This is a genomic window from Nocardioides furvisabuli, assembly GCF_021083185.1.
Classification (GTDB): Bacteria; Actinomycetota; Actinomycetes; order Propionibacteriales; family Nocardioidaceae; genus Nocardioides; species Nocardioides furvisabuli.
Genome location: NZ_JAIGQB010000013.1, coordinates 56,041 through 97,440, shown reverse-complemented (window position 1 = coordinate 97,440; position 41,400 = coordinate 56,041). Strand labels below are relative to the sequence as shown.

Annotated in this window: 38 protein-coding genes and 2 riboswitches (1 of these 40 only partly in view); of the genes, 19 read left to right on the top strand and 19 right to left on the bottom strand. The window is 72.4% G+C overall.

The window, feature by feature from the left end; genetic code table 11:
• Positions 1–882 precede the first annotated feature (882 nt).
• On the top strand, positions 883–1,467 hold the full coding sequence (locus tag K4G59_RS19075; RefSeq protein ID WP_231252646.1) for a nuclease-related domain-containing protein: 585 nt from the start codon (positions 883–885) through the stop codon (positions 1,465–1,467).
• Between the two features lie 77 nt (positions 1,468–1,544).
• Here K4G59_RS19075 and K4G59_RS19070 read toward each other — a convergent pair whose 3' ends face one another.
• A complete protein-coding gene (locus K4G59_RS19070) occupies positions 1,545–1,937 on the bottom strand; it encodes a hypothetical protein (protein ID WP_231252645.1) in 393 nt (130 codons plus the stop codon).
• A gap of 152 nt (positions 1,938–2,089) precedes the next feature.
• On the opposite strand from K4G59_RS19070, the gene K4G59_RS19065 reads away from it, so the two are divergent.
• The 3 genes from K4G59_RS19065 (at position 2,090) to K4G59_RS19055 (ending at position 4,938) form a co-directional block, all read left to right on the top strand.
• A complete protein-coding gene (locus K4G59_RS19065; protein ID WP_231252644.1) occupies positions 2,090–2,734 on the top strand; it encodes a response regulator in 645 nt (214 codons plus the stop codon).
• Positions 2,731–4,491, top strand: coding sequence for a sensor histidine kinase (locus K4G59_RS19060; protein WP_231252643.1), 1,761 nt, complete (start codon positions 2,731–2,733; stop codon positions 4,489–4,491). Before K4G59_RS19065 ends, K4G59_RS19060 begins: the two co-directional genes overlap by 4 nt.
• Before the next feature lie 222 nt (positions 4,492–4,713).
• Complete coding sequence (locus K4G59_RS19055; RefSeq protein ID WP_231252642.1) at positions 4,714–4,938, top strand: hypothetical protein; 225 nt, start codon at positions 4,714–4,716, stop codon at positions 4,936–4,938.
• Positions 4,939–5,035: 97 nt separating this feature from the next.
• Here K4G59_RS19055 and K4G59_RS19050 read toward each other — a convergent pair whose 3' ends face one another.
• From K4G59_RS19050 to K4G59_RS19035, 4 genes are all read right to left on the bottom strand, one after another.
• Positions 5,036–5,854 carry a cobalt-precorrin-4/precorrin-4 C(11)-methyltransferase gene (locus K4G59_RS19050; RefSeq protein ID WP_231252641.1) on the bottom strand — a complete coding sequence of 273 codons (819 nt, stop codon included), beginning with the start codon at positions 5,852–5,854 and terminating at the stop codon, positions 5,036–5,038.
• On the bottom strand, positions 5,851–7,389 hold the full coding sequence (locus K4G59_RS19045; protein WP_231252640.1) for a precorrin-2 C(20)-methyltransferase: 1,539 nt from the start codon (positions 7,387–7,389) through the stop codon (positions 5,851–5,853). The genes K4G59_RS19050 and K4G59_RS19045 overlap by 4 nt, the downstream gene beginning before the upstream one ends.
• Entirely contained in the window at positions 7,386–8,048 is a 663-nt protein-coding gene (locus K4G59_RS19040) for a precorrin-8X methylmutase (RefSeq protein WP_231252639.1), read from the bottom strand. The genes K4G59_RS19045 and K4G59_RS19040 overlap by 4 nt, the downstream gene beginning before the upstream one ends.
• Positions 8,049–8,099: 51 nt before the next feature.
• Positions 8,100–8,175, bottom strand: a riboswitch (cobalamin riboswitch).
• A gap of 139 nt (positions 8,176–8,314) precedes the next feature.
• The gene (locus K4G59_RS19035; RefSeq protein ID WP_231252638.1) at positions 8,315–9,136 is read right to left on the bottom strand and encodes a ferredoxin-like domain-containing protein; all 822 of its coding nucleotides are present in this window, start codon (positions 9,134–9,136) and stop codon (positions 8,315–8,317) included.
• 66 nt (positions 9,137–9,202) lie between these two features.
• Positions 9,203–9,334: riboswitch (cobalamin riboswitch) on the top strand.
• 29 nt (positions 9,335–9,363) lie between these two features.
• Here K4G59_RS19035 and cobN point away from each other — a divergent pair.
• The 6 genes from cobN to K4G59_RS19005 all read left to right on the top strand — a co-directional run bounded on the left by cobN (position 9,364) and on the right by K4G59_RS19005 (position 19,307).
• The gene (gene cobN, locus K4G59_RS19030) at positions 9,364–12,972 is read left to right on the top strand and encodes a cobaltochelatase subunit CobN (protein WP_231252637.1); all 3,609 of its coding nucleotides are present in this window, start codon (positions 9,364–9,366) and stop codon (positions 12,970–12,972) included.
• Positions 12,969–13,679 carry a precorrin-6A synthase (deacetylating) gene (gene cobF / locus K4G59_RS19025; RefSeq protein WP_231252636.1) on the top strand — a complete coding sequence of 237 codons (711 nt, stop codon included), beginning with the start codon at positions 12,969–12,971 and terminating at the stop codon, positions 13,677–13,679. Before cobN ends, cobF begins: the two co-directional genes overlap by 4 nt.
• A 54-nt stretch (positions 13,680–13,733) precedes the next feature.
• Positions 13,734–14,378 carry a ScbR family autoregulator-binding transcription factor gene (locus tag K4G59_RS19020; protein WP_231252635.1) on the top strand — a complete coding sequence of 215 codons (645 nt, stop codon included), beginning with the start codon at positions 13,734–13,736 and terminating at the stop codon, positions 14,376–14,378.
• A gap of 87 nt (positions 14,379–14,465) precedes the next feature.
• Positions 14,466–15,707, top strand: a complete 1,242-nt coding sequence (locus K4G59_RS19015) for a macrolide family glycosyltransferase (RefSeq protein WP_231252634.1) — start codon at positions 14,466–14,468, stop codon at positions 15,705–15,707.
• 48 nt (positions 15,708–15,755) lie between these two features.
• Entirely contained in the window at positions 15,756–18,338 is a 2,583-nt protein-coding gene (gene clpB / locus K4G59_RS19010) for an ATP-dependent chaperone ClpB (protein ID WP_231252633.1), read from the top strand.
• Positions 18,339–18,473: 135 nt separating this feature from the next.
• Complete coding sequence (locus K4G59_RS19005; RefSeq protein WP_231252632.1) at positions 18,474–19,307, top strand: CPBP family intramembrane glutamic endopeptidase; 834 nt, start codon at positions 18,474–18,476, stop codon at positions 19,305–19,307.
• Here the strand turns inward: K4G59_RS19005 and K4G59_RS19000 are convergent.
• From K4G59_RS19000 to K4G59_RS18990, 3 genes are read right to left on the bottom strand one after another with little or no spacing between them, the layout of a single operon-like run.
• Positions 19,304–20,509: an MFS transporter gene (locus tag K4G59_RS19000; RefSeq protein WP_231252631.1), complete on the bottom strand. Its 1,206-nt coding sequence runs from the start codon at positions 20,507–20,509 to the stop codon at positions 19,304–19,306. The genes K4G59_RS19005 and K4G59_RS19000 overlap by 4 nt on opposite strands.
• The gene (locus K4G59_RS18995; protein WP_231252630.1) at positions 20,506–20,943 is read right to left on the bottom strand and encodes a DoxX family protein; all 438 of its coding nucleotides are present in this window, start codon (positions 20,941–20,943) and stop codon (positions 20,506–20,508) included. The genes K4G59_RS19000 and K4G59_RS18995 overlap by 4 nt, the downstream gene beginning before the upstream one ends.
• A 10-nt stretch (positions 20,944–20,953) precedes the next feature.
• Positions 20,954–22,366 (bottom strand): FAD-binding oxidoreductase, encoded by a 1,413-nt coding sequence (locus tag K4G59_RS18990; RefSeq protein WP_231252629.1) that lies wholly within the window; start codon positions 22,364–22,366, stop codon positions 20,954–20,956.
• A gap of 148 nt (positions 22,367–22,514) precedes the next feature.
• Between K4G59_RS18990 and K4G59_RS18985 the strand changes: the two genes are divergently transcribed.
• Positions 22,515–24,335, top strand: coding sequence for a sensor histidine kinase (locus K4G59_RS18985; RefSeq protein WP_231252628.1), 1,821 nt, complete (start codon positions 22,515–22,517; stop codon positions 24,333–24,335).
• On the opposite strand, the gene K4G59_RS18980 is transcribed toward K4G59_RS18985, so the two are convergent.
• Both K4G59_RS18980 and K4G59_RS18975 read right to left on the bottom strand, forming a co-directional pair.
• Positions 24,298–24,771, bottom strand: a complete 474-nt coding sequence (locus tag K4G59_RS18980; protein WP_231252627.1) for a GNAT family N-acetyltransferase — start codon at positions 24,769–24,771, stop codon at positions 24,298–24,300. The two genes, K4G59_RS18985 and K4G59_RS18980, sit on opposite strands and share 38 nt — an antisense overlap.
• A 136-nt stretch (positions 24,772–24,907) precedes the next feature.
• Positions 24,908–26,077, bottom strand: coding sequence for a M14 family zinc carboxypeptidase (locus K4G59_RS18975; protein WP_231252626.1), 1,170 nt, complete (start codon positions 26,075–26,077; stop codon positions 24,908–24,910).
• A 278-nt stretch (positions 26,078–26,355) separates the two neighbouring features.
• Here K4G59_RS18975 and K4G59_RS18970 point away from each other — a divergent pair, with 278 nt between their 5' ends.
• Positions 26,356–26,856 (top strand): hemerythrin domain-containing protein, encoded by a 501-nt coding sequence (locus K4G59_RS18970; RefSeq protein WP_231252625.1) that lies wholly within the window; start codon positions 26,356–26,358, stop codon positions 26,854–26,856.
• Positions 26,857–26,863: 7 nt separating this feature from the next.
• On the opposite strand, the gene K4G59_RS18965 is transcribed toward K4G59_RS18970, so the two are convergent.
• Positions 26,864–27,682: a Rossmann-fold NAD(P)-binding domain-containing protein gene (locus K4G59_RS18965; protein WP_231252624.1), complete on the bottom strand. Its 819-nt coding sequence runs from the start codon at positions 27,680–27,682 to the stop codon at positions 26,864–26,866.
• A 150-nt stretch (positions 27,683–27,832) separates the two neighbouring features.
• Here K4G59_RS18965 and K4G59_RS18960 point away from each other — a divergent pair, with 150 nt between their 5' ends.
• Positions 27,833–29,545 (top strand): hypothetical protein, encoded by a 1,713-nt coding sequence (locus K4G59_RS18960; RefSeq protein ID WP_231252623.1) that lies wholly within the window; start codon positions 27,833–27,835, stop codon positions 29,543–29,545.
• Between the two features lie 27 nt (positions 29,546–29,572).
• On the opposite strand, the gene K4G59_RS18955 is transcribed toward K4G59_RS18960, so the two are convergent.
• Genes K4G59_RS18955 through K4G59_RS18940 form a run of 4 tightly spaced genes read right to left on the bottom strand, consistent with a single transcriptional unit; the run spans position 29,573 to position 32,818 of the window.
• Positions 29,573–30,511, bottom strand: coding sequence for a PfkB family carbohydrate kinase (locus K4G59_RS18955; protein ID WP_231252622.1), 939 nt, complete (start codon positions 30,509–30,511; stop codon positions 29,573–29,575).
• Positions 30,508–31,062, bottom strand: a complete 555-nt coding sequence (locus K4G59_RS18950; RefSeq protein WP_231252621.1) for a cysteine hydrolase family protein — start codon at positions 31,060–31,062, stop codon at positions 30,508–30,510. Before K4G59_RS18950 ends, K4G59_RS18955 begins: the two co-directional genes overlap by 4 nt.
• Before the next feature lie 23 nt (positions 31,063–31,085).
• The gene (locus K4G59_RS18945; protein WP_231252620.1) at positions 31,086–31,925 is read right to left on the bottom strand and encodes an ABC transporter permease; all 840 of its coding nucleotides are present in this window, start codon (positions 31,923–31,925) and stop codon (positions 31,086–31,088) included.
• Positions 31,922–32,818 carry an ABC transporter ATP-binding protein gene (locus K4G59_RS18940; RefSeq protein WP_231252619.1) on the bottom strand — a complete coding sequence of 299 codons (897 nt, stop codon included), beginning with the start codon at positions 32,816–32,818 and terminating at the stop codon, positions 31,922–31,924. Before K4G59_RS18940 ends, K4G59_RS18945 begins: the two co-directional genes overlap by 4 nt.
• A 142-nt stretch (positions 32,819–32,960) precedes the next feature.
• Here K4G59_RS18940 and K4G59_RS18935 point away from each other — a divergent pair, with 142 nt between their 5' ends.
• Together K4G59_RS18935 and K4G59_RS18930 are read left to right on the top strand one after the other, a co-directional pair.
• Positions 32,961–34,097: a hypothetical protein gene (locus tag K4G59_RS18935; protein WP_231252618.1), complete on the top strand. Its 1,137-nt coding sequence runs from the start codon at positions 32,961–32,963 to the stop codon at positions 34,095–34,097.
• Between the two features lie 46 nt (positions 34,098–34,143).
• Positions 34,144–34,950 (top strand): hypothetical protein, encoded by an 807-nt coding sequence (locus tag K4G59_RS18930; RefSeq protein ID WP_231252617.1) that lies wholly within the window; start codon positions 34,144–34,146, stop codon positions 34,948–34,950.
• 16 nt (positions 34,951–34,966) lie between these two features.
• Here K4G59_RS18930 and K4G59_RS18925 read toward each other — a convergent pair whose 3' ends face one another.
• Entirely contained in the window at positions 34,967–36,145 is a 1,179-nt protein-coding gene (locus tag K4G59_RS18925) for a pyridoxal phosphate-dependent aminotransferase (protein WP_308189436.1), read from the bottom strand.
• A gap of 39 nt (positions 36,146–36,184) precedes the next feature.
• Between K4G59_RS18925 and pyrE the strand changes: the two genes are divergently transcribed.
• From pyrE to K4G59_RS18910, 3 genes are read left to right on the top strand one after another with little or no spacing between them, the layout of a single operon-like run.
• Entirely contained in the window at positions 36,185–36,721 is a 537-nt protein-coding gene (gene pyrE, locus K4G59_RS18920) for an orotate phosphoribosyltransferase (protein WP_231252616.1), read from the top strand.
• A gap of 30 nt (positions 36,722–36,751) precedes the next feature.
• Positions 36,752–37,417 carry a DedA family protein gene (locus K4G59_RS18915; protein ID WP_231252615.1) on the top strand — a complete coding sequence of 222 codons (666 nt, stop codon included), beginning with the start codon at positions 36,752–36,754 and terminating at the stop codon, positions 37,415–37,417.
• Between the two features lie 44 nt (positions 37,418–37,461).
• Positions 37,462–38,106, top strand: a complete 645-nt coding sequence (locus tag K4G59_RS18910; protein ID WP_231252649.1) for a TrmH family RNA methyltransferase — start codon at positions 37,462–37,464, stop codon at positions 38,104–38,106.
• 137 nt (positions 38,107–38,243) lie between these two features.
• Here K4G59_RS18910 and K4G59_RS18905 read toward each other — a convergent pair whose 3' ends face one another.
• Positions 38,244–38,741: a SigE family RNA polymerase sigma factor gene (locus K4G59_RS18905; RefSeq protein WP_231252614.1), complete on the bottom strand. Its 498-nt coding sequence runs from the start codon at positions 38,739–38,741 to the stop codon at positions 38,244–38,246.
• Complete coding sequence (locus tag K4G59_RS18900; RefSeq protein WP_231252613.1) at positions 38,738–39,667, bottom strand: hypothetical protein; 930 nt, start codon at positions 39,665–39,667, stop codon at positions 38,738–38,740. The genes K4G59_RS18905 and K4G59_RS18900 overlap by 4 nt, the downstream gene beginning before the upstream one ends.
• A gap of 159 nt (positions 39,668–39,826) precedes the next feature.
• Here K4G59_RS18900 and fbaA point away from each other — a divergent pair, with 159 nt between their 5' ends.
• A complete protein-coding gene (gene fbaA, locus K4G59_RS18895; RefSeq protein ID WP_231252612.1) occupies positions 39,827–40,861 on the top strand; it encodes a class II fructose-bisphosphate aldolase in 1,035 nt (344 codons plus the stop codon).
• Between the two features lie 69 nt (positions 40,862–40,930).
• On the opposite strand, the gene K4G59_RS18890 is transcribed toward fbaA, so the two are convergent.
• Positions 40,931–41,400: the 3' portion of a M14 family zinc carboxypeptidase gene (locus K4G59_RS18890; protein WP_231252611.1), read on the bottom strand. It continues 1,657 nt past the right edge of the window; 470 of the gene's 2,127 nt are visible here — the last part of the coding sequence; its start codon lies beyond the right edge, outside the window — the gene reads right to left on this strand; it ends in the stop codon at positions 40,931–40,933.

Below are 41,400 nucleotides of genomic sequence, written 5' to 3'. Positions count from 1 at the left end.
GGGCTGCAGACCGATAGTGAGCCACACCAGAAAAGCCGGTGGGCAGCCGCTTGGAGAGCTGCTCGCCGATCACCTGGACCGAGTCTGGCCAGACGTCGGTCCTACCGGAATCGTCTAGTAGCCGCCTGACGGCGTGAATATCTCGACACGAGACCAACCCGGAACGCCGCTTAAGTCGTGCGCCCACGCTCCCAAGGAGCGGGGCGGCTCCGAGACCTGGATGTCAGGTGCCAGGATCGACATTCGCCGCACCAGTATGAGCCGGTCGGCACCTTGCGTTCACGGCCTTGGCCTTCGAACTGAATGGCGCGAAGTGCGCGTTCGGCGGACCACCGGTTGACGTATCGAATCTTGGAGCAACGGGGCATCGCGACGTTCCTCAGGTCGCGTGCGCCACTGGTTAAGTCCAGCCCGTCACGATGACGTCGCGGTTATGCCGCTAAGCCCGGTTCGGAGCATGTGTGTCTCCGGATGACTCCGGAAAGATAGCGCTTGGGCGCCATCTGACGCCAGAGACACGTGTGCGGCCATCCGTCGTGAGCCGGGCTGCCGCACGAACGAGGGCGTGGCCCTGGGCAGAGGCGTCGACCTCCGCCAATGAGGGTCGGGGAGCCGGGTTCACCCGAAGCGCCACGGTGCGGGCGTGCCTCGGTTTGAATTGAGCCTCACGCCTTCGCCGGAGCTGCCATGTCAAAGCACCATCCCTACTCGCGCCTGGAGTTCAGGCGACGGCTCAAGGCCTGGCTCTTTCGCAACCTGAGACTAGTCGGAGGCCTGACTGCTGGGTTGCTTGCATCAGTCGCCTTTGCGGCCAGTCTTCTGATAGCCACGGCCCCTGATTCTCGCCTGACGTGGTGGTTGCTGGGGGCAACACCGACCGCGATGACTGCGGCATACCTGCACCTCCTCCACACGGCATTCATGGCGCATGACTCGGAAGCGATCTGGCACGTGCGAGGCGCTTGGGGAGAGGACAACACCCGCGACGAGTTGCGACGCGCCAAGCGCAAGAAGCTCGTGTGGGGCTGGATAGACAGCCTCGGACTACAGGTTGGCGACATCGATCATCTAGTCGTGACCCGTAGAGGTGGGTTGGTGGCGGTGGACTCGAAGTGGCGGAGCCGCATTGATGACAAGGCGGACATGGCACGCGCGGCGCAGAAAGTGCGTCTACGGGCGGAAGCTTTGACTCGCGACTTCCTGAAGGGCGACTCACGAGGGAGCCGACGCGCGAAGGTGAATCCGTTGAGTGTCACCTCGGTTGTCGTCCTGTGGGGACCTGCGCAGCGCGGCGTCCCACGCGGGGCGAACGTTGACGGGATCGAGTTCATCGCAGGTCGAGACTTCGTGGCCTGGCTGCAGCGGCTCGACGGCGAGCAGGTCGACAAGGCGGCAGCGGATGACATCGTGCGGAAGCTGGAGGAGCGGCGCGCATCTGTGCAGGCTTCCCGAGCTGCGCCCGCCTAACAGACGGTCCTTGCCGGAGTGAGCGGCTAGGCCACCGCCGCCGGACCCCACGGCCCGGCGGCATACAGAGGAAGCGCTCAGCTGCGCTTCCCCGGCGAGAAGATCAGCACCGTGAACACGACTGTCAGCAGGACCCCCGCAGCGACGAGGACCTTGATGCCGGCAGAGACGTCGACGAAGAATGCCGGCAGCGAGGTCAGGGTCACGATGATCATGCTCGCGGCGGTGAGGCGGGCGGCCGGTCGGCTGCCGGTGCGCCATGCCATGACCCCGGCGCCGAGAGCGACCGCTGCGAGGACCGTACAGGCCCAGAGGATCGCCATCGGCGGGCCGGTCTCGCCCTCGGGCACGGGGGTGAAGGCGCTGGGCAGATTGACGAGCGCGTAGGCCATGGCCAGGCCGAGGCCGACCTTGTTCTTGGTGCTCCAGGGAGCGCGAGTGGTGGTGTCGGCGGGTGCGGTGGTGGTCATCAGAAGCTCCTTGCGAGGTGGTGGTGCTTCCAGAGTCGTCGCGCGCCCAGCGGACGGGATCGGCGTACGCTCCCGATCATCAGGGAGGAATCCCGGCTCGGGTAGGAGCAGGATCCCGGGTCACGGACCCTCGCAGGCAGGACGATGTGCTCATGGCCCCGATCCGCGTCGTACTCGTCGACGACCACCCGGTCGTGCTCGGCGGACTGCGCGCGCTGCTCGACTCGCTGCCGGACTTCGAGGTGGTGGGCACGGCGACGGACGGCGAGGCCGGCGTACGCGAAGTGGTGCTGACCAAGCCCGACGTCGTGCTCATGGACATCCGGATGCCTGGCATCGACGGGCTCGAGGCCACGCGCCGGATCCGGGAGAGCGCCAGCGGGGTGGCGGTGCTGGTGCTGACCATGTTCGACGACGACGACACGGTCTTCGGGGCGATGCGCGCGGGCGCGCAGGGCTACCTGCTCAAGGGGGCCGACCAGGCCGAGATCGACCGCGCGATCCGGGCCGTCGTCGCGGGCGAGGCGATCTTCAGCCCCGGCGTTGCGCAGCGGGTGCTTGGCTACTTCGCGGCACCGCCCTCGGTCGCCGACCCGTTCCCCGAGCTCACGGCCCGCGAGCGGGAGGTCCTCGACCTGATGGCCGCCGGCGAGCGCAACCAGGTGATCGCCGACCGGCTCTTCCTCTCGCCGAAGACCGTGGCCAACCACATCTCCTCGATCTTCGTGAAGCTCGCCGTCGCCGACCGGTCGGCCGCCATCGTGCGCGCGCGGCGGGGAGGGCTGGGCGGGTCATGACCGCCGTCCTCGCTGCCACGGCCTTCCTCGGTGTCGTGACGACGGCGTCGGGGTGGTTCGTCCGGCAGAGCGGCCGGGCGCAGTGGTCCGCCGCCTGCCTCGTGCTCGGCGGCGTCGCGCTCATCCTCGGATGCGCGGTCGTCGTGCTCGACCTCGACGGCGCCGCCTCCCCGGTCCTCCGCCTGGCCGGCTGCCTGCTGCTGCCGCTGGCCGTGCTGGCATACCCCCGTCTCGCCTGGCGCGAGCCGGTCTCCTTCGTGCTGCTCGTGGTCGTCGTCGCCGCCGGCGTGCTGGGCGTCGCGTGGGAGGAGTCGTTCGAGCTGATGGGGTTCGTCCTCGTGGGCGCGCTCCTGGTCCACGTGTGGTGGGCGCTCGAGCGGGGGGACGCCGAGGACCGCCGCGCGCTGGCGTGGAGCTCGCTGGCGTGGATCGGCGCGGCGCTGGCGGCCGGGTTCGTGGCCTTCCTCAGCGAGTCGATGGGCACCACCACCGCCCCGGCCCTCGACGCTGCCTACGTCGCGTTGCTCGCCGTCGGACCGGTGGCGATGGTCGTCGGCGTCGTGCGCCCCGAGGTGGTCGACGTACGCGGTCTGGTGACGCGGGCCGTCGTCGCGGCGACCGTCCTGATCGTCTACGTCGCCGTCGCGGTCGGGCTCACCTCGACCGTCGAGCAGGTCAGCGGCCGACCGCTGGAGCCGGCGCCGACGGTCGTCTTGTGCGCGGTGCTGGCCTTCGGCGTGCGACCCCTGCAGGTGCTGCTGCGCGGCGTTGTCGACGAGCTGCTCTTCGGTGACCGGCCCGACCCGCTGGCGGCGGCGACGTCACTGGCCGACCGGATCGGCGACGACCCGGCGCTCGCGCTGTCCGCCGTGCGCGAGGCGCTCGTCCTGCCGTACGCCAGCATCCGCTCGGGCGGGGAGGTGCTGGCGTCGTCGGGGGCCGAGGTGACGCACACGCGGGTGCTGCCGCTGCGGCTCGGCGAGGACGAGGTGGGGGAGGTGGTTGTCGGGCTGCGGGCGGGCGACCTCGGGCTGTCCCGCGCCGACGAGGACGTGCTGCGCATCGTGGCCCCGCTGCTGGCACAGACGCTGCGCGCGCGGCAGATGAGCGCGGACCTCCAGCGGTCGCGGGAGGCGGTCGTGGCCGCCGTCGAGGAGGAACGCCGCCGGCTGCGGCGCGACCTGCACGACGGGCTCGGGCCGACGCTCAGCGGCGTGGCCTTCGCGACCGACGCTGCGCGCAACCAGGTGCGGTCCGATCCGGACAGGGCCGACGAGCTGCTGGTGCAGCTGCGGTCAGACACCGCGCACGCGATCACCGAGATCCGGCGCCTGGTGGAGGGGCTGCGGCCCCCCGCGCTCGACCAGCTCGGTTTCGAGGGGGCGGTCCGGCAGCACGCGTCGACGCTGCACTCGTCGGCCGGCCTGCCGCTGCCGGTCTCCGTCTCGGTGCCGTCCGCGCTGCCCGCGCTGTCCGCGGCGACGGAGGTGGCGGCGTACCGCATCGCCGTCGAGGCGCTGACCAACGTCGCCCGCCACGCCTCCGCCACGTGTGCGTCTGTCTCGTTGGAGGTCGGGGACCGCGGGCTCGTGCTGAGGGTGCGCGACGACGGCGGAGCCGGCGGCGCCTGGACCCCGGGCGTCGGGATCGCGTCGATGCGCGAGCGCGCGCTGCAGGTCGGCGGGACGCTCACGGCGTACGCCACCGACGCCGGCGGGGTGGTCGAGGCGTCGCTGCCGCTGGGGCTCGCGGAATGACTCGACGGCCGACGGCACGTGCTCAACCGCCGAACGCCGCCCTCAGGTCGAACCAGGTCGTCTCGTCCGTCGTCGGTGCCACCGTGATCTCAGCGAGCAGCCACTCGAGGCCCTCGAGCTCGAAGCCCGTCAGCGGGCGAACTGTTGGGTCGCGCGGGCACCTTCCTGGAGCTGGCGCAGACACGCGGCGCAGAAGGTCGCGCGCGTCTAGTGTCCGGAGGCATGGAGGACCTTGTGCTTCGCGTCCGTCTCGTCAGCGGCGACACCATGGATGTCACGTACGACGACCGCGCGGGAGCGAGCGAGGGCGAGGTCATCGATCACGTCGTCACGACGCTGTCGGAGGATTCCGGCGTGCTGCGCTGTCGGCACGGCGGCCGACTTCTCGTGCTGTACGCGCGGGGCGTGGCGACCGTCGAGGTCGCGCCCCGTGGGGCCGTTCTCTGACCGTCTGGCCCCTGGCCAGCCTTGGTCTCACCGTGTGCCCGCTCGCGCTCGACTGCGTAAGCGAGCACCCTCGGGCACACGGTGAGCAGGTCTAGGTCTACTCCGCGTCTCGGGTCCGCACAACCATGGTTGAACGCGCCACTTCTTCCATCCCGTCCGACCCCTGCGCGTCAGCGATTCCCTGACGCGTTCGCTCGCGTGTGTAGAGCCACGACTCACCACCGTCGCGCGCCAGCGCCCACCCCACGAGGATCACTGCGGCCTGCCGGAGCCCAGCCTCCTCGACCCGGTCGGCGATGTCCGCGAGCGTCCCGCGGAGCACGAGCTCGTCCGGCTGGGACGCCCGGTGGACGACGACCACTGGGCAGCCGGCGCCGTACTCCTCGACGAGCTCCTCCGCCAGCGAGCGGGTCCTCGTGATCGCGAGGTGCAGCACCAGCGTCGCGCGGGTCGCGGCGAAGGCGGCGAGCGACTCGGTCTCCGGCATCGCGGTGGAGCGGGCCTGCGTCCTGGTCAGCACGACGCTCTGCGCGACCAGCGGGACGGTGAGCTCGCGGCCGACGACGGCTGCCGCGGCGGCGTACGCCGGGACTCCCGGGCACACGTCCCACTCCACCCCGGCCGCGTCGAGGCGAGCGGTCTGCTCGGCGAGGGCGGAGTAGAGCGACGGGTCGCCGGAGGTGAGGCGTACGACCTCGCGTCCCTCCGCTGCCGCGGTGACCATCACGTCGGTGATCTGGTCGAGGTCGAGTGCCTGGGTGTCGACCTGGCGGGCTCCCGCGCAATGGGTGAGGACCTCGGCGTCGAGGTAGGTCCCCGGGTAGAGCACGACGTCGGCCGCCGCCAGCAGTGACGCCGCGCGCAGGGTGATCAGGTCGGCCGCGCCGGGGCCGGCGCCGACGAAGTGGACGGTCACTCCACGAACCTCGGCGTCCACACCTGACCGGACGCGGTCACGGTGGTCGACGAGGCGCCGACGATCAGCAGGCACTTCATGTCCACCGTGTCGGCCTCGAGCTCGACGAGGGTGGTCACCGTCAGCGACTCCTCGGCGCGGCCCACGTCGCGGCCGATCACGACGACCGTGTCGGGGCTGCGGTGCGCGAGGAACAGCTTCTGGAGGTCGGCGACCTGGGTGGTCCGGCTGCGCGACGCGGGGTTGTAGACCGCGAGCACCAGGTCGGCCTCGGCGATCGCGTGCAGGCGCCGCTCGATCACCGGCCACGGCTTGAGCCTGTCGCTCAGCGACACGACCGCGAAGTCCGCGCCGATCGGGGCGCCCGCCCTGGCGGCGACAGCCTGCACGGCGCTGACGCCGGGCAGGACCTCGACGGGTACGTCGGGGTAGTCGGCCGCGGCCTCGAACACCGCGCTCGCCATCCCGAAGACCCCCGCGTCGCCCCCGGAGACGACCGCCACCCGGTGTCCCTGCTGGGCGAGGTCCAGCGCGAGCCGGGCGCGGTCGACCTCGACGGTGTTGCCGGAGGCGTGGCGGGTGAGGCCCTCGCGCTGGGGGACGCGGTTGACGTAGGGGGCGTAGCCGACGACGTGGTCGACGTGGGCGAGGGCAGCTCGTGCCTCCGCGGTGAGCCAGGCGTCGGGGCCGGGGCCGAGGCCGACGACCTGGAGGGGCGTTGGTTTCGTGACGGGACCTCGTCCCTCCTCAACCAGCGGCGAGTGCGTGCCTTCCTCGACCGGCGATGGATGGCCCCTCCTGCCGCCGGGGTCCTCGGACAGCGAGTCGCCGGGGACGACGATCAGCGAGAAGTACGGCACCGACGCGGGGTCGACGTCCACCACGGGCATCCAGCGCTCGGCGGGCATCGACGCGCGCTCGACGTACAACGCGTGCTCGAGGCGCCCGGCCTGGCGCAGGGCCTCGACCACGCCGGAGAAGCGGCGGCCGAGCTTCATGATGATCGCGCCGTCGGTGTCGGCGAGGCGGCGCGCGAGCTCGGGGACGTCGAGAGTGCCGGGCAGCACGGTCAGCACGTCGGTCTGCCGCACGAGCGGCGAGGCGAGGACGGCGGTGGCGGCGGCGAAGGCGGGCACGCCCGGGACGACCTCGGTCTCGAAGCGCGGGGCGAGCCGGTCGTGGAGGTACATGAACGATCCGTAGAACAGCGGGTCGCCCTCGGCCAGCACCACGACCGTACGGCCCTGCTCGAGGTGGACGCTCAGGCGCGAGGCGCACTCCTCGTAGAACTCGGCCATCGCGCCGGCGTACCCGCCCGGGTGCGCGGTCGGGCCGGTCGTGACGGGGTAGCGGAGCTCCTCCTCGATCGCCGTGCCCGGGATGAGGTCGGCGGCGATCCGGCGGGCGTTGGACTGCTTGCCGACGCCGGCGTGGAAGGCGATCACGTCGGCGCCGCGGATCAGCCGCGCGGCCTTGAGGGTGACCAGCTCGGGGTCGCCGGGGCCGAGGCCGACCCCGTACAGCCGGCCGGTCACTCCCGCTCCTGGGCCAGCGCGTTGAGGGCGGAGGCGGCCATCGCCGAACCGCCGCGGCGGCCGCGGACGGTGAGGTAGGGGATGTCGAGGCCTTGCCGGGCGACCTCCTCGAGCGCCTGCTTGGACTCGGCGGCGCCGATGAAGCCGACCGGGACGCCGACGATCGCGGCCGGTCGCGGCGCGCCGTCGAGCAGCATCTCGAGCAGGTGGAACAGCGCGGTCGGGGCGTTGCCGATCGCGACGACGGACCCTTGGAGCCGGTCCTCCAGCAGCGACAGAGCGGCCGCCGAGCGGGTGGTGGCCATCAGCACCGCGAGGTCGGGCGTACGCCGGTCGCGTAGCGCGCAGAGCACCTCGTTGTCGCGGGGGAGGCGGGCGCGGGTGACTCCCGAGGCGACCATGTGGGCGTCGGTGACGATCGGCGCGCCGGCCTCGAGCGCCTCGCGGGCGGCGCTGACCAGGCGGGGGTGGATCACCAGGTCATCGGTCAGGTCGGTCTGACCGGTGCCGTGGACCATGCGCACGGCGACGCGCTCGGCGTCGGCCGGCAGGTGGTCGAAGCGGGCCTCGCGGCGGATCGTCGCGAAGGACTCGTCGTAGATGGCGGACCCGTGGGTGATGTAGTCGTAGCGACGGGTCGGTCGGGCAAGCAGGCTCATCACGGCTCCTCGGGGTTCGCGCCCCTGGGTAGGCAGGTAACGCCGCGCGGGCAGTGTCTGGCTCGCCCCCGATCTCGCTGGGGGACTGACAGTGGCGGAACCGCCCCGGACTTGCACCGGGTTCCTGCGTCGCGTGACGGGGGCAGCCTAGGGCAGATCAGGCGCGCGGGAGCACTGCGCAGGCAGTTCGCGGCGCGAGTGGGTCGGCTGAGCGGGGGCTTCGGCGCTGATCGCTCGAACTGCCTGCATGGTGCACGCGGATGGGGTTAGCGGGCGACCAGTGACTTCCACGGCGTGACGACCAGGTGCTCCGGGAGCCGTTGGACCGCCGACCGGTCCAGCACGCCGCCCGCCACCTCGACGTGCGAGATGCCAGGGGCGACCTCGCCGTGCGCCGGGGGCTCGCTCGCTGTGGGCACGCGGGGGTCGGGACCGTGGTCGTCGGGCACGGCGGGCAGCTCGTCGACGTGCCACGCCGCATCGTCTCCATCGCCGCGGACCTGCTGGAAGGCGCGGGCCAGGCCGGTGAGGCGAGCAGCCGCCTCGCGCAGCGGGACGACCGGACCCCAGTTGGACGACCCGATCCGCAGCTGGACCTCGTCCGCCGAGAGGGCGACGAGGCCGAGGTCGCAGGTCCGCGAGACGAGGTCGCCCCGGCCGTCGTCGAGGACGAAGAGGAAGCGGCCCGGGAGCCTCGCGAGGGACGGCGTGGCGCAGATGCGCTCGTCGAGCTCGGCGGTGACCTCGCGGAGGTCGGCGCGGCCGCCGTGCAGACCGGTCAGCGGTGAGACGAGGACGTTGCGGACCAGCTCGTGGTCGGGGTGCGGGAGCAGGCCGGTGGCGCGGATCGCCTCGACGACCTCAGGAGGTACGTCGCCGTCCACCAACGGGAGCGCGCGGAGCTGGAGGTTCGCCCGCTTGGTCAGGTGCACCCGCCCGTCGCCGTACGCCTCGGCGACGTCGAGCAGCGCCAGCAACGTGGTGCGGGTGAGGTGGCCGCCGGGGAGGCGGAGGCGTACGAGCGCTCCGTCCTCGGCCGGCCAGGGACGGAAGACTCCGGGGCAGAGGTCGCCTCGGGTCCGGTCCATGCCGCCGGATGATTGCACGGCGTGGTTTCGAGGCTCGCTCCGCTCGCACCTCAACCACCGAAGAGGTGGGGCTGCCGCTAGGCTCGCCGCACCACTCCGCGTGGGACCCAGGAACCCGGTGTCATTCCGGGGCGGTTCCGCCACTGTGAGGGCCTGCGCGCAGGCCCGTAGCCAGATACTGGCCCACGCGGATCCCATCAGAGGGGCGAGAACCCCGAGGAGGATCCGTGCGCATCGCACTGCTGTCCACGTCCGACACCGACCTGCTGAGCGCGCGGGAGTCCGGCGCCGACTACGTCCTGGCCAACCCGGCGCGACCCGGGCACCAGTCGATGGCCGAGGTGATCGAGGGCTGTGACCTCGTCGTCGGCCGGTTGCTCGGCTCGCCCCAGGATCTCTGCTCCGGCTTCACGCGGGTCGCCGCGACCGGGATGCCCGTCGTCGTGCTCGGTGGCGAGCAGTCGCCGAGCGCCGAGCTGATGGAGCTGTCGTCGGTGCCGATCGGCGTCGCGGCCGAGGCGCACCGCTACCTCGCCGAGGGCGGGCCGGCCAACCTCCGGCAGCTCCACGCCTTCCTCTCCGACACGGTGCTGCTGACGGGGGAGGGGTTCGAGCCGCCGCAGGTGCTGGCGCAGTGGGGGGTCGCTGAGCGGGAGGTGGTTTCGAGGCTCGTCGCTGGCGCTCCTCGCACCTCAACCACCGAGGGGGTGAGGGTCGGGGTGCTCTACTACCGCGCCCACGAGGCCAGCGGGAACACCGCCTTCGCCCACGCCCTCGCCGACGCGATCGACGCGACGGGCCACGCGGTCGGCGTACCCATCTTCGCCGGGTCCCTGCGGTCCGCGCCCGACGAGCTGTACGACGCCCTCGGCACGCTGGACGCACTGATCGTCACCGTGCTGGCCGCCGGCGGCAGCGTGCCGGCGGGCGCGAGCGCGGGCGGCGACGACGAGTCGTGGGACGTCGCCCGGATGTCGGCGCTCGACATCCCGATCATCCAGGGCCTCTGCCTCACCTCCAGCCGCGCCGAGTGGGAGGCGTCCGACGACGGCGTCAGCCCCATGGACTCCGCTACCCAGATCGCGATCCCGGAGTTCGACGGGCGCATCATCACCGCGCCGTTCTCCTTCAAGGAGGTCGACGCCGACGGCCTCCCGCGCTACGTCGCCGACCCCGAGCGCTGCGCCCGGGTCGCGGGCATCGCGGTCAGGCACGCCCGGCTGCGGCACATCCCGAACGCCGAGAAGCGGCTCGCGCTCGTGCTGTCGGCCTACCCCACCAAGCACGCGCGCATCGGCAACGCCGTCGGGCTCGACACCCCCGTCTCCGCGATCCGGATGCTGCAGCGGTTGCGGGAGGAGGGGTACGACCTGGGCGACGGCGAGGTCGTCGAGATCCTCGACCGCGACGCGACCGACACGGAGAAGGGCGATGCGCTGATCCATGCGCTGATCGCCGCGGGCGGGCAGGACGAGGAGTGGCTGACGCACGCCCAGCTCACCGACGCGCACGTGCGGATCACGCCGGAGCAGTACGCCGCGTGGACCGCCGACCTGCCCGCGGACCTCCGCGCCGACATGGTCGAGGCGTGGGGCGAGGCACCCGGCTCGCTCTTCGTCAACGATGCCGGTGAGCTCGTGCTCGCGACCGTGCGCGCCGGCAACGTCGTGCTGCTCATCCAGCCGCCGCGCGGGTTCGGGGAGAACCCGATCGCGATCTACCACGACCCCGACCTCGCGCCGACGCACCACTACCTCGGTGCCTACAGGTGGCTCGAGCATGGCTTCCGAGCCGACGCGGTCGTCCACCTCGGCAAGCACGGCTCGCTGGAGTGGCTGCCCGGCAAGAACGCCGCGCTCTCCGCCAGCTGCGGCACCGACGCGGCGCTCGGCGACCTGCCCATGGTCTACCCGTTCCTCGTCAACGACCCCGGCGAGGGCGCGCAGGCCAAGCGCCGCGCCCACGCGACGATCGTCGACCACCTCATCCCCCCGATGGCGCGCGCCGAGTCGTACGGCGACATCGCCCGCCTCGAGCAGCTCCTCGACGAGCACGCCAACATCGCCGCGATGGACCCGGCGAAGCTGCCGGCGATCCGCGGTGAGATCTGGCAGCTGATGCACGCCGCCGAGATGCATCGCGACCTCGGGCTGGACGAGCAGCCGGACGACGAGGAGTTCGACGACTTCATCATGCACGTCGACGGGTGGCTCTGCGAGATCAAGGACGCGCAGATCCGCGACGGGCTGCACGTGCTCGGCGAGGCGCCGACGGGGGAGGCGCGGGTCGACCTGGTGCTGGCGATCCTGCGGGCCGCGCAGGTGTTCGGGGGGCAGGCGCAGGCGGTGCCGGGGTTGCGGGCGGCGCTGGGTCTGGTGGGCGGGGAGACGGTCGAGACCGACCGCGTCGAGGCCATCGCGCGTGACCTCGTCGAGCAGATGGACAAGGCCGACTGGGACCCCGCGCGTGCGGCGGAGCTGCACGACGACCCCGAGGTGCAGCGGGTGCTGGAGTTCGCGGCCACCCAGGTCGTGCCGCGCCTGGCGCGCACCACCGACGAGATGGACGCGGTCGTCCACGCGCTCGACGGCGGCTTCGTCGCCGCCGGGCCGTCGGGCTCGCCGCTGCGCGGGCTGGTCAACGTGCTCCCGACCGGTCGCAACTTCTACACCGTCGACCCGCGCGCGGTGCCGTCGCGCCTGGCGTGGCAGACCGGGCAGGCGATGGCGGAGTCGCTCGTCGCGAAGTACGTCGACGAGACCGGCGGCTGGCCGGAGTCCGTCGGCCTGTCCGTCTGGGGCACGAGCGCGATGCGCACCAGCGGCGACGACGTGGCCGAGGTGCTCGCCCTCCTCGGCGTACGCCCTGTGTGGGACGAGGCGTCGCGGCGCGTCAGCGACCTGCAGGTGATCCCGCTCGACGAGCTCGACCGCCCGCGCATCGACGTCACGGTGCGGATCTCGGGGTTCTTCCGCGACGCCTTCCCGCACGTGGTCGCCATGCTCGACGACGCCGTACGCCTCGTGGCGGGCCTCGACGAGCCCGACGAGCACAACCACGTCCGGGCGCACGCGCGCGCCGACCTGGCCGAGCACGGCGACGAGCGGCGCTCGACCACACGGATCTTCGGCTCCAAGCCTGGCTCGTACGGCGCCGGCATCCTCCAGGTCGTCGAGTCCGGCAACTGGCGCAGCGACGACGACCTGGCCGAGGTCTACACGGCGTGGGGCGGCTTCGCCTACGGCCGCGACCTCGACGGGGCGCCGGCCGCGGACGACATGCGCACCAACTACCGACGGATCAAGGTCGCGGCCAAGAACGTCGACACCCGCGAGCACGACATCGCCGACAGCGACGACTACTTCCAGTACCACGGCGGCATGGTCGCCACGGTCCGCGCGCTGACCGGCAGCGACCCCAAGGCGTACGTCGGCGACTCGACGACCCCCGACGCGGTGCGCACCCGCACGCTGCAGGAGGAGACGAACCGTGTCTTCCGCTCGCGCGTGGTCAACCCGCGGTGGATCGCGGCGATGCAGCGTCACGGCTACAAGGGCGCCTTCGAGCTCGCCGCGACCGTCGACTACCTCTTCGGCTTCGACGCGACCGCGGGCGTCGTCCACGACTGGATGTACGAGTCGCTGGCGAAGGAGTACGTCCTCGACGAGACCAACCAGCAGTTCCTGCGGACATCCAACCCGTGGGCGCTGCGGGGCATCGTCGAGCGGCTGCACGAGGCCGCCGAGCGCGGGCTGTGGGAGGAGCCGGACGCCGAGGTGGTGGCCGCGCTGCAGCAGGTCTACCTCGACGTCGAGGGCGAGCTGGAGGACCGGTGACGCGCATCCGGGTCGTCGGGATGGGGTGCCACCCGGACCAGCTGACCCTCGAGGCGCGTGAGGCGATCGCCGGCTGCGACTACGTCATCGCCGCCGACAAGGGGCCGGACGATCCGTTGCTGGCTCTTCGCAGGGCGATCTGCGCCGACCTGGGCGTCGAGCTGGTCGCCGTCCCCGACCCGCCGCGCGACCGCGACGACCCCGCGGACTACGACGGTGCGGTCCTCGAGTGGCACGACGCCCGTGCGACGGCGTACGGCTCCGTGGTGGCGCAGCGTCCGGGCACTGTCGGGTTCCTGGTGTGGGGCGATCCGGCGTTCTACGACTCGACCATCCGCGTCGTCGAGCGGCTCGGAGTGGCGTACGACGTGCTGCCCGGCGTCTCCGCGCTCTCGCTCCTGGCGGCCCGGCACCGCGTCGTGCTCCACGAGGTCGGCCGGCCGGTTCTGGTGACGACCGGCCGCCGACTGGCGGCCGAGGTCGCGGCCGGGCACGACAACCTCGTCGTGATGCTGGACGGTCGGCTGCAGGCCACGTCCCTCACCGGCGACTGGGACATCTGGTGGGGCGCCAACCTCGGCAGTCCGGCAGAGGAGCTGGTCGCGGGCCCACTCGAGGACGTCGTCGAGGAGGTTCGCGCCGCCCGGGCGCGGGCGAAGGAGGCCGACGGCTGGGTGATGGACACCTACCTCCTCCGCCGCGCGTGAGCGCACGGCGTGGTCTGATACGTCCGGTCGGATCGTGCTGGTCCGGCGCGCACCGTGACCGTCGACGAGGAGCAGGCAGTGGGGCAGGCCAGGGCTGAGGCGACCCGCACCGGGGTGCTGATGGCGGCCGCGGCGGTCTTCGAGCGCAAGGGGTTCGCCGGGGCCACCATCGCCGACATCCTCGACCAGGCGTCGGTGACCAAGGGCGCGTTGTACTTCCACTTCGACTCCAAGGAATCCCTCGCCGCAGCGATCATCGAGCAGCAGGCCGACTGGCGCGAGGCGCAGGCCCCGGAGTCGAGGTGGGCGATGCAGCGCATCATCGACCTGAGCTTCCGCTTCGTCCACGCTCTCCGGTCGGACCCCTTGGTGCGGGCGAGCATCCGTCTGACGCTCGAGCGCAACACCTTCCGCACCGACGACCCCAGCCCCTACGAGGGGTGGGTCAGCACCGTCGCGCAGCTGTTCGTCGAGGCGCGTGACGCCGGCGAGCTGCACACGGACGTCGACCCCGACCGGGCCGCCGCCGTCGCGGTGGCCGCGCTCACGGGCACCCAGCTGGTGTCCGAGGCCCTGAGTGGTCGGGAGGACGTCGTCGAGCGCGTCGAGGACCTCTGGCACCTGCTCCTGCCGGGCCTGGTCCCGGCGCGCGTCCGGAACAGGCTGACGGTGCGTGCGACGCCGCCCACCACTGACTGACGACGTCCGGCAGCGGGATCCATCGATCTGTCTGGCATCAAAACCGACCGGACGGTATGGTTTTCGGGATCCCAGGACAGGAGCGTCATGTCACACATCGCCGTCTTCAACTTCCCGGCCATCGGCCACATCAACCCGAACCTCGCCGTCGTCGAGGAGCTCGTCTCCCGCGGCCACCGCGTCACGTGCACGGTGACCGAGCACTTCGTCGAGGCCGTCAGGAGCGTGGGGGCCGAGCCGCTCGTCTACGACTCCGCCTTCGGCGAGTTCTACCGTTCGCCCTACACCGCCGACGCCCTCCAGGGCGAGGGCCTCCGCTGCCTCGACGACGCGCTGCGCGTCGTGACGGCCGCGGAGGGGCACTTCGGTGCCGACCTCCCCGACCTGGTGCTCCACGACTTCATGGCGTGGGGCGGGCGGTTCTACGGCTCGAAGCACGGGATCGAGCAGGCGCGGCTGTTCCCGTCGTACGGCATCAACGAGAGCTTCTCGATCCAGGCTCGCTTCCCGCTGGCGACCTTCGAGGACGAGAAGGTCATCGAGATGGTGGGCAAGCTCGCCGCGCTGCTGCCCGAGTACGGCCTCGACCCGGACCCGATGGCGTTCTTCCAGGACATCCCGGAGCTCGGCATCATCTTCATGCCCCGCGCCTTCCACTACGACGGCGACACCTTCGACCAGCGCTTCGTCTTCGCCGGCCCGTGCCTGCGTGACCGCTCGGGCTTCCAGGGGAGCTGGGAGCCCCGCACGCCGGAGAGGCCGACCCTGCTGGTCTCGCTCGGCACCGCCGCCACCGGCTGGGCGGAGTTCTTCCCCATGGCCGTCGAGGCGCTCGCCGACAGCCCCTACGAGGTCGTGCTCGCGACCGGCGACCACATCACGCCCGAGGAGCTGGGTGGGCTGCCGGCGCACATCACCGCGCAGCGTCACGTCCCGCAGCTCGACGTCCTCGAGAAGGCGACCGTCTTCGTCACTCACGGGGGGATGAACAGCGTCATGGAGTCGCTCCACCACGGTGTGCCGATGGTGGTGATCCCGCAGATGAACGAGCAGCCGCCAACGGCCTGCGGGTCGACGAGCTGGGCCTCGGCATCCACCTCGAGCGCGACGACGTCAAGGCCGAGGTGCTCCGCGACGCCGTCGACCGCGTGGCGGCCGACACCGACGTCGCGGCGCGGGTGCGCGCCCTCGCGGAGGAGATGCGGGCAGTGGACGGACCCGTGGTGGCCGCCGACGCCATCGAGTCGCACCTCGCGGCGAGCTGATCCCGCACGTGGTGGGAATTCTGCAAAGTTGAGGGGAATCGACTCAACTCCTGGCGCGTTGTGACGGGTGAGGGCCAGAGTGGTCCGCGACACCCACCACGAAGGAGCAGAGTTGAGCGCGTTCGGTGCCGAGAAGTTCACCACCCGCAGCCGCGAGGTCGTCGAGGCTGCCCAGCTGGCCGCCACCACCGGCGGCAACACCCACACCGAGCCCGTCCACCTCCTCGTCGCGCTGCTGCGACAGGAGGACGGCAGCAGCCGCAGCCTGGTCCAGAAGGCCGGCGTCGACCCGGCCACGCTCCTGGCGCAGGCCGAGCGCGTGCAGCAGCAGCTGCCCCGGGCCACCGGGTCGACCGTCCAGCAGCCCAGCGCGTCGGCGGCGCTGACCCGCGTCCTCGCCTCCTCGCTCGACCTCGCCGGCTCGATGAAGGACGACTACGTCGCCACCGACCACCTGCTCGTCGCGACCGCCACCGTCGAGTCGCCCGCGCAGAAGGTGCTGACCGACGCCGGCCTGACGGCCGACGGCCTGCGCGAGGCCATCACGGCCGTCCGCGGCAACCGCCGGGTGACCAGCGAGAGCGCCGAGGCGTCGTACGAGTCGCTGGAGAAGTACTCCGTCGACCTCACCCAGGCCGCCGAGGACGGGCGCCTGGACCCCGTGATCGGGCGCGACGCCGAGATCCGCCGCGTCATCCAGGTGCTGTCGCGGCGCACCAAGAACAACCCCGTGCTCATCGGCGAGCCCGGCGTCGGCAAGACCGCCGTCGTCGAGGGCCTCGCCCAGCGCGTGGTCGCCGGCGACGTGCCCGACTCCCTCAAGGGCCGCCGCGTCCTCTCGCTCGACCTGGCGGCGATGGTCGCGGGCGCGAAGTACCGCGGCGAGTTCGAGGAGCGGCTCAAGGCCGTCCTCGAGGAGATCAAGGACGCCGGCGGGCAGGTGATCACCTTCATCGACGAGCTGCACACGGTCGTCGGCGCAGGCGCCGGCGGTGACTCCGCGATGGACGCCGGCAACATGCTCAAGCCGATGCTGGCGCGCGGCGAGCTGCACATGATCGGCGCGACCACCCTGGACGAGTACCGCGAGCGCATCGAGAAGGACCCCGCGCTGGAGCGCCGCTTCCAGCAGGTCTTCGTCGGCGAGCCCAGCGTGGAGGACACCATCCAGATCCTGCGTGGCATCCAGGAGAAGTACGAGGCGCACCACGGCGTACGCATCACCGACGCGGCTCTCGTGGCCGCCGCCACGCTGTCCGACCGCTACATCACCGGGCGCCAGCTGCCCGACAAGGCGATCGACCTCATCGACGAGGCGTCGTCCCGGCTGCGGATGGAGCACGAGTCCTCGCCCGAGGAGATCGATGTGCTCCGGCGCCAGGTCGAGCGGCTGAAGATGGAGGAGTTCGCCCTCGACAAGGAGACCGATCCTGCCTCGGCGGAGCGGCTCGAGGTGCTGCGCAAGGACCTCGCCGACCGGGAGGAGGAGCTGCGCGGGCTCGAGACCCGCTGGGAGCGCGAGAAGGACCAGCTCCAGGGCGAGGGCGAGCTGCGGCGCCAGCTCGACCAGCTGAAGATCGAGGCGGAGAAGAAGCTCCGCGAGGGTGACCTCGCCGGGGCCTCGGAGATCCAGTACGGCCAGATCCCGGCGCTCGAGAAGCAGATCGCCGAGGTCGAGAAGGCCGAGGCCGTGGACCTCGAGCCGCTGGTCGGCGAGGAGGTCGGCCCCGAGCAGATCGCCGACGTCGTCGAGGCCTGGACCGGCATCCCCACCGGGAAGATGCTCCAGGGCGAGAGCGCCAAGCTGCTCGAGATGGAGTCGGTGATCGGCGAGCGGCTGATCGGGCAGCGCGAGGCCGTGACCGCGGTGAGCGACGCCGTACGCCGCTCGCGCGCCGGCATCTCCGACCCCCACCGGCCGACCGGGTCCTTCCTCTTCCTCGGGCCCACCGGCACCGGCAAGACCGAGCTGGCCAAGGCACTGGCCGACTTCCTCTTCGACGACGAGCGCGCGATCGTGCGCATCGACATGAGCGAGTACAGCGAGAAGCACTCGGTCTCGCGGCTCGTCGGGGCCCCTCCCGGCTACGTCGGCTACGACGAGGGCGGCCAGCTCACCGAGGCGGTGCGGCGCCGGCCCTACAGCGTGGTGCTGCTCGACGAGGTCGAGAAGGCGCACCCCGAGGTCTTCGACATCCTGCTGCAGGTGCTCGACGACGGGCGGCTGACCGACGGTCAGGGCCGCACGGTCGACTTCCGCAACACGCTGCTGGTGCTCACCTCCAACCTGGGCTCGAACTTCCTGGTCGACCCGATCCTGGAGCCGGTGGCGAAGAAGGAGTCGGTGATGGGCGTGGTGCGCGCGCACTTCAAGCCCGAGTTCCTGAACCGGCTCGACGAGGTCGTCATGTTCGACGCCCTGTCGAAGGAGGACCTCACCCACATCGTCGACCTCCAGCTCGCGCTGCTCGAGAAGCGGCTGGCGGTGCGCCGGATCACCATCTCGGTGACCGACGCCGCGCGGGCCTGGCTGGCCGAGACCGGCTACGACCCGGCGTACGGCGCCCGTCCGCTGCGGCGGCTGATCCAGAGCGCGATCGGCGACCCGCTCGCGCGCAGGCTCATCGCCGGCGAGGTGACCGACGGTGGTGCGGTGAAGGTCGACGTGGACGACGGCGGGTTGGTGCTCGCCTGAAGCCGGCCACCGCTGTAACGCCGGGTTGGTGCTTGTTCTACCCATGTTCTACAGGGGTGTCTACATGTACCAACCCGGCGTTACAGCGCGCGCGGCCGGCCGATGCCGGTTGCGACGTGGGGGATGCTGGGGCGCGTGAGTGCCGCCACCGACGACGTACGCCCGTGGTGGCGCCTTCGCGACACCCCGGTCCCCGGCGGCGTGCCCGACCTGGCGCGGGCGCTGCTGTGGACCGAGCTGGCGATCGTCCTGCTGCTCTCGCTCGGGCGGTCGGCGGTCTACAGCATCGTCAGAATCGTCTCGGCGCTCACCGCACCGGGGCCGCTGTCCTCGCAGGCGGCCAACCTCAACACCTCGCTCGCCCCCGACCGGCCGTGGCTCGACCTGACCTACCAGCTGCTGAGGATCGGCTTCGCGCTCGTCCCGGTCGCGCTGGCGGCCTACCTCCTGGTGCGCTCCGGGACGCGGCTGCGCGAGGTCTGGGCCCGCGACGGCGGCTGGAGCACGTGGGGTGACTGGGGTCGCGGTGCGTGGCTCGCGGCGGGCGTCGGGTCGGTGGGCGTCGTGTTCTACCTGGCGACCTTCGCCCTCGGCACGAACCTCACCGTGGTCGCCCAGTCGCTGCCGGGGGAGTGGTGGCAGGTGCCGGTCCTCGTCCTCGCCGCGGCCGAGAACGCCGTGCTCGAGGAGCTCGTCGTGCTGGGCTTCGTGCAGGTGCGGCTGCGCCAGCTCGGCCTCGGCGACACCGCGGCCATCGGTCTGGCGGCGCTGCTGCGCGGCAGCTACCACCTCTACCAGGGCCTCGGCGGCTTCGTCGGCAACCTCGCGATGGGCCTGCTCTTCGGCTGGCTCTTCCGCCGCTGGGGACGGGTGATGCCGTTCGTCGTCGCCCACACCCTGCTCGACGTGGGCGCCTTCGTGGGTTACGCCGCCCTCGCCGGGCGGGTCAGCTGGTTGCCGACCCTCTAGGTGCCGGCAGCAGGCACAGGACGGGTCTCCGGAGCGGCGAGCCACAGCGGGATGGCGAGCACGCTCACCACGGCCGTGGTGGCGAACGCCCAGCCGAAACCGGCCTGGTCGGCGACCAGTCCGACGAGCACCGGGCCGAGGATCGCGCCCGTGTCCTGCGACATCTGGAAGGTGCTCAGCACCGTGCCGCCGCTGCGTCCGGACCCGACGACGTCGGCCACGCTGGCCTGCTGGCCGGGATTGACCAGCCCGGCGCCGACGCCGGAGAGCACGGACAGGGCCAGCAGCACCGCGAGTGAGCTGCTGAGACCCAGCGGACCGAGCGACAGCGCGGTCACGAGGAGCCCGACGACCACGAGGGGACGCCGGCCGACCGAGTCGGCCAGGCGGCCCGACACCTGCAGGGTGGCGGCGGTGCCCGCCGCGGCGAGCGCGAGTGCGACGCCGGCGACCCAGGTGTCGTCGTGCACGGCGACCGCGAGCTGCGGCAGGACGGCCACCCGGACGCCGAAGTTGCACCACCCGTTGGCGAACCCCGACCCGAGGGCAGCCACGTAGGTCCGGTGCGCCAGTGCTTCGCGCAGGCGCATGGGCGGCTGCTGGGAGCCGGCGTCGGCCGGTCGCAACCGCGCCTCGCGCAGGCGTACGCCGACGAGCGCGGCCGCGGCGACCAGCGCGACGGCGTACATGACGAACGGCACCCGCAGCCCGAGGCCGGCGAGCGCACCGCCGAGCACCGGGCCGAGCATCCCGCCGATGAGGAACGCGCTGGCGTACGACGACGAGACCCGCCCGCGCATGTGCGGCGGCGCCAGTCGCACCAGCAGCGCCATCGCGGACACGGTGAACATGGTCGACCCGATGCCGCCGAGGCCGCGCAGCACGAGCAGCTGGACGTAGGTCTGGGCGAAGGCGGTGGCCAGGGACGACGCAGCGACGACGAGGAGCCCGGCGAGGTAGACCGGGCGCTCGCCGAGACGCTGGACGAGGGCGCCGCCGGCGGGGGCGAAGACGAGGCGGAAGAAGGCGAAGGCCGACACGACGACCGACGCGGCGGCCACACCGACGTCGAAGGTGCGGGCGTAGGCAGGCAGGACGGGGGAGACGAGCCCGAAACCGACCGCGATGAGGAAGGCGGCGACCAGCAGGACCCGGATCTGGGCCGGCAGCGCCGCGGCGCCGCCACGAGGACGGTTCGTCACTCCCCGGCGTCGACCGCTGCGTGCTCCGACCCCTCGAGCTGCGTCCGCGAGCGACGGCCGAGCAAGCCGCCGGCCCACAGCGCCCACAGCACCAGCACCGGCTGGAAGAACAGCCGGGTGAGCCGGGCCCGGTCGGTGTCGAGCCCGAAGGCGTCGGTGCCCTCGACGTACTGCGCGATGTTGCCGGGGAAGATCGCGACGAAGAAGGCGGCGAGCACCATCCCGACGGTGCGGCGGTGGCGCGGCAGCGCGACGAATGCTGCGCCGAGCCCGATCTCCACGACGCCGGAGCCGAGCACCGTGAGGTCCTCGTCGGCCGGGAACCAGTCGGGCACCTGCGCGCGGAACTCCTCGCGCTGGGTGGTGAGGTGCAGGACGCCGGCGGTGACCAGGAAGCCGCCGAGCAGGACTCGACCGAGTGTCTGGGCCTTCATGGTCCTCAGCCTACGGAGCGGTCAGCAGCACGCTCGGGTTCATCAGGCCGTCGGGGTCGAGCGCGCGCTTGAGGGCGCGCATCAGGTCGACCTCCACGTCCGACTTGTACGCCGCCGCTGCCGCCGCCTTGGTCCGCCCCAGGCCGTGCTCGGCGCTGATCGAGCCGTGCGCCGCGGCGACCGCCTCGTGGATCGCCGCGGTGAGGTCGCCGGCCGCGGCGCGGAGGTCGTCGTCGCGACCGATCGGCGCGTTGAGGTTGTAGTGGAGGTTGCCGTCGCCGACGTGGCCGTAGGTCACCGGGCGGACCCCGGGCAGGACCTCCTGCAGCACCGGGCCCATCGCGTCGGTCCAGGCAGCGAGGTCGGCGATCGGCAGGGTGACGTCGTGCTTGAGGGTCGCGCCCTCGACCTTCTGCACCTCCGAGATCCCCTCGCGCAGCGACCACAGCGCGCTCCGCCGGCCGGGACCGGTGGCGATCGCGGCGTCCATCGCCCGACCTGCTTCGACCGCGTCGGCGAGCAGGGCCTCGAGCGTCGCGTCGAGCCCGCCGTCGGCGGCGGACCCGGCGAGCTCGACCAGGACGTACCACTCGCTCGGTGCCTCGAGCGGGTCGACAGCCCCGGGCAGGTGCGCCAGGACCAGGTCGAGCGCCTGCCGGTTGGCGATCTCGAAGGTCGACAGGTGCACCCCGGCATGCTCCTGGGCGATCCCGAGCAGCGACACCGCAGCGGCGACGGACGGCACCGCGACCCACGCGGTCGCGTGCCGTGGCGTCGCCGGGAAGATCCGCAGGACGGCGCCGGTGATCACTCCGAGCGTCCCCTCGGAGCCGACGAAGAGCTGGGTGAGGTCGTAGCCGGTGTTGTCCTTGCGCAGGCCCCGCAGCCCGTCCCAGACCCGTCCGTCGGGCAGCACCACCTCGAGGCCGAGCACCAGCTCGCGTGTCATGCCGTAGCGCAGCACCGCGGTGCCGCCGGCGTTGGTGGCGAGGTTGCCGCCGATCGTGCAGCTGCCCTCCGAGCCCAGCGACATCGGGAAGAGGCGGTCGACGGCCGCGGCCGCGGCCTGCACGTCGGCGAGCACGACCCCGGCGTCGACGGTGAGCGTGCCGGCGACCGGGTCCACGTCGCGCACGGTCCGCATCCGGCCCAGCGACAGCACGACCGCGGTCCCGGAGCCGTCGGGCACCCCGCCACCGACGAGGCCGGTGTTGCCGCCCTGGGGGACGAGTGGCGTACGCGTCTCGGCGCACGCGCGCACCACCTCGGCCACCTCGGTCGTCGAGCCCGGCCGGACCACCGCGAGCGCGCGCCCGCGGTGGGTGCCGGTCCAGTCGACGACGTACGCCGCCACGTCGGTCGGCTCGGTCAGCACGTGGTCGTCGCCGACGGCGGACCGCAGACGCTCGAGCAGGTCGGTCACGGGGTCTCCTCGCGGGTGGGGTGGACGGCCATCCTGCCCCGCAAGGTTGCCACCAGTGGTGTCGCGTTCTGCGATTCCGTTCCGCGGCGGCCCGGGTCCGTGTGAGAGTGGGCGCCCGCATCGTGACGACTCGGCCACAGGGGGTGAGATGAGTCAGTCGGACGGAGAGGCCCACGAGCCGTCGACGTGGATCGACGACCAGACCCGCGAGCACCTGCAGGTGCTCGTGGAGGGCGTTGCCGTCCTCGCCGGCTTCGAGCAGTCCTCCCTCACCCTCCGTCGCGCTCATGACTTCGAGGTCGTGGCGGCCGCAGGAGTCGAGGACGGCCACGTGGGTCGCTATGTGCCTGCCGCGTCGATCGAGGACGAGCTGGCCATCGCTGACGAGTGGGGGGTGTGGCGCTTCGTCCCGCACGACCGCGCCAGCGCGGAGGCGCTGGAGTACAGCCACATCCCGGACGTGTCCCCGCTCGACGGCGCCGACGCCTGGCACCCGCTCGACCTGCTCGCCGCCCCCATCTTCGACGACCACGGTCGGCTGCGCGGCCTGCTGTCGGTCGACAGCCCGCGCGACGGCCGCCTGCCGAGCCCGGAGAAGCTCGAGGTGCTCACCCAGTACGCCGGTGTCGCCCGGACCCTGGTGCTGCTCGCGCTGGAGCGTGAAGAGCTCTCCGAGCGTGTCCGGCTCGCGAGCGAGGCTCGCGAGATCGTGCGCAAGGCGCTCGGCGAGCCGACCCTCGAGCTGGTGCTCGAGGCCTGTCGGCACGCCGTCGTGTCCTGCTTCGGCGCGGTCGGGATGTGGTTGACCGCCTTCGACACCGAGGGTGGCACCACCACCACGACGTATGCACTGGACGAGGACTACGTCGTGCCGCCCTTCACCGAGATCGACGACGTCGTCATCGGTCTCGCGCACCGCTACTGGGGCGAGCAGTACGCCGCGCCGTTCTCCCGCGCACACGCGAGCCAGCCGGGGCTCCCACCCGAGGGTGCCGAGCGGTTGCTCGGGGTGCTGGACCGGATCGGCATCGGTTCGGTGCTCTTCGTGCCGCTCGGGGTGGGCCCCGAGTGCGTCGGCTTCCTCGTGCTGACGCGCGTCTCGGAGACCAGGCAGTGGACCGACGTCGAGCTCGACACGGCCCGTGACATCGGCCGCGACCTCGGGCGTGCGGTCGCCAACGCACGCCAGCTCGCCCTCGAGCGCGCCGTCGTCGAGCGGCTGCGCCGCCTCGACAGCTATCGCGTCGAGGTGGTCAACACGCTCGGGCACGAGCTGCGCAACCCGCTCTTCTCGATGAGCGCCAACCTCGAGCTGCTCGAGGTCGGCGACCTCGATCCGGACGCGCGCCGCTCGGTGGAGGCGGCCTCCCGTGGCGCGTCACGGATGCGCGCGGTCATCGAGGACATGCTCACCATGGCGCAGATGGCCGACCCGCGCCGCGAGTTCGACCCGGTCGACGTGGACCTGCGTCGGGTGCTGCGCGACGTCCACCAGGAGTGCTGCGCCGCCGCGAGCGCCGCGCAGGTCGTCTGTGAGCCGGAGCTGCCCGACGAGGCGGTCGTGGTGCGGGGCGAGCCGGAGGAGCTCTTCCAGCTCTTCTCCAACCTGATCGGCAACGCCATCAAGTACTCCGATCCCGGGGGTCGGGTCGCCGTGCGGGTGGCGCTGCGTGACGGCGAGGTGGTCACGACCGTGGAGGACACCGGGATCGGCATCTCGCCGCACGACCAGGACCAGCTCTTCCGCGAGTTCTTCCGCTCGACCAACCCCGAGGCGCTGTCCCGTCCGGGGACCGGCCTGGGCCTGGCGATCGTGGCCCGCATTGTCAAGCGGCACTCCGGGACGATCGAGCTCGACTCCGAGCGCGGCCGCGGCACCATCGTGACCGTCACGCTCCCGCCCTGGACCGGGCCCGTCGCCGACGACGACGTCAGCGCCGAGGTGGGGGACGGAGACCGAGCGTCATGAAGGTGCTCAGCGGGTCGTCGGCGTAGTCGCCGAACGGCGGGCACGGCACGAAACCGGCACGGGCGTAGAAGGCCCGAGCGGGTGCGAAGAACTCCATGCTCCCCGTCTCCAGCGAGACCCGCTCGACGCCCCGCGAGCGCGCGTCGTCGAGGACGTGGGCGAGCAGGCGCGAGGCGACGCCGCGGCCGCGCAGCCGGGGTTCGGTGCGCATGCTCTTGAGCTCCTCGTGGTGCGCCTCCAGCCCAGCCAGTGCCGCGGTGCCGACCAGGTCCTCACCCTCGGTCGACACCCACAGCCGCACGTGCGGCTGCTGGAGCGCCGACAGGTCGAGAGCGTGCCGGCTCTCCGGCGGCGCGGTGGGCTCCATGTCGTCGAGGTGCGCCTGCAGGAAGGCGGACAACCGGGGGTCGGTGAAGTCGGCACGGGAGATCTGCACGCGTCCATCATCGTCGAGCCGCCGGTGGGACCGGGACGGCGTACGACGACGCGGTGGCCGCGGCGACGATGCGCACGCGACCACCGCGTCGGTGGTGGATCCGGTCAGCCGGTCAGCCGGTCAGCCGGTCAGCCGGTCAGTCGGCCGGGAGGAAGACCCGCTGCGGGATCGTGTCGTACGTCGCCGGGTCGAGCGAGGCGATGGAGCCGTCGGCGACCCGGTCGACGAGACCGCCGAGGCCGATCTCGATCTGCTTGCGCAGCATGCCGTTGCGCTTCATGCCGTCGTACTGCGTCTGGCTGGAGGTCTCGAAGAGCACCACCGCGCTGCCGCGCAGCGCGAACGACCCGAGCGCGGTGCCCGGCAGGTTGATGTCCTGTGGGTAGAGCGTGACGTCGCCGTAGCCGGAGCGGCCCTGCTGCTGGAGCGCCTCGTAGACCGCGACGTTGGCGCGCTCGGAGGCGTCCATGTCGAACTTCGGCCACGTGCCGAACTCGGCCGGGTCCTCGATGAACTTCGCCGAGATCGACAGCGGCGACATGCTCTCCAGGTCCTCGGTGGCGTAGCAGGACCACTGGTTGTGGAGGTCGACGAAGTAGTCGACGGTGCCGAACTCGGACTCGAGCCCGCGGTAGACGTCGCGGACGGTCTGGGCCTCGGGCGTGATGTACCACCCGGTGTCGGCGCTGTTGCCCGGGAAGTCGCCCGGCTGGGGGACGTAGTCGAGGTCGGGGTTGAAGTCGCGGTTGACGTCGAAGCCGCCGACCCGGGTGTTGTAGTTCCACGCCGGTGCGACGCCTGCGAGCTGCGGGAAGGCGGCGACCACGTCGGCCCACGTCATCTCGTTCTGGCGGGTGTCGCGCTCGCCGCCGTCGACGTTGAGCCGCGGGATCGCGACGATCGTGACCTCCTCGCGGAGGGCGGCCGCCTCGCGGGTCGACCCGCCCCAGCGCCTGAGCAGGTCGAGGAGCGCCTCGGTGCCGTGGTTCTCGTTGCCGTGGATCTGGGACTCGACGAGCACGACGGTGTCGCCCTCGCCGACGCGGGCGCTGTAGATGTCGCGCCCCTGGTTGCTCTCACCGATGACCTCGACGTCGACGGTGCCGCCCGTCGTGCGCTCGATGTTCTCGAGGGTGCGGGTGAGCTGGGCGTGGTCGACGAAGCCGTTGTTGCCGGAGCCCGAGGCTTCCGTGCCGCAGTGCGACTCCGTGGGGATGGCCGTCGCCGACGGTGCGGTGGCGGTTGCGACGATCCCGAGAGGAAGGGCCAGTCCGGTCAGGACGGCCGTCCAACGTCGTGCAGACATGTGTGCTCCACATCAGTTGTGCCCGGCGAGCCGAGCGATCGACAGGTCCTTCGCACCGTACGTCCGAGTCCCGGGGGCCACTACACCCCCACGGTGCGCGCATCGGTGGTACGCGTGCGGGTGCCGACGGGGTCTGAACACCCCTCGCCGTCCCACCACCGAGCAGTAGGGGGAACCCGGTCACGATGTGACGTAGGGCGCGTGGCGCGGGCGTTGTCCCGCGCCCCGGCGGGGTACTGATCCGCACACGCACGACCGAGGCCGGGAGGCACACCCACATGTCGAATGACGCCATCGTCCTGCTCAAGGACGACCACCAGCAGATCCGCAAGGTCTTCAAGGACTTCGAGGCAGCCGGCGAGAACGCCGAGAAGCGCAAGGGCCAGCTGGTCGACAAGATGATCAAGCTGCTCACGCAGCACACCTACATCGAGAACGAGGTCATGTACCCCCGCGTGCGGGAGCTGCTCCCCGACCTCGAGGACGACGTGCTGGAGTCCTACGAGGAGCACCACGTCGCCGACGTCCTGGTCGTGGAGCTGTCGGCGATGAAGCCCAGCGACGAGCGCTTCGACGCCAAGACCACCGTCCTCATCGAGAACGTCACGCACCACATGGACGAGGAGGAGCAGGACTGGTTCCCCAAGGTCCGGGAGGGCCTCGGCCGCAAGACCCTCCAGGAGATCGGCGAGGCGATGCTCGAGGCGAGGAAGACGGCGCCGAAGCGGCCCTCCCAGCCGAGCGCGCTGAAGAAGACCATCGACGCCGTGATCTCCTGACGCTCCCTCACGCCCCCGGCGCGCCGGCGTAGCCCTCCCGGTAGGACGGCAGCGCCGGCGCCCAGCCGGTCGAGCGGAGGCGGGCGTTGGACAGCCTCTTGCCGTGACCCTGCCCGGGGTCGGCGGCCGGGGGCGGCGGGGCGTCGAGACGCTCCGCGAGGAAGGCCGCCACGTCGCCGAGCTGGGCGGGTTCGTCGTCGGTGCCGAGGTAGAGCCGCCCCGGCTCCTGCGACATCGTGAGCAGGTGGACCACAGCCGCAGCCGCGTCGCTGCGGTGGATGCGGTTGGTCCACCGGTGCGGGTCGTCGATCCGGCCCTCGCGGACCTGGTCGAGCAGCCGCGTGCTGCTGCCGCCGTACAGCCCCGAGAGGCGGAGCACCGTGCCGTGCGGGACCCGGTCGTGGAAGGCGTCCTCGGCTGCGACGAGCATCCGCCCGGGACCGTCCGCCGGTGCGGTGGGCGCGGTCTCGTCCTCGAGGTCGGGCAGGTCCCGGCTCGCGTGGGCTGCGGTGGACGACACCAGCACCGCCCGCTCGGGCAGCTCCGCGAGCGCGTCGAGGGCGCGGGCCATGCCGTCGACGTACGTCGCCCGGTAGGACTCCTCCGTGCGCGGTCGGGCGGTGAGCGCGACGACCACGAGGCGGGGCCGTACGTCGGACAGGTCGGGCGCCTCGCGGGTCAGGTCGACCGCGCGACCGACGAGCGGCGCGGGCACCTTCGAGGCGTGGCGGCGCAGGGCCAGCACGTCGTGGCCCAGGGCGGCGAGGCGCAGGCCGACCTCGGCGCCGAGGTCCCCGGCGCCGACGAGGAGGACGTCGTGGGGCACCTCCGCAACCTACCCAGCCGGGCAATCCGGACCGGTTGACCGCCGACCCCCAAATGTGGTGAACGGGACGAGGCGACAGGAACGGGTGCGTCTCCGCCCCGTAGAACGGCACCAACCTCTCGGGGCGAGGCTGGAGGTCGCATGCGGCGCATGAGCACACGGGTGTCCCGTCGACACGGCATCGTCGTCCCGATCGTCGTGCCGATCGTCGTCCTGGCCGGGCTGCTGGCTCCCCCCCAGGTCATGGCGTCGGCGCAGGCGGCGTCAGTCACGTCGGACGTCAGCGCGGTGCCGGACAACATCCCCGGCGTGCTGGAGCTGGAATGTCCGGGGGCGGGGGTGTGCATCGGGACCTCCGACACCGACGAGGGACTGGACCGGTTCGTCGGGAGCACTGGCGAGGGACGCGTGTGGACCGTCGACCCGGTCCCGGGATCGACCGGCACGGACACCTACGTACTGGGAGTGGCGTGCGCCTCGGTGTCGTTCTGCTACGCGTGGGGCGGGACCGACCGACCCGCGGTGTGGTGGACGACCACGCCCGGGCGCGGCGGATGGCAGGTCACGGTGCTGCCGGATGGTGCGGCGGGCGTTGGAGCCATGACGTGCGCGGCCGCGGGCGCGTGCGTGGCGGCGACCACGATCGGGAGCGACGTCGCGACCAGCACGGGCACCGTCTGGTCGACCCCTGGCATCGGCACGGGATCCTGGACCGCCCGCCCCCTTGACCTCGCCTACCGTGTCTCGGGCATCGAGTGCCCATCCGCGACCACGTGCGTGGCATGGGGGGATTCGGCGAGCTTCCCGGGACACTTCCAGACCGATCCGACGCTGTGGACGACCGCGGACGCGCTGGGCGGTGCGTGGACGCGCGTCCTGCCGACCGCCACCGGTTCCGGGTACTCGTACACCATCAAGAAGGTGGACTGTCCCGCTGTCACCCTGTGCGTGGCGAACGGGGTGTCCGGCTGGTCCTCGGGCGCGACCAGCTTCCTCTACAGCGGCTACTTCGCCTCGGCGGCGCCGACGAGCCCCGACGCAGGGACCTGGGTATGGCACGAGGGAGAGGGGAGCCGCTTCGAACCGGGACCGCTCGCCTGCCTGTCGGTCGCGGTCTGCCTGTCGTGGGACGGCATGCGCACGATGGGATCGGCGCCGGACCCGACCGACTGGGAGCCGCCCACACCCCTCGACCTCCCGGTGGAACACGAACTGCGCCTGAGGGCCTTCGACTGCTTCGCCGCGGACCACTGCTACGCCTGGGGCAGGGACAGCGGGCAGGCCACGCTCGGTCCGCTCATGCGGACCCGGCTGTGGCGCGGCTCCGTCCTGGGGGGAGCCTGGACCGTCAGCCCGCTGCCGGACGTGCCCGGGCACGAAGGACGGATCCCGCAGGCGCAGGTCTCCTGCAACTCGGCTTCGTGCACCGCTGTCGGACGCCTCGCCGACCCGGAGGTCTCCTGGGACTCGCTCGGCCCCCTTGTGTGGGTGGCGGCCACCGGAGGGCCATGGCGGCTCACCGCAGCGTCGCGCGCGGTCTTCCCCGACCTCGCCGACGACCCGAGCCGGGTGCGTTCGCGGGTCAGCCTGACGGTGACGTCAGTGGCCGGTCGCCCGAGACGGCTGGAGGGCAGGGTGCGCGCGAGCGACGGGTGCGCCCGTGGTCGGACTGTCTCCGTGATCGGCAAGGGCGGCGCGGCCGTCGCCCGGGTGACATCCCGCGCGGCCGGCCGCTACTCGATCAGGCTCAAGCCGCGGGTGCGAGCCCGGCTCGGGGTGCGCACGCACGTCGTCGTGGCGAAGAAGCAACGGGCAGCGATGACGTGCCTCCGGGCTCAATCGCGAGCCGTCCGCGTCCGGTGACGGCACGCCCGACCGGGGCCCGACGCGTCAGCGCGCGGCCAGGAACTCGTCGACCTCCGCGGCCGTCGGCGCCGACTCGGGCCCGCGCCGGGTCACCTTGATCGCGGCGGCCGCGTTGGCCCGGCGGCACCCCTCCACCCAGGGCGTGCCGGCGGCGACCTCGGCCAGGAGGGCGCCGGTGTGCGTGTCGCCGGCCCCGTTGGTGTCGAGCGGCTTCTGCGGGAACCCCGGCACGTCGGTGGCCTCGCCGCCGACGTGCACCGCGCAGCCGCCGGGACCGTCGCGGACGATGGCGACGGCGTCGCCGCGCAGCAGCGGGGCGACGGCGCTGGTGAGGCCGGCGAGGTCCTCGGGGACGGGCCGGGCGGCCGCGCGCAGCAGGCCCTCGGCCTCTTCGGCGTTGCTCGACCACACGTCGGTCACCTCGAGCATCGCCTCGCGCACCGCGGCCGGCAGGTCCGCGAAGGCCGCGCCCGGGTCGAGCACGACGACCACGTCGGGGTCGAGCGTCGGCAGCCAGGCGAGCAGCGGGTCGCGGGTGCGGTCGAGCGCCAGCGAGAAGCCGGTGACGCACACGAGGTCGCCGGCTCCCGGGGCGGAGCTCGCGAGCGACTCCACGCTGATCTCGCGCTCCGCGCCGAGGGTCGTCACGAAGGTGCGCTGCGCGCTCGGCTCGACCATGACGACGCAGATGCCGGTGTCGAGCGTCGCGACCGCCGGGGCGGAGACGGCGATGCCCTCCGAGCCCAGGGCCGCGCGCACCAGGTCGCCGTGCGGCCCGGTCCCGTGCGCGCCGGCGTGCACGCACGCCGCGCCGAACCGGGCGGCGGCGACGAGCACGGTGACGGCCCCGCCGGCGTAGTCGGTGGCCGAGGCGGCCATCACGTTCTGGCCGCGCACCGGAAGGTCAGGCACCTCGACGACCACGTCGACGAGCGCCTGGCCGGTGTGGATGACCCGGCTCATCGGTTCCCCTCGGCGAGCACCTCGTCGCTGGGGGCAAGGGTGATCTGCGGCGGGTAGAGCGCCATCACGTCCAGCGCCGCGCGGTGGTTCTCCGGGGTCGAGCCCGCGCAGGCGTCGGTGACGACCGTGATCGTGGCGCCGGCGTCGGCGGCGGCCAGCGCCGTCGAGACGACGCAGCAGTCGGTGGACACCCCGGCCAGCACCAGGTGCGGCGTCGGGCCGGTGACCGCCTCGAGGGCCGGGCCCCACTTGCCGAAGGTCGGCAGCGAGACGACCTCGCTGCCCAGCCCCTGAGCCGACGGCACCAGCTCGAGCAGCGGGTCGTCCTCGGCCACGTCCGCGAACGGCCAGGCCTCGAGGTACGCCGCCCAGCTGCCCTGCGGGTCGGCGGCCGGGACCCAGCGGGTGACGACCGTACGCCGACCCGCCGCGCTGGCGAGTCGGCGTACGGGATCGACGACGGCGGGGAACATCGGGGAGCCCCACGGGCTCGAGGCGTCGGCGAAGATCCGCTGCGGGTCGATGACGACCAGCCAGGCGTCGGGATGCATGGCGCCAGCCTGTCAGAGCCGCGCTACTTCACCTCGGCGCGCAGCACCGCGCGCAGGCCGATGGCCAGCGGGACCCACAGCCAGACCAGCGTCGAGACGCCGAGCTGCTGCCAGTGCTCCCCGGTCATGGTCTGGTCGAAGAGCCGGGTGACGGCGAAGTTCACGTCGACCCACGGCTGGAGGTCGCGGAACCACTCCTGAAAGGCGGCGAGGGTGCCGAAGGCCACCGGCAGCACGAAGGAGTAGACGAAGTAGCCCACGATCGCGCCGGCCGAGCTGCGGAACAGCACGCCGAGCATGAAGCCCATCAGCATCCCGAGGATGTTGGCGAGCACGATGTTGCCGAACTGGGTGGCCGTGATGTCCCAGACCGCGTCGAGCCCGGTGACGGCCGAGCCCACGACGTTGCCGAGCGCTCCGACCGCGAGGGCCAGGAACATCGAGGCGACGCCCACCAGGACGGTGGCGACGACCTTCGCGCCGAGCACCCGCCCGCGCCACGGCACGAGCGTGTACGTCGTCAGGCCGGTGCGCTGGCTGTACTCACCGGTGACGGAGAGGATCGCGATGATCGGCAGCACCACCGACAGCGGCATGCCGATCGCGGTGGAGAAGGTGTTCTGGGTGATGGCCTCGTCGGGGGCCCAGATGATCACCACCGCGGTGGCGAGCACCGCGACGATGCCGACGCTCGCCATCAGCCAGAAGCCGGCGCGGGTGTCGAACATCTTGCGCAGCTCGACCGCGACGAGGCGGCTCGTCGGGATGGGGCGGACGGCACGCGCCACGGCGGACGCGCCGGTCGTCGTACGGGTCGGGGGAGAGTCCGGGGTCGCCGGCTGGATGTCTGTCGCGGTGGTCATGCTGCTGCTCCTTCTCGGGCGGTCTCGGCGGTGAGCTCGAGGAACATCTCCTCCAGGCCCGCGCCGTCGGCGGGCCGCAGCTCGCGCAGGGCGACGCCGGCGCGGTGGGCGGTCTCGCCCACGAGCTCGGGATCGGCGTCGGCGCGCAGGCCGCCGTCGATCGGGGTGGTGGTCACGGCTGCCTCGTGCAGGGCGCGGGCGAGCCGCTCGACGTCGGCGGTGCGCACGAGCGTGCCGGCGGCGGCCAGCAGCTCGGCCTTGGTGCCCTGGGCCACGATGCGGCCCTGGCCGATGACGACGAGGTCGTCGGCGATGACCTCGATCTCGTGCAGCAGGTGCGAGGACAGCAGCACGGTGCCGCCGTCGTCGGCGAAGCCGCGCAGCAGGTCACGCATCCAGCGGATGCCGGCCGGGTCGAGGCCGTTGGCGGGCTCGTCGAGGACGAGCACGTCGGGGTCGCCGATGAGGGCGGTGGCGATGCCGAGGCGCTGGCGCATGCCGAGGGAGTAGTTGCGCACCCGGCGCTCGGCCTCGTCCTCGGTCAGGCCGACCCGGGCGAGGGTCTCCGCGACCCGGGTGCGGGGCAGGCCCATCGTCTGCTGGGCGATGGCGAGGATCTCGCGACCGGTGCGACCGGCGTGCTGGGCGGAGGCGTCGAGGAGGACACCCACCTCCAGGCCGGGGTTGGCGAGCTCGCGGTAGTCGCGGCCGGCGATGGTCACGCGTCCGGTGGTCGGGCGGGTGAGGCCGACCATGACGCGCATGGTCGTGGACTTCCCGGCACCGTTGGGGCCGAGGAATCCGGTGACACGGCCGGGTGCGGCCGTGAAGGACACGTGGTCGACGGCCGTGAAGCGGCCGTAGTGCTTGGTGAGGGACTCGACACTGATCATGGGTCGAGCCTCGCCGCGCGGGGCCGTCGCGCGCATCGGGGACGAGGCCCCGTCCGTCCCTGAGGGCGACCCTGAGAAGCCCCCCAGCGCCCGCACGCGACCGCGATGAGCGGTCTTGGGTGGCACTGGGGACAATGGAGGGGTGAGCCAGCCCACCGAGCAGCGTCCGCCCCAGGTCACCCTGGCGTCGGGCATCGTCATGTTCGCCTCGTTCATGGTGCTGGTCACCGCCTGGGAGCAGGTCTCCACGATCGGCTCGCTGGAGACGCAGGAGTCGATCCGCGACGTCCTCGCCGAGTCGCCGTTCTCCTCCCTCGGCCTCGACGTCAGCAGTGCCTCGGACCTGCTCCGCTACGCGTGCATGGTCGCCGCGGCCGCCGCCTGCGCCACCGGCATCCTGGGCTGGTACGTCCGCAAGCCCGACCGTTCCGCGCGGCTGGGGCTCACGATCTTCGCGATCCCGGTCTTCGTCACCGGCCTCGCCGCCGGCGGCCTGGCCGGGTCCTTCGTCGCGGCCGGCGCCGCGATGCTCTGGATGGCCCCCGCGCGCGAGTGGTTCGCCACCGGCCGCTGGACGCCCCCCGCGCCCGCGCCCGAGAAGAGCAAGGACAAGGACCGGGGCACCAAGCGCACGGACGACCCGTGGCGTACGCCGTCCGGCGTCGGTGCGCCGGACGCCCGATCCGCCCAGCGGGGCGGGGCGTCGGCGCCCCCGCCGGCCACGCGGCCGTTCGGCGAGCCGGACACCGCGGCCCACTCGCCCTACGGCCAGCCGCTCGGCCCGCGCGGTGGCGACGAGCGCTCCGCTGTGCCCGCGGCCCCGGAGCAGCAGCAGCTGCTCCACGAGCGGCCCGGCGCGATGGTGGCGGCCTTCGTGATCACCGTGGTGACGGCCGGTGGCCTGCTCAGCCTGTCGCTGCTGTGGATCGTGATCGCCGGGCTGTCCCCGGACTTCCTGATGAGCGTGATCGAGGAGCAGCAGCCCCAGGTCGTCGAGGACGGCCTGACCCTCGAGCAGCTGCGCGGCACCGTCCTGGCGCTGGCCGGCGGGTTCGTCGCGTGGTGCGTGGTGGCGCTGGTCCTGGCCGGCTTCGCGATGGCGCGCCGCGACTGGGCGCGTCGCGGGCTGATCGTCAGCGCCGCCTTCAGCGCCGGCGCGTGCTTCGCCCTGGTGCTCAGCACGCCCCTCACCCTGATCCCGGCTGCAGCGGCGGTGGCGACCGTCCTGTGCCTGCGCCGGGTCGAGGTGCGGCGCTGGTTCGCGGTCGACGCGCGCTGAGCCTCGCGCCCTGCGCCGGCCACCGACCTCGTGGTGAGATAGTCCCATGAGCGACCAGGAGCCCGGGCCCACCCACACGCCGTACGGCCAGCCAGGCCCCTACGGCCAGCAGGGACAGCCGTCCCCCTACGGCGGGCAGGGGCAGCCGTCCTACGGCGCGCCCGCCGGGCAGGGCGACCGTCGTCCCGGCACGGTGACGGCCGCTGCCTGGATCACCATCGTCTTCTCGGGCCTGACTGCGGTGCTCTTCGGCTTCGCCGGCCTCGCCCTGCTGGTCGCCCGCGACCAGGTGATCACCGAGATGGAGCGCGTCCCGGAGTTCCAGGACGCGGGGATCGACGCCGACGCCGCCGTCGGCGTGCTCGTCGCCTTCATCCTGGGCCTCGTGGTCTGGGCGGTGATCGCGCTCGTGCTCGCGGTCTTCGTGCTCCGCCGCTCCAACGTCGCGCGCATCCTGCTCGTCATCTCGAGCTCGGTCGTCGCGCTCTTGTCGCTGCTCGGCATCACGAGTGGCGTCTCGGTCATCACGCTGATCGCCTCGGTGGCGACCATCGTGCTGCTCTTCGTCGGCGGCGCCGGCGACTGGTTCGCCCGCAAGGGCTCACCCGGCGGCTACCCCGGCGGTGGTTACCCGTCCGCCGGCCACCCCGGCGCCGGCTACGGCACGGACCCCTACGGAACCGGCAGCCAGGGCGGCGACACCTACGGGTCCAACCCGTACGCCACCCAGCCGCCGCCCGAGGCGCCGCGGGCCGACAACCCCTACGGCCAGCCGCCGTCGTCGGACAACCCCTACGGCCAGCCGCCGTCGGACGGGTCGGACCACCCGCCCCGGGACTACCCCGGCCGCTGAGGCGCGCTGCGCATCGTCAGCGCGCGAGGTCGGCCGCTGCGAGGCGGCGCAGGCCCTCGGCGATGACGTCGGGCTGCTTGCAGAAGGCCCAGCGCACCAGCTGCCGACCGGCGTCGGCGTCGTCGTGGAACCCCTGGGTCGGGATCGCGACCACGCCGGCGCGTTCAGGCAGCGCGAGGCAGAACTCGCGGCCGTCGGCCCAGCCGAGGTGCGAGATGTCGGTGGTCGTGAAGTAGGTGCCCTCCGGCACGCGGGGCGAGAGCCCGGCCGCGGTGAGGCCCTCGCACAGGAGGTCGCGCCGGGACTGCAGGTCCCGGGCGAGCTCGACCGGCCAGTCGGGCTCGTGGTCGAGCGCGTGCGCGACGGCGGGCTGCAGGGGCGAGCCCGAGGTGAAGGTGAGCCACTGCTTGGCCGCGAGCACCGCTCCTACGAGCGCGGCGGGTCCGGTGGCCCAGCCGACCTTCCAGCCGGTGAAGGACCACGACTTGCCGGCGCTCGAGAGCGTCAGCGTGCGCTCCCACATCCCCGGCAGCGTGGCGATCGGCACGTGGGAGAGACCGTCGAAGACGAGGTGCTCGTAGACCTCGTCGGTGATCACCAGCACGTCGTGCGCGATCGCCAGGTCGGCCACCACCTGCAGCTCCTCGCGGGTCAGCACGGTCCCGGTCGGGTTGTGCGGGGTGTTGAGCAGGATGACCTTGGTCCGGTCGGTGACCGCTGCCCGCAGCTCGTCGGGGTCGGGTCGGAAGGACGGTGCCCGCAGCGTCACCGATCGCCGGACCGCGCCGCACATGTCGAGCATCGCGACGTAGGAGTCGTAGTAGGGCTCGAGCACGACCACCTCGTCGCCGGGGTCGACGAGGCCGAGGAGGGCGGCGGCGACCGCCTCGGTGCAGCCGGTCGTCACGACCACCTCCTGGTCGGGATCGACCTCGAGGCCGTAGTGGCGCTGCTGGTGGCGCGCGATCGCGGCCCGCAGCGACGCCACGCCGATGCCGGGGGCGTACTGGTTGGCGCCGCCCTCGAGGGCGCGCTCGGCCGCCTCCACCACCGACCGCGGACCGTCGACGTCGGGGAAGCCCTGGCCGAGGTTGATCGCCCCGGTCCGCAGCGCGAGCGCGGACATCTCGCTGAAGACGGTGGGCGGGATGTGGGCCAGGCGGGCGGCGAGGGGCTGGGGCTTCGCGGTGGGCACGGCCCCACGCTACCCAGCGGCCTGGCTAGGGTCGGCGGTGTGAGCACCGACCCCACCCTCGCCGCCGACATCGACGCCACCTGCCGCCTCACGGGGGAGTTCACCCTCCGCTCGGGGCAGGTCGCGGACACCTACTTCGACAAGTACCTCTTCGAGGCGCAGCCCGTCCTGCTCGACCGCGTGGCCGCGCAGATGGTGGGACTGTTGCCCGAGGGCACCGAGCTCCTCGGCGGGCTCGAGCTCGGCGGTGTCCCGATCGCGACCATGGTCAGCGCGAGGACGGGCCTGCCGGCGCTGTTCGTGCGCAAGCAGGCCAAGGAGTACGGCACCGCGAAGCTGGCCGAGGGCCCCGACGTGTCCGGTCGACGGGTCACCCTCGTCGAGGACGTCATCACCACCGGCGGCGCGGTCCGCGACGCGACCCGCGCGCTGCGTGAGCTCGGCGCGGTCGTCGAGGTCGTGGTGTGCGCCATCGACCGCTCCCCGGAGGGCGAGGACCCGCTGGCCGACGTCGGGCTCGAGGTCCGGTCGGTGCTGACCCGCGCCGACCTCGACGCCGTACGCGCCGCTGGCTGACGTCGCGGACCCGTGATCTAGGGTCACGGGGTGCTGTCCCGCCTCCTCGCTGCCCAACCCGGTGCTGAGCTCGACGGCGTCGCCGGCTGGGCCGTCGACCTCATGGAGCGCCTCGGCCCCGTCGGGGCTGCGGTGGTCATCGCGGCGGAGAACCTCTTCCCGCCGCTGCCCAGCGAGGTGATCCTGCCGCTGGCCGGCTTCACCGCCAGCCAGGGCTCCTTCACCCTCGCCGAGGCCCTGATCTGGACGACGGTCGGCTCGGTGGTGGGCGCGACGCTGCTCTACGCCCTGGGCCTGCTGTTCGGCCGCCACCGGATGTACTGGGTCTGGGAGCGGCTGCCGCTGACCAAGACCTCGGACCTCGAGCGCACCGAGGAGTGGTTCGCCCGCCACGGCCGCAAGGCGGTCTTCTTCGGCCGGATGGTGCCGATCTTCCGCAGCCTGATCTCGGTGCCCGCCGGGATCGAGCGCATGCCGATCTGGCAGTTCCTCGGCCTGACCCTGGCCGGCAGCGCCATCTGGAACACCATCTTCGTCCTCGCCGGCTACTACCTCGGCGAGCAGTGGCACGTGGTCGAGACCTACGCCGGCACCTTCCAGAAGCTCGTCATCCTCACGGTCGCGTCGGCCGTGGCGTGGTGGGTGCTGCTGAGGGTCCGCTCGCTGCGCCGCCGCCCCGCCCCGCCGTCGGACTGACCGCCGTGGGTGAGGAGCCGCAGCAGCGGGCGCCCTACGACCCGATGCCCCACGGTGCACCCGAGGTGGGCGTCGGTCCGTGGGAGGGCCCGTGGCCCCAGGGCGGGCAGTGGGACCCCGACCTGCTGCGCGACGGCGACCGACGCAACGTCGTCGACCGCTACCGCTACTGGACGATGGAGGCCATCGTCGCCGACCTCGACACGCGCCGGCACGGCTTCCACGTCGCGATCGAGAACTGGCAGCACGACTTCAACATCGGCACGATCGTGCGCACCGCCAACGCCTTCCTCGCCGCGGAGGTCCACATCGTCGGCAACCGACGCTGGAACCGGCGCGGCGCGATGGTGACCGACCGCTACCAGCACGTGCGCCACCACCCCGACGCCGCCGCGCTGGCGGCGTACCTCCACGGGCTCGAGCACCCCGTGCGCCTGCTCGGCATCGACAACCTCCCGGGCAGCGAGCACCTCGAGACGATGGAGCTGCCGCGCCGGGTCTGCTTCCTCTTCGGCCAGGAGGGACCGGGCCTGTCCGAGTCGGCGCGCGAGGTCTGCGACGGGACCTTCTCGATCGCGCAGTTCGGCTCCACCCGCTCCATCAACGCCAGCTCGGCCGCGGCCATCGCCATGCACAGCTGGGTCAGGGCGTACGCCGACCTCGGCAGCGCCGACGCCTGGCGCGGCTAGCGCTGCCGGGCCGAGCGCGGCCGGGGCCGGGATGTCCCCACGGCACCCCGGACCCGACCGCGGGTCCTCGTGAGCGTCAACCTAGGCCTGACGCCGCGCGGACGCCATACCCGTGCGGGTGCAGTTTGCCTCCCCCCTCAGGCGTACCGCTGCGGCGCCAGCACCGCCTCGAGGGCCGCCAGGCCACGGCTGCTGTGGCTCTTGACCGTGCCCTCCACAATGCCGAGCTCAGCGGCCGTCTCGCGCACCGACAACCCGAGCCAGTGGCGCAGCACGACCACCTTGCGCTGCTGCTCGGGGAGCGCCTGCAGCGCTTCGAAGAGCGCCGAGCGCTCCTCGGTCGAGGTCGGCCCGTGGGCGGCCACCTCGGGCAGGTGCTCGCTGGGTCGCTCGCGCCGCCACGGCCGACGGGACTCGTCGATGTTGGCCCGCACCATGATCTGGCGGACGTAGGCCTCCTCGTTCCCCTCGTGGCGGATGCGCGGCCAGGCGACGTACAGCTTGGTCAGGGCGGTCTGCAGCAGGTCGTCGGCGCGGTGCCAGTCGCCGCAGAGCGCGTAGGCGATGCGGCGCAGGCGAGCCTGGCGGGCGGCGACGAACTCGCTGAAGGCTGCGTCGCGGTCCGTGCTCCTCATCGCATGCCCTCGCCGGAGGCGTACTGCCGGCGTGCCCACTCGACGAAGGCGTCGAGGGACTCGAAGCGACCGCCGGCGTGGACCACCTCGAGCTCGTCGTCCACCACGCGCCACGCGACGTATTCCGACAGGCCGGTCACCTGCAACCGGGCAACTCCGGTGCGGTCGGACTCCAGCGCGAAGCCGCCCCCCAGGTCGACCTCGCGGGTCTCCCGCACGGCGACGAACGGGGACGCGGACGCGATCGTGCCGGCCGGGGCCAGCTTGAGCCACGCGTCCGGGGTCGCGGTCACGTCCGCAGGAGAGTCATCGGTCCCCAGGTCGAGGGAGCGCTCGATCCTCACCTTGTCGGCCAGCCATCCCGCGAAGTTTCCGGTCGCCGGCTCGGTGTGGAGCGAGGTGGACCCGTTGTCGTAGGTGACGAGCGAGTACTTCTCCTCCCCCTCGAACATCACGCGCAGACCGATCGACGACCGGCCCGCGCGGGCGGGCTGATCCATGGGGTCGGCGACGCTCTGCAGCACCGGCCCGGCACCGGGCGCGAGCACCAGTCCGTCGTCGGTGAGCGTGGCGGGGTTGCCGACGAAATCGACGTCCAGCCCCGTCTGCTGGTCAGCGGTCGACTGCAGCTCCTCCGGCCCCAGCCGCCGCTCGCGCCTGGTCTCGGCGTCGGACCCTCCCGCGCTCCGGTCGGGGGCTGGGCCCTGGGTGGCCAGCGGCGCCTCGCTGCGGGGCGTGCTGCCCGGGCTGGTCGACCAGACCACGCCACCGACGAGCACCACGGCGGCCGAGATGATGACGGCCGCCGCCGCCCGCCGACGGCGTACGGCGCTCCTGCCAGCCGCGACGTAGTGGCCCGCAGGGACGTCGCGGCCGTCCCCGAACGAGCTGTCGAGCTCGCGCTGCCAGTCGATCTCCGTGCTCATCGAGTGTTCCCCCTGCGGGTGAGTGTGCCAGCCGTGGAGACGGAGCGGTGGCACCGAACGGTTGTCACGTGGTGAGACGGGAGCTCGCAGGATTTCGGACCCACCAGTAGCCACTAGGGTTGGGAGTGCCTGTAGGACCCCTTCTGAGGAGAACCGCCGATGCCCATCGCCACCCCCGAGGTCTACGCGCAGATGCTGGACGCCGCGAAGGCCAAGTCCTTCGCCTACCCGGCCATCAACGTGTCGTCCTCCCAGACGCTCAACGCCGCGCTCAAGGGCTTCGCCGACGCCGGCTCCGACGGCATCATCCAGGTGTCCACGGGCGGCGCGGAGTACCTCTCCGGCCCGTCCGTGAAGGACATGGTGTCCGGCTCGGTGGCCTTCGCCGCCTATGCCGCCGAGGTCGCGAAGAACTACCCCGTCAACATCGCGCTGCACACCGACCACTGCCCCAAGGACAAGCTCGACGGCTTCGTCCGCCCGCTGCTCGACATCTCCGCCGAGCGCGTCGCGCGCGGCGAGGCCCCGCTCTTCCAGTCGCACATGTGGGACGGCTCCGCGGTGCCGCTGGAGGAGAACCTCCAGATCGCCGAGGAGCTGCTCGCCAAGTGCGCCGCGGCCCAGATCATCCTCGAGATCGAGGTCGGTGTCGTCGGCGGTGAGGAGGACGGCGTGGCCAACGAGATCAACGACCAGCTCTACACCACGCCCGAGGACGCGATCGCCACGGTCAAGGCGCTCGGCGCCGGCGAGCGCGGTCGCTACATGACGGCGCTGACCTTCGGCAACGTGCACGGCGTCTACAAGCCCGGCAACGTCAAGCTGCGCCCGGAGATCCTCAAGACCGCGCAGGAGGCAGCCGCTTCCGAGCTCGGCCTGGGCTCCGACGCCCGCCCGTTCGACCTGGTCTTCCACGGCGGCTCCGGCTCGTCCGCGCAGGAGATCAGCGACGCGGTCGACTTCGGCGTGATCAAGATGAACGTCGACACCGACACCCAGTACGCCTTCACCCGCCCGGTCGCGGCGCACATGTTCGCCCACTACGACGGCGTGCTGAAGGTCGACGGCGAGGTCGGCAACAAGAAGCAGTACGACCCGCGCGCCTGGGGCAAGGCAGCCGAGGCCGGCATGGCCGAGCGCATCGTGGAGGCCTGCCAGAACCTGCGCTCCGCGGGGACGTCGCTCGCCGGCTGACCCACGCCCGGCACGACGACGCCCGCCCTGCTCCTACGAGCAGGGCGGGCGTCGTGCGGTCCGGGCCGGTCAGCGGCCCCAGCGCCGCGAGCACTCCTTGAGGTCGACCCTCACCTGCTGACCGCGCTCGACCACGACCGGCACGGTCTGCAGGACCTGCCCGTCCTTCTCGCACGTCAGGGTCCAGGCCTCGACCAGCGGAGCGGTGAGCTGCTCCGTCGCGTCGTACAGGGCCGCGGTGAGCGTGTAGGTCGGTGTCACCGACGCGAAGTTCACCACCCGCAGGACGTAGGTGCCCGGCGTGGGGGCGTTGATCGTCGCCCGCTCCTTGTCGCCCACGAAGTTCCCCGAGCCGCCGACCTCGGTCAGCGAGCCGTCGGCCTCCTTGCGGTAGACCTCCAGGTCGAGGTCGTCCGGCGTCGGCCAGTCGAGGTCGACGTGCAGGATCTCCTGGTCGGTCTCGGTCACGACGAGCTCGTGGTCCACCGAGGTCCCCGGTGCGACGGTGCCGGTGAAGGTCTCGCTGCGGGTCGGCTCCT

Coding starts and splice junctions, on each gene's coding strand:
- K4G59_RS19075 (WP_231252646.1), top strand. CDS start 883: ATGACTGCGGCATACCTGCACCTCCTCCACACGGCATTCATGGCGCAT.
- K4G59_RS19070 (WP_231252645.1), bottom strand. CDS start 1,937: ATGACCACCACCGCACCCGCCGACACCACCACTCGCGCTCCCTGGAGC.
- K4G59_RS19065 (WP_231252644.1), top strand. CDS start 2,090: ATGGCCCCGATCCGCGTCGTACTCGTCGACGACCACCCGGTCGTGCTC.
- K4G59_RS19060 (WP_231252643.1), top strand. CDS start 2,731: ATGACCGCCGTCCTCGCTGCCACGGCCTTCCTCGGTGTCGTGACGACG.
- K4G59_RS19055 (WP_231252642.1), top strand. CDS start 4,714: ATGGAGGACCTTGTGCTTCGCGTCCGTCTCGTCAGCGGCGACACCATG.
- K4G59_RS19040 (WP_231252639.1), bottom strand. CDS start 8,048: ATGAGCCTGCTTGCCCGACCGACCCGTCGCTACGACTACATCACCCAC.
- K4G59_RS19035 (WP_231252638.1), bottom strand. CDS start 9,136: ATGGACCGGACCCGAGGCGACCTCTGCCCCGGAGTCTTCCGTCCCTGG.
- K4G59_RS19015 (WP_231252634.1), top strand. CDS start 14,466: ATGTCACACATCGCCGTCTTCAACTTCCCGGCCATCGGCCACATCAAC.
- K4G59_RS18995 (WP_231252630.1), bottom strand. CDS start 20,943: ATGAAGGCCCAGACACTCGGTCGAGTCCTGCTCGGCGGCTTCCTGGTC.
- K4G59_RS18985 (WP_231252628.1), top strand. CDS start 22,515: ATGAGTCAGTCGGACGGAGAGGCCCACGAGCCGTCGACGTGGATCGAC.
- K4G59_RS18975 (WP_231252626.1), bottom strand. CDS start 26,077: ATGTCTGCACGACGTTGGACGGCCGTCCTGACCGGACTGGCCCTTCCT.
- K4G59_RS18970 (WP_231252625.1), top strand. CDS start 26,356: ATGTCGAATGACGCCATCGTCCTGCTCAAGGACGACCACCAGCAGATC.
- K4G59_RS18960 (WP_231252623.1), top strand. CDS start 27,833: ATGAGCACACGGGTGTCCCGTCGACACGGCATCGTCGTCCCGATCGTC.
- K4G59_RS18955 (WP_231252622.1), bottom strand. CDS start 30,511: ATGAGCCGGGTCATCCACACCGGCCAGGCGCTCGTCGACGTGGTCGTC.
- K4G59_RS18950 (WP_231252621.1), bottom strand. CDS start 31,062: ATGCATCCCGACGCCTGGCTGGTCGTCATCGACCCGCAGCGGATCTTC.
- K4G59_RS18945 (WP_231252620.1), bottom strand. CDS start 31,925: ATGACCACCGCGACAGACATCCAGCCGGCGACCCCGGACTCTCCCCCG.
- K4G59_RS18940 (WP_231252619.1), bottom strand. CDS start 32,818: ATGATCAGTGTCGAGTCCCTCACCAAGCACTACGGCCGCTTCACGGCC.
- K4G59_RS18930 (WP_231252617.1), top strand. CDS start 34,144: ATGAGCGACCAGGAGCCCGGGCCCACCCACACGCCGTACGGCCAGCCA.
- K4G59_RS18910 (WP_231252649.1), top strand. CDS start 37,462: ATGCCCCACGGTGCACCCGAGGTGGGCGTCGGTCCGTGGGAGGGCCCG.
- K4G59_RS18905 (WP_231252614.1), bottom strand. CDS start 38,741: ATGAGGAGCACGGACCGCGACGCAGCCTTCAGCGAGTTCGTCGCCGCC.
- K4G59_RS18900 (WP_231252613.1), bottom strand. CDS start 39,667: ATGAGCACGGAGATCGACTGGCAGCGCGAGCTCGACAGCTCGTTCGGG.
- fbaA (WP_231252612.1), top strand. CDS start 39,827: ATGCCCATCGCCACCCCCGAGGTCTACGCGCAGATGCTGGACGCCGCG.